43 protein-coding genes are annotated in these 45,488 nt (G+C 56.1%); 16 read left to right on the top strand and 27 right to left on the bottom strand.

The window, feature by feature from the left end; all coding sequences use genetic code 11:
- The 3 genes from K0F75_RS25635 to K0F75_RS08140 all read left to right on the top strand — a co-directional run.
- A partial coding sequence (locus tag K0F75_RS25635) for a serine hydrolase (protein ID WP_257604282.1) occupies positions 1–531 on the top strand: 531 nt, incomplete at its 5' end.
- Between the two features lie 398 nt (positions 532–929).
- Positions 930–1,271, top strand: a complete 342-nt coding sequence (locus K0F75_RS08145; RefSeq protein WP_219061368.1) for a carboxymuconolactone decarboxylase family protein — start codon at positions 930–932, stop codon at positions 1,269–1,271.
- 152 nt (positions 1,272–1,423) lie between these two features.
- Positions 1,424–2,338 (top strand): hypothetical protein, encoded by a 915-nt coding sequence (locus K0F75_RS08140; protein ID WP_219061367.1) that lies wholly within the window; start codon positions 1,424–1,426, stop codon positions 2,336–2,338.
- Positions 2,339–2,394: 56 nt separating this feature from the next.
- Here K0F75_RS08140 and pssA read toward each other — a convergent pair whose 3' ends face one another.
- On the bottom strand, positions 2,395–3,738 hold the full coding sequence (pssA, locus tag K0F75_RS08135; protein ID WP_219061366.1) for a CDP-diacylglycerol--serine O-phosphatidyltransferase: 1,344 nt from the start codon (positions 3,736–3,738) through the stop codon (positions 2,395–2,397).
- 269 nt (positions 3,739–4,007) lie between these two features.
- Between pssA and K0F75_RS08130 the strand changes: the two genes are divergently transcribed.
- Complete coding sequence (locus tag K0F75_RS08130) at positions 4,008–5,558, top strand: sensor domain-containing diguanylate cyclase (RefSeq protein WP_219061365.1); 1,551 nt, start codon at positions 4,008–4,010, stop codon at positions 5,556–5,558.
- Positions 5,559–5,773: 215 nt separating this feature from the next.
- Here K0F75_RS08130 and K0F75_RS08125 read toward each other — a convergent pair whose 3' ends face one another.
- Positions 5,774–6,844, bottom strand: a complete 1,071-nt coding sequence (locus tag K0F75_RS08125; protein ID WP_257604290.1) for a glycerophosphodiester phosphodiesterase — start codon at positions 6,842–6,844, stop codon at positions 5,774–5,776.
- Between the two features lie 333 nt (positions 6,845–7,177).
- On the opposite strand from K0F75_RS08125, the gene K0F75_RS08120 reads away from it, so the two are divergent.
- Positions 7,178–7,435 carry a hypothetical protein gene (locus K0F75_RS08120; RefSeq protein ID WP_219061363.1) on the top strand — a complete coding sequence of 86 codons (258 nt, stop codon included), beginning with the start codon at positions 7,178–7,180 and terminating at the stop codon, positions 7,433–7,435.
- Positions 7,436–7,518: 83 nt separating this feature from the next.
- On the opposite strand, the gene K0F75_RS08115 is transcribed toward K0F75_RS08120, so the two are convergent.
- Positions 7,519–8,082, bottom strand: coding sequence for a histidine phosphatase family protein (locus K0F75_RS08115; protein WP_219061362.1), 564 nt, complete (start codon positions 8,080–8,082; stop codon positions 7,519–7,521).
- Positions 8,083–8,250: 168 nt separating this feature from the next.
- Here K0F75_RS08115 and K0F75_RS08110 point away from each other — a divergent pair, with 168 nt between their 5' ends.
- The 4 genes from K0F75_RS08110 (at position 8,251) to K0F75_RS08095 (ending at position 12,631) form a co-directional block, all read left to right on the top strand.
- Positions 8,251–9,189 (top strand): 2-hydroxyacid dehydrogenase, encoded by a 939-nt coding sequence (locus K0F75_RS08110; protein ID WP_219061361.1) that lies wholly within the window; start codon positions 8,251–8,253, stop codon positions 9,187–9,189.
- 120 nt (positions 9,190–9,309) lie between these two features.
- Complete coding sequence (locus K0F75_RS08105; RefSeq protein WP_219061360.1) at positions 9,310–9,711, top strand: DUF488 domain-containing protein; 402 nt, start codon at positions 9,310–9,312, stop codon at positions 9,709–9,711.
- A 233-nt stretch (positions 9,712–9,944) separates the two neighbouring features.
- The gene (gene ccoN / locus K0F75_RS08100; protein ID WP_219061359.1) at positions 9,945–11,381 is read left to right on the top strand and encodes a cytochrome-c oxidase, cbb3-type subunit I; all 1,437 of its coding nucleotides are present in this window, start codon (positions 9,945–9,947) and stop codon (positions 11,379–11,381) included.
- A 119-nt stretch (positions 11,382–11,500) separates the two neighbouring features.
- Positions 11,501–12,631, top strand: a complete 1,131-nt coding sequence (locus K0F75_RS08095; RefSeq protein WP_219061358.1) for an HPP family protein — start codon at positions 11,501–11,503, stop codon at positions 12,629–12,631.
- On the opposite strand, the gene K0F75_RS08090 is transcribed toward K0F75_RS08095, so the two are convergent.
- A complete protein-coding gene (locus K0F75_RS08090; RefSeq protein WP_219061357.1) occupies positions 12,632–13,495 on the bottom strand; it encodes a LysR family transcriptional regulator in 864 nt (287 codons plus the stop codon).
- A 98-nt stretch (positions 13,496–13,593) separates the two neighbouring features.
- Between K0F75_RS08090 and K0F75_RS08085 the strand changes: the two genes are divergently transcribed.
- The gene (locus K0F75_RS08085) at positions 13,594–14,427 is read left to right on the top strand and encodes a hypothetical protein (protein ID WP_219061356.1); all 834 of its coding nucleotides are present in this window, start codon (positions 13,594–13,596) and stop codon (positions 14,425–14,427) included.
- Positions 14,399–14,830 (top strand): cytidine deaminase, encoded by a 432-nt coding sequence (gene cdd, locus K0F75_RS08080; RefSeq protein WP_219061355.1) that lies wholly within the window; start codon positions 14,399–14,401, stop codon positions 14,828–14,830. The genes K0F75_RS08085 and cdd overlap by 29 nt, the downstream gene beginning before the upstream one ends.
- Positions 14,831–14,945: 115 nt before the next feature.
- Here cdd and K0F75_RS08075 read toward each other — a convergent pair whose 3' ends face one another.
- The 3 genes from K0F75_RS08075 to K0F75_RS08065 form a co-directional block, all read right to left on the bottom strand.
- A complete protein-coding gene (locus tag K0F75_RS08075; RefSeq protein WP_219061354.1) occupies positions 14,946–16,364 on the bottom strand; it encodes a short-chain fatty acid transporter in 1,419 nt (472 codons plus the stop codon).
- A gap of 218 nt (positions 16,365–16,582) precedes the next feature.
- The gene (locus K0F75_RS08070; RefSeq protein WP_219061353.1) at positions 16,583–17,239 is read right to left on the bottom strand and encodes a CoA transferase subunit B; all 657 of its coding nucleotides are present in this window, start codon (positions 17,237–17,239) and stop codon (positions 16,583–16,585) included.
- Between the two features lie 75 nt (positions 17,240–17,314).
- Positions 17,315–18,016 carry a CoA transferase subunit A gene (locus K0F75_RS08065; protein ID WP_219061352.1) on the bottom strand — a complete coding sequence of 234 codons (702 nt, stop codon included), beginning with the start codon at positions 18,014–18,016 and terminating at the stop codon, positions 17,315–17,317.
- A 131-nt stretch (positions 18,017–18,147) separates the two neighbouring features.
- Between K0F75_RS08065 and K0F75_RS08060 the strand changes: the two genes are divergently transcribed.
- Complete coding sequence (locus K0F75_RS08060; protein ID WP_219061351.1) at positions 18,148–19,059, top strand: LysR family transcriptional regulator; 912 nt, start codon at positions 18,148–18,150, stop codon at positions 19,057–19,059.
- A gap of 144 nt (positions 19,060–19,203) precedes the next feature.
- Positions 19,204–19,470, top strand: coding sequence for a hypothetical protein (locus K0F75_RS08055; RefSeq protein WP_219061350.1), 267 nt, complete (start codon positions 19,204–19,206; stop codon positions 19,468–19,470).
- 7 nt (positions 19,471–19,477) lie between these two features.
- Here the strand turns inward: K0F75_RS08055 and ssuE are convergent, their stop codons facing one another.
- The 16 genes from ssuE to K0F75_RS07975 form a co-directional block, all read right to left on the bottom strand.
- Entirely contained in the window at positions 19,478–20,059 is a 582-nt protein-coding gene (gene ssuE, locus K0F75_RS08050; RefSeq protein ID WP_219061349.1) for an NADPH-dependent FMN reductase, read from the bottom strand.
- A 278-nt stretch (positions 20,060–20,337) separates the two neighbouring features.
- Positions 20,338–21,414: a polysaccharide biosynthesis/export family protein gene (locus K0F75_RS08045; protein ID WP_219061348.1), complete on the bottom strand. Its 1,077-nt coding sequence runs from the start codon at positions 21,412–21,414 to the stop codon at positions 20,338–20,340.
- Positions 21,415–21,559: 145 nt separating this feature from the next.
- The gene (locus tag K0F75_RS08040) at positions 21,560–22,969 is read right to left on the bottom strand and encodes an undecaprenyl-phosphate glucose phosphotransferase (RefSeq protein WP_219061347.1); all 1,410 of its coding nucleotides are present in this window, start codon (positions 22,967–22,969) and stop codon (positions 21,560–21,562) included.
- 13 nt (positions 22,970–22,982) lie between these two features.
- Positions 22,983–24,200, bottom strand: coding sequence for a glycosyltransferase family 4 protein (locus tag K0F75_RS08035; protein ID WP_219061346.1), 1,218 nt, complete (start codon positions 24,198–24,200; stop codon positions 22,983–22,985).
- Positions 24,201–24,262: 62 nt separating this feature from the next.
- Positions 24,263–25,408, bottom strand: a complete 1,146-nt coding sequence (locus K0F75_RS08030; protein WP_219061345.1) for a glycosyltransferase family 1 protein — start codon at positions 25,406–25,408, stop codon at positions 24,263–24,265.
- Complete coding sequence (locus K0F75_RS08025; protein ID WP_219061344.1) at positions 25,347–26,801, bottom strand: hypothetical protein; 1,455 nt, start codon at positions 26,799–26,801, stop codon at positions 25,347–25,349. The genes K0F75_RS08030 and K0F75_RS08025 overlap by 62 nt, the downstream gene beginning before the upstream one ends.
- Positions 26,802–26,847: 46 nt before the next feature.
- A complete protein-coding gene (locus tag K0F75_RS08020) occupies positions 26,848–28,104 on the bottom strand; it encodes a glycosyltransferase family 4 protein (protein WP_219061343.1) in 1,257 nt (418 codons plus the stop codon).
- The gene (locus tag K0F75_RS08015; RefSeq protein WP_219061342.1) at positions 28,101–29,102 is read right to left on the bottom strand and encodes a glycosyltransferase; all 1,002 of its coding nucleotides are present in this window, start codon (positions 29,100–29,102) and stop codon (positions 28,101–28,103) included. The genes K0F75_RS08020 and K0F75_RS08015 overlap by 4 nt, the downstream gene beginning before the upstream one ends.
- Positions 29,103–29,152: 50 nt before the next feature.
- Positions 29,153–29,668: a transcription/translation regulatory transformer protein RfaH gene (rfaH, locus tag K0F75_RS08010; RefSeq protein ID WP_219061341.1), complete on the bottom strand. Its 516-nt coding sequence runs from the start codon at positions 29,666–29,668 to the stop codon at positions 29,153–29,155.
- Between the two features lie 52 nt (positions 29,669–29,720).
- On the bottom strand, positions 29,721–30,473 hold the full coding sequence (locus K0F75_RS08005; protein ID WP_219061340.1) for a WbqC family protein: 753 nt from the start codon (positions 30,471–30,473) through the stop codon (positions 29,721–29,723).
- 32 nt (positions 30,474–30,505) lie between these two features.
- Positions 30,506–32,722, bottom strand: coding sequence for a polysaccharide biosynthesis tyrosine autokinase (locus tag K0F75_RS08000; protein WP_219061339.1), 2,217 nt, complete (start codon positions 32,720–32,722; stop codon positions 30,506–30,508).
- Complete coding sequence (locus K0F75_RS07995; protein ID WP_219061338.1) at positions 32,723–33,175, bottom strand: low molecular weight protein-tyrosine-phosphatase; 453 nt, start codon at positions 33,173–33,175, stop codon at positions 32,723–32,725.
- Positions 33,165–34,103 carry a glycosyltransferase family A protein gene (locus K0F75_RS07990; protein ID WP_219061337.1) on the bottom strand — a complete coding sequence of 313 codons (939 nt, stop codon included), beginning with the start codon at positions 34,101–34,103 and terminating at the stop codon, positions 33,165–33,167. Before K0F75_RS07990 ends, K0F75_RS07995 begins: the two co-directional genes overlap by 11 nt.
- Positions 34,104–34,106: 3 nt before the next feature.
- Positions 34,107–35,621, bottom strand: coding sequence for a lipopolysaccharide biosynthesis protein (locus K0F75_RS07985; protein ID WP_219061336.1), 1,515 nt, complete (start codon positions 35,619–35,621; stop codon positions 34,107–34,109).
- A 5-nt stretch (positions 35,622–35,626) separates the two neighbouring features.
- A complete protein-coding gene (locus K0F75_RS07980) occupies positions 35,627–36,748 on the bottom strand; it encodes a DegT/DnrJ/EryC1/StrS aminotransferase family protein (RefSeq protein WP_219061335.1) in 1,122 nt (373 codons plus the stop codon).
- Positions 36,749–36,801: 53 nt separating this feature from the next.
- Positions 36,802–37,587 (bottom strand): hypothetical protein, encoded by a 786-nt coding sequence (locus tag K0F75_RS07975; protein ID WP_219061687.1) that lies wholly within the window; start codon positions 37,585–37,587, stop codon positions 36,802–36,804.
- A 1,108-nt stretch (positions 37,588–38,695) separates the two neighbouring features.
- On the opposite strand from K0F75_RS07975, the gene K0F75_RS07970 reads away from it, so the two are divergent.
- Positions 38,696–39,862: a cysteine desulfurase family protein gene (locus tag K0F75_RS07970; protein ID WP_219061334.1), complete on the top strand. Its 1,167-nt coding sequence runs from the start codon at positions 38,696–38,698 to the stop codon at positions 39,860–39,862.
- A gap of 57 nt (positions 39,863–39,919) precedes the next feature.
- Positions 39,920–41,728 (top strand): aminopeptidase P family protein, encoded by a 1,809-nt coding sequence (locus tag K0F75_RS07965; protein WP_219061333.1) that lies wholly within the window; start codon positions 39,920–39,922, stop codon positions 41,726–41,728.
- A gap of 31 nt (positions 41,729–41,759) precedes the next feature.
- Here K0F75_RS07965 and K0F75_RS07960 read toward each other — a convergent pair whose 3' ends face one another.
- Together K0F75_RS07960 and K0F75_RS07955 are read right to left on the bottom strand one after the other, a co-directional pair.
- Positions 41,760–42,368, bottom strand: a complete 609-nt coding sequence (locus K0F75_RS07960) for a 2-hydroxychromene-2-carboxylate isomerase (RefSeq protein ID WP_219061332.1) — start codon at positions 42,366–42,368, stop codon at positions 41,760–41,762.
- A gap of 34 nt (positions 42,369–42,402) precedes the next feature.
- The gene (locus tag K0F75_RS07955; protein WP_219061331.1) at positions 42,403–43,143 is read right to left on the bottom strand and encodes an SDR family oxidoreductase; all 741 of its coding nucleotides are present in this window, start codon (positions 43,141–43,143) and stop codon (positions 42,403–42,405) included.
- A 90-nt stretch (positions 43,144–43,233) separates the two neighbouring features.
- On the opposite strand from K0F75_RS07955, the gene K0F75_RS07950 reads away from it, so the two are divergent.
- Positions 43,234–43,806: a TetR/AcrR family transcriptional regulator gene (locus K0F75_RS07950; RefSeq protein WP_219061686.1), complete on the top strand. Its 573-nt coding sequence runs from the start codon at positions 43,234–43,236 to the stop codon at positions 43,804–43,806.
- 3 nt (positions 43,807–43,809) lie between these two features.
- On the opposite strand, the gene K0F75_RS07945 is transcribed toward K0F75_RS07950, so the two are convergent.
- Positions 43,810–44,088 carry a hypothetical protein gene (locus K0F75_RS07945; RefSeq protein ID WP_219061330.1) on the bottom strand — a complete coding sequence of 93 codons (279 nt, stop codon included), beginning with the start codon at positions 44,086–44,088 and terminating at the stop codon, positions 43,810–43,812.
- 185 nt (positions 44,089–44,273) lie between these two features.
- A complete protein-coding gene (gene rhtA / locus K0F75_RS07940; RefSeq protein WP_219061329.1) occupies positions 44,274–45,161 on the bottom strand; it encodes a threonine/homoserine exporter RhtA in 888 nt (295 codons plus the stop codon).
- Between the last annotated feature and the right edge of the window lie 327 nt (positions 45,162–45,488).

Here is a 45,488-nt window from a genome sequence, read left to right as displayed (position 1 = left end):
TCGAACAAGATGTCGCTCTATGCACAGGGCTATAACAAACAGGACGCTCCAGTCAGGCTTAGCCCTGGCGTGCTTGCCGACGAAGCCTACGGAGTGAAAACCAGCGTCCAGGACTTGATTCGCTTCGTCGAGGCTAACCTGAACCCTGCCCAGACAGACGCCACGCTTAAGCGCGCGATCGCTGATACCCATATAGGTTACTTCCAGGTTGGGCCGATGACCCAGGACCTGATCTGGGAGCAGTATGGCTATCCGGTGAAGCTCGATACGCTACTGGAAGGTAACTCTGACAAGATGGCTTATGAGAGTCAGGCGACCACCGAGCTGACCCCGCCCCAGCCCCCGCAACAGGCGGTCTGGGTAAACAAGACGGGCTCAACCAGCGGGTTTGGAGCCTACGTTGCCTTCATTCCGGCGAAGAAGCTCGGCATTGTGATCCTGGCCAACAAAAATTATCCCAACGAGCACCGGGTTCGTTTGGCGTATCAAATCCTGAGCAAATTGGATTGCTGCTTGCGAGCAGAGCACTGAGGTCAAGTGCAGAGCGTGCTGACGTATGATCCGAATGGGTAAATAAATATCATATTGATATAAATGGTCATAAAAAATTACTACGCTCCGCGCCGAATGTGCATCGAGTCACGCTTTATTTTGTGGGCCGTAGTAATAGATTTTGGCAATGTCGGGTTAATAGTTGCGGGCTTGTTTGGTGGATTTATCGTCGGAATGCCGGTTGGATTCGAATTGGCACCGCAAGACGTTCCCTGCCAGACGCAATGACAGGCCGGTGGCGCGAAGCGTTTATCGATGGAGTTTGCGACCGCCGGAGCGGAAGTTGAGCGTGGCGCCGACGCTCGCTCAGGGCTGTTGGTCAATACTGTCTGGGTTGCCGTCGCAGCCTATGCCCGGCTCAAAAAGGAGATACCAGAATGTTCCTCAATTGGTCTGATCTCGTTGCCACCATCAAGAAAAGCTTTGGTTTATTAGCTAAATCCAATCCGAAAATGGTCAGCGCTTACCAGGCGCTGGATGAAGCATCCGCTGAGAACAACGTGCTGGACGCCAAGACCCGGGAGTTGATTTCCCTGGCCGTGGCCATCACCACCCGCTGCGACGGATGTATCGGTGCGCACGCTGAAGCGGCGATCAAGGCCGGTGCCAGTCGCGAGGAAGTGGCCGCCGCGCTCGCCACGGCCATTTCGTTGAATGCCGGTGCCGCGTATATCTTCTCGCTGCACGCACTCGAAGCTTACGATGCCTTGAAGAGCTAGCGTCCTGTCCTGAACGGTCAGGAAATGCCTTGCTGGCTGGCAGGCGCATGGGTATGTCTTGCCAGCCAGCGGTTTCTGTCCGGATCGCTGCTATTCGCTACAGGCCATTTGCCATACCATCGGTCCATTCAATGGAAAGAGAGGGTACGTACGTGAGCAGTTTCCTGGACAAAATCAAGAACAAGATCAATGAGGCCTCTCCTGATCTGCTCGCTCGCACGTCCGAGTTGATGGAGAAAGGCAAGAAGGCCGCTGTTGAAATGGCTGACAAGGCCGCTCCCGTGATCAAGCAGGCGTCTGCAAAAGCCAGCGCTTATGCCCAGGAAAAATCGCCGATCATTAAGGCGCAGGCGATCAAGGCACTTGAAGAAGCCAAGGTTCAACGTGCGGTTCTGCAAGAGAAAGCCCGAAACGACAAGGTGGCTCACGCTGAGTACGTAAGGACCATGTACTTGATGACCCTTACCCCGCGGTCACTGGCGTTCATCGACGAGAAATTCAACCATTACGGTCGCGCGTTGAACTTCATGTGCATCACGGGCGAAGTACTGGCGTCTGACAAGCGTTCTGAGGTGAGGATGTCTGCCAGCCATTCGCTCAGTGGCACAGGTGGCGGGTTTCTTTGGCAAGGGACCGGCTCGGTGAGCATGAATGTGTCCAGCCACTCCTTCGTCAACGCTACAACCAACACGGCCCATGAATTCTGGATACGGCTGCCGGACGGGGTCGAAAAGCCTATCTATCTGTTCGACAGCAACATCCCCATGCGCAAGGGCCAGGTTGTTTCGCTGATCTTCTGCAACGCTGACGACAGCCCCAACGGGATGCTGGTGGCACTGGTCAACCACAATGCCAAGGCGATGTGGAAGGTCCTGGGTCCGGCCGAGATCAATCAGCGTTATAAGCTCTACACCAAAGAGCCAGGCTTGTTTAATGGTCGGGAAGTTCGTGAGACGACCGCGCGACTGCTCAACGAACTGGATATTCGCTTGAGCCAGTTGGGTGAGTGGGCCAGCCGCTTCGAGGCGCCTCCGAGCGAAACTGATCCGGCCCTGCTCGGTCACTGAGCCCTGTCGTGGGCTCACAGGTGTTGGCTGCTCTACGCGATCATCGAACGTTGCAATCAGAGGATGCGGTACAACAAACGCTCGATGCGAACCCGACTGACCCGACGCAGAAACGTGCGCACGGCGACCGGGTATTCGCTGAGCGTGTCCAGTTCGTCGTACTTGCCGACCCGCAGGGTATTGCGCATCAGTTGAGTAACTTCTACGTCACGGCGTGCAGTCCACTCGGACTTGGGATCGTCGATCAGCAGGGCATTTTCCAGATCCAGCTGGAAGGCTCGCGGGTTGAGGTTGTTGCCCGTCAGCAAGGTGTAACGCTGGTCGGCCCAGAGGCCCTTCAGGTGGAACGTGTTGTCGCCGTCTTTCCACAGGTGCAGATTCAACTGGTGCTTGGCGATGGCTTGCTGATGCTTTTGTGCGAAGCGGCGCAAGCTGATTTCGTAGAGATAAGGCAGTGCGGCGATGACTTTAAAGGGCTCGTCGGCCGGGATGAAAAAGTCATTGGCCGTCTTGTCGCCGATGATGATATCGATGGTCACGCCGCGTTTGAGGGCGCGATTGATTTCCCGGGTCACGGTCACCGGCAGATTGAAATACGGCGTGCACAGCGTCAGTTGTGTCTGGCTGGCCGCGATCAACTCGCAAATAGTGCGACTAAGCGGGTTCTTGTTGCCTACACCCAGTAGGGGTATGACGCGCAGGCCTCCGGTGTCTTCGCTGCCGTTTGAGGTGTCGTATGACGTGCGTTTGAGATGGCTCCTGAAGGCCCGGATTTCACCCCGCAAACTGCGAGAGGTGGGGGGCGAGGGCAGGTCCAGGCGGTGCACGGCTTTGGACGTGAGTACATCGTTACGCACCATGTGTTGCATCGAGTCGGCCAGGGCCTTGTTCTGCAACAGGTGATAGCGATCAAGGCGGTATTTGTCGAACTTGTGCAGGTAGACGTTGTTGATGCTGGCGCCGCTGTAGATCACGCAGTCATCGATCACGATGCCCTTGAGGTGCAGCACCCCGAACAGTTCTCGAGTCTGCACAGGCACGCCATACACCGGCACTTCTACATCATGCTCCAGGTTCTGCGCCTGATACCACGCGGAATTACCGGGTTGCTTGCCGGCACCGATCAACCCTCGTTGTGCGCGAAACCAGTCCACCAGCACCACGACATCCAGTGTCGGCCGCGCCACTTTGGCTGCGTACAAGGCGTCGAGGATTTCCTGACCGGCTTCATCCTGTTGCAGGTACAGGGCAACCACGTAGATCCGCTGCGTTGCTGCAGCAATTTTCTCCAGCAGGCAGCGTCGGTAGTCGGCGGCGTGGGGCAACATCGTGATGGCATCGGCTGCCAAGGCAAAACCACGAAGCGTGGGCAGGGTGGAACGTCTGAAAGTGGAGCGCATAAGCCTCTCGAAGCGTTAGCCAGATAGCCCGGGAGCTTACACCAGAGTGTCAGGAAAATGGTTTGCTCTTTGCCTCTCGCACAAAGCCGGTCGATAGGGTGAGCGCAAAAAAAAGTACTGAATGGTTATCCAATTGCGTGAATCGGAGTACGGGGTCACCCCAAAAAGGTGATGACGATGCCCTGTAACGGGCGCGTTTTAGTCACTTTAGAGTCTAAAAGCGCTATTGCGGTATAAGGTGGTGTACGCTTGCGGCCTCTAAAAACAGGATGAAGTTATTGATATCCCAACATGACGATGGCGAGGAAGCGTTAATACGACCGGTTAAAAGAGTCCCGGTATTGTGGCTGGCAATCTTTGCTGTTTTTTTGGTGTGCGTGTCGATTGTGGGTTTTAATTTATGGCAGTTGAAACATGCCAAAGACCATGAGTTTGAACAGGCCCGCGTCGCGACATCGAACCTGTCCAAGTCACTGGCTCAGCAAGCTGAAGATACGTTTGATGAAGCAGACGTCATATTGGCCGATCTTGTTGAGCGTCTGCAGAATGATGGCTTGGGACCGGCCCAGATTGATCGCCTTCATCATCTTCTGGTGCAGCACGTCGTTGAAACTGAACAATTACAGGGTTTGTTTTTTTATGATCGTACGGGGGCATGGCGCCTGACCTCTTTTGCGACCAAGCCGGAAAACGCCAATAATGCTGATCGCGAATACTTCCAGTATCACCAGCAGAACGACAATCTGGGTCCGCACATAGGCAAGGCGATTCGTAGTCGAACGACTAACGATTGGGTCATACCGGTTTCAAGAAGGTTGAATGACACGCACGGCCAGTTCGACGGCGTTGTATTGGCCACGCTGAACATGAAGTATTTCGACCGGTTTTTTGAAGGTTTCAACATTGATCGTCAAGGCGCTATTTTTCTGGCAATGACGGATGGCACTCTGTTAGCTCGACGTCCCTTCACCGACGACGTGATTGGAGCGTCCATCGCTAAAGGGCAGGTGTTCACCGAATACCTGTCAAAATCCACTTCAGGCACGGCCATGGTGACGTCCATTGTGGATAAAGTCACCCGGCTCTACGGGTACAGGCAGCTGGGGAAATATCCCTTGGTCGTCGCTGCTGCCATCTCGGAAGAGTCACTGTTCGATGAATGGCGACAGAACGCGCTTAAATCAGTCGTCGTGATTGTCATCGCCGTATTGGCCAATATTTTATTCGGCGTTCTACTCGTCCGACAGATTCGCTTTGGCTTGCAAGCCGAAGCGAAGATGCGCGTGGCTCAGGATTCCCTGGAGAAGCTGGCCTTGCAGGACAGCCTGACCGGGTTATCCAACAGACGGCATTTCGAAAGAGTCCTCAATCTCGAGTTTCGTCGCAGTGGGCGGAAAAAGACGACCTTGAGCCTGATCATGCTGGATATCGATTTTTTCAAAAGTTTTAACGACGCCTATGGTCACTATGCCGGTGACCATTGCATTGCTGCGGTTGCTGACGCGATCCGCAGTTGTTTGAATCGTGCAGGTGACCTGGCTGTTCGTTATGGTGGTGAAGAGATGGCGATATTTTTGCCGGACAATGACACTCAAGGTGCTTATGCGCTGGCTGAAAAAATAAGGCTCGCGATTCTCGCCAGGCACATACCGCATGTTGATAACCCCGCGGGTGTCGTCACCGTCAGCCTTGGCTGTTACTCCTGCGTACCCAGTGAATACAACACTATTGAAGCACTGATAAAAAGAGCTGATTCTGCATTGTATGCCGCGAAAAAAGCAGGCAGAAATCAAACCATGACTTTTCAGCTGGATGTTTAATTCCGTTCCGATGCGTTCTCACCGATACGCGTCAGGTCGTGAGCTCAATTGAGCACGGTACTCAAACAAAACCTGAGGACGGCTGATCTGGCAGGGCGGTATGGCGGCGATGAGTCCTGCGTGATACCGCTATAAGCAGGCTGTACAGCAAGGCTTCGTTAGCGCCTGCCTTGAGCCGATAACGAAGCCTTGCTTTCAGCACGGGTGAAATACGCTCAATAGCCGTTTCGACGGAGAAGGGTGTCCAGGCTTTCTGCCGACGGACGCCCGTAGAACGCCAGCAGTTGTGCCGCGCGGTTGGTGAAGAAACCGTCGACTCCGCGGGCGCTGAGCGCTTTGAAATCCACTTCGTCATCAACGGTGTAGGGATGGATTATCAGGCCTTTGTCATGGGCCATGCGGTTCATCCACGGCTTGACCAGGTCCATGTAGCTTTGATCACCACCGTCTTTGAGCGCTGATGAAGGTCCAATGCCGATTGCGCCGTGAGCTTTGGCCCACGCCATCCACGCTGCGAACTCTGCTTCGGACTTCACGTCTTGCCCGGCATAGAAGCTGGCCTTGTCTTTGGCCCCAGAGGTCTTGAACGTGGCGTCCGAACTGGCTTGGATGTAGCCATCCCCTAACCACAACAACAGCACTTTCGGCACCTGCGGCATGCTTTTTTGCAGCAGTTCGAGGCTCGGTTTTTCGAAGGTCTGCAACACTACGCGGCCAGGCATGTGCGCGACATTCACCCGGCCCTTGGCGGCTTCGGGTCGTTGATCGAGCCAGCCGCGTTTGGCCAGGGCATTTTTAAGGTCTTCTTCTATGCCGGGAAACTGGGCGGGAACCTTGGTCTCGATATACAGCCCCGGTTTGTTCTCACCGCCCTCGGCGATATCGATGACTTCGTCCAGGGTCAGTATTTTCAAACCGACGTAACTGCTGCGGGCTCTGGCGGGGAAGGCGGTATTGAACCAGGAACCAGCGTCCAGTTGTTTGAGCTCCGCCAGCGTGAAGCTGCTCACAGGTTGCGTGATGCGGTCCGGGTAGACCTGCGCGATGTTGGTGGTGCGTCTGAGGGTGTCGTCATGCAGGGCGATCAGAACTCCGTCCCTGGTGCGCTGAATATCCATTTCCAGATAATCGGCCCCCAACTCCCGAGCCAGCATGTAAGCCGGAATGGTTTCCTCTGGCGCATCAAACGAGGCCCCCCTGTGCGCAATAATCGCAGGCCAGGGCACACCGATTTTGGCGGCGAGTGCCTTGCCCGGCGGTTCAATCGCGAGTGTGGATTCACTCATCACCAGCGCGCTCGCCAACAGTGTAATGAGCCCGACCGCTCGTGGAATACCTTTCAACATGTCTGATTTTCCTTTCTGCACGGATCATTCACGACCTTCTTGATCGCCATGCCGGCCCCGAAAAATCGAGGCCTCCCAAGTCTCAAGCATTAACAGCAACCATCAGCGAGAGCAATCAAGCTGTCGCTGCTGCACTGTAGCAAGTCGTCGATGACGAAATGGTGAGTGAGCCGTCGGTCACTATGGCAGCGATTCGGCGACTGACAGGTATTCCCGGAACCGCTCGGTCACGGTTAAAATGGCGCCAATTTTTTAACGAGGGATTGTCTCGGCATGGAGATGACGGTAAAGACTTTTTTGGAGCTCAACATAGCGAAGCGCGAGCCGGGCGTATTTTTTTCGAGCTGTATCCGCACGTTCACTGACGCCGAGCTGCTTTACGAAATAAACGTTGATCAGAATCTGGAAACAGTGGATGTCGGGCTGTACTCGATGCATGACAAGTACGTGTGGTCACAGAAGCGTGTTTATTTCATTTACGACGAAGACGGCAAACAGTTCCTTCGCTCCGTTCCTCGGAACCAGATCTGACCCGCATCGAGTCGTCTGGTTTCGGGCCTGACATCATATTCATAAGGGCGTCTCAGGCGCCTTTTGCACCCGCTCTCAAATCCTCACAAAACCCCTTCCTGCATCCGTAACCGCCACCGCCCATTGAACCGTAGCTCGGTCGCCGATAACGGCTCGATGTCGATTGCGTTAAACGCTGCCGGTGGGCATTGCAGGGCATGCAGGATGGCGGCGCGGATCACGAAGGGGTGGGTGATCGCTACCCAGTGTCCCGGTGTGCGCAGGGTGTCGAGCCATGCGCCGACGCGGGTGCAGACCTCAGCCACCGATTCGCCGCCGTGCGCAGTTGAAGCGCTGTCTGCAGACCAGTCCTGGAGTGCTTCGGGCTCATGCGCCTGGAGGTCTTTGATGCGCTTGCCTTGCCAGCGTCCAAAATCACAATCGCGCAGCTCGCGGACGATATCCATCTGCGACCCGAACAGGTGAGCGGTTTGCCGGGCGCGGGTCTCGGGTGCGCTGATTAACTGCACGGAAGGCTTGAAACGGTTGGCCAGCGAATGCCCGGTAGCCTGCCAATCCAGTTCGACAGGCTCGTCCAGCGGAAAGCGTGCGAGCTTCTGTGCGAGTGTCCGGGCATGGCAGATCAAGGTCAAACGAGTGGCCATCACAGGGGTCCCTAAGGGCTTTACGGGTGGGCAAGTTTACATGGCCCATGCCCTTGTATCATTTTGCGGGGGCGACCGCCGTTTGCCACGTGACGGGCGGGCCTGATAGACGGCATAGTCATCAGACTGATTTTGGGTGATCTGACCTTGGACTCTGGAGTGGAGGGGCGTATGACGACGACTGTTCTGGTGCTGGTTGAAACCATTCACGACTATTTGTCGATACTCGAAAGCAATGGTTTCAAGCTGATTCTGGCGACGAGCCCGGCCGAACGTAAAAAAGCCATTGAGGCGCACGGCGCGCAGATCAATGCGGTGTTGACCCGCGGTCCGTTAGGTTTTTATGCGGATGAAATCGCCGCGCTGCCGCATCTGGAAATCATCTGCGTGATCGGTGCCGGTTATGAGCATGTCGACCTTGAGGCCGCCAAGGCTCGGAATATTACGGTGACAAACGGTGCCGGGGTCAATGCGCCCTCGGTCGCCGACCACGCGCTGGCGTTGTTGCTGTCGCTGGTGCGTGATATCCCGCGTGCCGATGCATCGGTGCGGCGTGGCGAATGGCGTAAAGTCATGCGTCCTTCGCTGGCCGGCAAGCGCCTCGGTATTCTTGGGCTGGGTGCTGTGGGCATGGCGATCGCCAAACGTGCCGCCCTGGGTTTTGACATGTCCGTGAGTTATCACAATCGCCAGCCCCGCAGTGATGTGCCTTATGCTTATTGCGCAAGCCCGGTCGAACTGGCGAGCGCCTCGGACTTTTTTATCGTCGCGACACCGGGCGGTGCAGGGACTCGGCAGTTGGTCGACAAACAGGTACTGGATGCCCTGGGGCCTCACGGTTTTATCGTCAACATCGCGCGTGCCAGCGTCATCTCGACGGCGGACCTGATCGAGGCGCTTGAACAAAATCGTATCGCTGGCGCCGCGCTGGATGTCTTCGATGATGAACCGCACGTGCCGGACGCGCTCAAGGCGTTGAGCAGCGTGGTGCTCACCCCTCATGTCGCAGGACTCTCTCCGGAAGCTTTGCAGGGTACTGTTCAGTTGGTGGCGGACAATCTGCTGGCGTACTTTTCCGGGCAACCGGTGCTGACGCCAGTGCGCAGTTGAATCGAGCGTTAACGTTGTGACCCTGTTACGGGCCTGCCTTCGCCAGCGGCGGCCCACTAGCGGCAGAGAGCCTTGGTTATGTCCCAACTATACTCAGCCCGTCGGTAAAAGGAGAAGGCCATGATTCAATGCAAGCGCGCTTATGACCCGGCGTCCCCCGCAGATGGTTATCGGGTATTGGTCGATCGCCTTTGGCCAAGAAACATGCGCAAAGATCACTTGGTCCTCAACGCGTGGTTGCCTGACACGGGCCCGACCACCCCGTTGAGAAAGGCCTTCAAAAGTGGCGCGATGAACTTCACGGATTTTTGTACGGGGTATCGCCAGGAACTGACGGCGCATCCGGAACATTGGTGGCGATTGCTCGAGCCTGCCCGGCAAGGCACGCTGACACTCGTCTATTCGGCGAAAGACACTGCGCATAACAATGCAGTCGTGCTGATGGAATGGCTTGAAGAAGAACTGGACAAGCAGGGGCCGCAAAGTTCTCCTGTGTGTTATGCAGGCTCACACCTCAAGTGAACAACAGGTGTAACGCAAGTAACCTCAATAAAAGTGAAGTCAAACATCATTAATTTGACATTGCCCAGCCTGCCGCTGATCGGCAAACTGCTGGCGCTCACTGCTTAATGTCTCCATCCCCGCTGTCTTGAGCGCTTGCTTCATTGAGTTCTGACGCTTGAATTCAAGGCACCCACGTGTCTTTTTTTCGGCGATCAGTGTGAGTCACTCAGTGTGCTTGTAATGGAATAATTATGGCCCGTGTCAATGCTCCCGATATAAACGCTTCCTATAATTACGACGTCGTTCGCCGCTTCACGTTAATGACCCTGCTCTGGGGAATACTTGGCATGGCGATGGGCGTGGTTCTGGCGGCGCAGTTAGTCTGGCCTGAGCTGAACTTGAATTTGCCATGGACCACATTTGGTCGTTTGCGGCCTGTTCATACCAATCTGGTGATTTTTGCATTTGGTGGCGGTGCATTATTTGCAACGTCATTGTATGTGGTTCAGCGCACCTGCCGGGTTCGATTGATCTCCGACAGGCTGGCCAACGTTGTGTTCTGGGGCTGGCAAGCCATTATTGTGGCGCTGTTGATTACTTACCCGCTGGGATACACCACGTCTAAAGAATACGCTGAGATGGAGTGGCCTATTGCGATAGCGGTGGCCGTCATCTGGGTGGCGTATGCCTATTTGTTTTTCGGCACTATCGCCCGCCGCACCGTTAAGCATATTTATGTCGGTAACTGGTTTTACGGTGCTTTCATCGTGGTGACGGGCATGGTGCATGTGATCAACCACCTTTCGGTTCCGGTCAGTTTGCTGAAGTCTTATTCGGTCTATTCCGGCGCGACTGATGCAATGGTCCAGTGGTGGTATGGGCATAGTGTTGTGGGCTTTATTTTGTCTGTCGGCTTTTTGGGCATGATGTATTACTTCGTGCCGAAACAGGCCGAGCGGCCGATTTACTCCTATCGGTTATCCATCGTGCATTTCTGGTCGATCATTACCCTGTACATCTGGGCGGGTCCGCACCATTTGCATTACACCGCGCTGCCAGACTGGGCTCAGTCGCTGGGCATGGCGATGTCGATGATTCTGCTGGCGCCAAGCTGGGGCGGCATGATCAACGGCATGATGACCTTATCGGGCGCCTGGCATAAGTTGCGTACCGACCCGATTTTGCGGTTCCTTGTTGTGTCTCTGGCGTTCTACGGCATGTCGACCTTTGAAGGACCGATGATGGCTATCAAAACCGTCAATGCGCTTTCTCATTACACCGACTGGACCATCGGCCACGTACACGCTGGCGCCCTCGGTTGGGTTGCCATGATCAGCATCGGGACGCTGTACCACATGATCCCCAAACTGTATGGCCGCGAGCAAATGCATAGCGTGGGGCTGATCAACGTGCACTTCTGGCTGGCGACCATCGGTACTGTTCTGTACATCGCGTCGATGTGGGTCAATGGCATCACTCAGGGCTTGATGTGGCGTGCGATCAACGATGACGGGACACTGACTTACTCCTTCGTCGAAACGCTACAAGCCAGTCACCCAGGCTACGTTGTGCGGCTTATCGGCGGTTCGACCTTCGCTGTCGGGATGCTGCTGATGGCCTACAACACCTGGCGCACTGTGCGAGCAGGCGAGCGCAACGCCCAGTATCCGATTGCGGCCGTGGTTTGATTGACGACAAGAGATGCGAACCGTTTCCCTGTCCAGGGATGAATATTTTTTAGTATCGTCGCGCTGATACGAGGCTCTCTCACTTTTGTGGGGGCGCCTTTTAAATTCTGGTTTTGATTATGCAACGTTACAGTTTTATGGGTTGGCTTGGTCGTTTTGCGCCAGCCGCAATGAATACGCGTCCCAAGGAATGGCTGAGGGCAAGCGTTGGAAGTTTTCTCGGGTTGCTGATCTGCACGCTGATCTGCCGCGAAGTTTTTGGCAGTTCAGTAGCATTGCATTTGATGGGGCCTGTGGCGGCGTCGGCCGTTATCCTGTTTGCCGTTTCTTCCGGGGCGCTGGCACAGCCCTGGCCGGTGATCGGCGGTTATCTGACCTCAACGGCTGTGGCGTTGATTATCACTCATTATTTCGGCTACTCGCCGCTAAGCGCCGCCTTGGCCGTTGGTCTGTCCTTGGGCGCGATGTGTGTGTTGCGGTGCTTGCACCCCCCGGGCGCTGCGTTGGCCTTGTGTCTGGTGTTGGCGGATACCGAGCTCTCCGGGATGGGCCTTCAGGTGTTTTACCCTGTCATGCTCAATGCGATTTGCCTGCTGATTGCGGCGTTGCTCTACAACAACATCACGGGCGTGCGATATCCCAAACTGCACGTTGTGATGGCTGTGCGCGCTACTGACGATCCAGCCCCACAAGAACGAGTCGGTATCACCTCTGCGGACCTGGACCTGGCGTTGGCCGACATCGGCGAGTTTGTCGATGTGACACATGAAGAACTCGAAGAGATCGTGCGTGCCACTGAAAAGTACGCGTTGCGGCGCAGCATGGGCGATATCACGGCGTCTCAGATCATGTCGCGTGACTTACAGTGCGCCACCCCGGAGACGTCGGTCGAGCAGGCGCTGAATATGCTGACATCGCAACACCTCAAGACGTTGCCGGTTCTGGATAAGGGGCGGCGTCTTGTCGGCATTGTCAGCTTGATTGATTTGCTTGGGCATTCGCGCAATACCAGGCGATTGGGGGTATTGGGCCGATTGGGCCTGCGCCGCGGCAGGGTGCTGGAGCACGTGATGACCCGCCCGGTCACCTGTGTCAGCGGCAATGCGCATGTCGTCGAACTGATTCCGCTGTTATCAGGATCGGGGCTGCACTGCCTGCCCGTCATCGAGAAGGGAGAGTTGGTCGGCATCGTGACCCAGACCGATCTGATTGCAGCGCTTCATCGGGATTTGATCATGCATCTTGGATAACTAGATGATCGGGTCCCAGCGTTGCGACCAATCACTGTCTGCTTTGACGATGTCTCGCAACAGCTCGAAAGCCGACTGCAATACCGCTGAGTCACGATCACGCGAATAGACCAGATAGGTGGGGTAGGTGAACTCTGGCGCCTTTGGCACGCGCTCGAACACGCCGCTGTCCAGATAACTCTGGACCACCCGCGTACGGAAGTAACCGGCACCGCCATTTTCAAGAATGTATTGCAGCGCCAAGGGCCCCAGGTTGAAGCCGATCGCCGCTTTGGCCTGGTCTGGAAGTGCCGCATCATGTTGCTTGCGGAAGTCATCGCCCCAGTCGACATACACGTAGGGCTCCGGGTTGGATGCCAGGCGCACCTGAATCAGTTTCTCTTCCAGCAGTTGCTCAACCTGCAGGCCCGGCCAGTAAGTGGGCTGATAGACCAGCGCCGCATCCAGTACCCCCAGCTCCAGTTGCTGCAACAGTTGCTTGCCGTCCCCTATCTCTGCACGCAAGGCATGGGTCGGAATTTTTTCGCGCATCTGTTGCACCCAGCTCAGCATCAGCGGGTTGCACAAACTGACTTCACCACCGATGTGCAGCACATTGCGGTAGCCTTCAGGCAGAGGAAGGTCCCGGCGCGCCGCTTCCCAGGTCTGCACCAGTTGATTGGCATACACCACGAACGCTTCGCCATCTGCCGTCAATTTAGCGCCGGCCCGGTTGCGGATGAACAGCGTGCAGTTGAGATGACTCTCAAGCTTCTGCACGCGGGCCGTAATGGCCGTCTGCGTGACATGCAGTCGTTCGGCGGCAGCGACAAGGCTGCCGTACCGCGCGATCTCTACAAAGGTCCGAGCCAGGTCGATGTCCATGTGGGTTCACTTCAAATCAGAGGGCTTGATTGTAAAGGCATCCGCCAGGCGCAGGGAGTCTGTGAATGGCGGAGGAATGCGCGGGTTGAATCTTGGCTATGCTCATTGTGCTGTCGAAACCTGTCGGACGGTTTCAGAGAGGTTGCCCGATCCTCATTAGAACCGTGGAGAATCTGACGATGCGTTGGTTGAAACAGCACCCCGTCGCGATCAACCTGATACTCGCCTTTGCTATCGCGGTGCTGGTGAGTTTATGGGTCAACTACTTCACGGCACCCGAGCCCATGTCCGACCGGAAACACCTGTTGATGGGCGTGGCGATCGTCCTGCTGGGGATTCAGTGTGGGTACAACCTGAACGTTTCGCGGGCCAAGAAGCGAATTATTTATGAGCTTCTTGATTTAGGCGTTCACTTTTTCATCGCCAATGCCAACACGCCCATCACCTCCAGGGACTTGAGGATCATCGTTCACCTGTGGGAGAAGACCAGGCCCGGCAAAGACCTCCCTGCCCAACGTTGTCTGGTGCCTAAATACTGGAAGGCTGAAACCGAACCCTGGGACTACCGGGCGATTCCGCTGGATTGGGAGTCGATCAGGAGGTGGTTTATCAATGTCAAAGCGTTCCATGAACAGCGGGTCATCTGCGGTGAGCCGTCAGAACCCGATCCGCTGTTGACGGCAGAACTGGCAAGGCTGTTCGTGCATGCGCCCTTCGCCGGAAAATCAATTATTTCGGCACCCGTCTGGTCCAGGAAAGCCCCATTGTCAGTCATCGGCACATTGACCTGCGACTCCGTTCGCGGCATGGAAGAGCTCGACTGGTGCAAGAAGGGTGTCATCAATGAAAATGCGAGGAACATGCTGGAAGCCCTGGCTAATTCAATCGGAAGGATCATCTCGAATGACGAAGAAACCGCTAAAGACGCATAGCGCCGCCGAGCGTCGAACGCGCCTGTCGGATGAAGCCGTCTCGGCCGCCGATCAAGCGTATGCGCCGTATTCGAAGTTTCACGTGGGCGCTGCGGTACTTGGCGCGTCAGGAGTGATTTATCGCGGCGCCAACATCGAAAATGCCAGTTATGGGTTGGGCATCTGTGCAGAACGCGTGGCCCTGGCCAGTGCGCGAATGGCGGGGGAGCAAAACATTGCTGCCATCGCGATTGCCTGTGTGAGCGCCGCCAACGACTCCCCCCTCAACGAAAAAATGCCCTGCGGCGCCTGCCGACAGTGGATTCAGGAACTGGCCCCCGATGCGGAGATTTTTATTGTTGGCGAGGAGGAAAGTTACTCCATCGCTCAGCTTCTGCCCCACGGGTTCACACTGCGCACGTGATCCGTTTCTCGCGTAGCCAGGCAAACGCACAGAATGGCTTCTAACCACACTGCGAAGGCTGCGTAGGCGCCGTCTTGAAGGCCACCTCTTGCATCGGCAAGAAGTGGCCAATGGCTCACGGCATGACCGGCGGTAGATACGTCAGTGTGGTGCCCAACGCCCACAGCATGAACAGCACCAGAGGGGCATGGACCAGCAACTGCACAAACGAGAAGCCGATCAGGTCACGTGCTTTCAGACCCAGAACGCCCAGCAGCGGCAGCATGTAGAACGGGTTGATCAGGTTCGGCAGCGCTTCGGCCGCGTTGTAGATCTGCACTGCCCAGCCCAGATGGTATTTCAGGTCATTGGCAACTTGCATCACGTAAGGCGCTTCGATGATCCACTTGCCGCCACCCGATGGAATAAAGAAGCCCAGCACCGCCGAGTACACGCCCATCAGCAGCGCATAAGTATCGTGCGAGGCGATCTGGGTGAAGAAGGTCGAAATGTGGTGGGCCAGGGTTTGCGCATCGCTGCCTTTGACCGTGGTCATCAGTGCCGCAATCGAACCGTAGAGCGGGAACTGGATCAATACGCCCGTGGTGGTTGGCACTGCGCGAGACACCGCATCGAGGAAGCTGCGCGGTCGCCAGTGCAGGAGGGCGCCGGTCATGATGAACAGAAAGTTATAAGTGTTCAGCCCGGAAATGGCGGTGATTGCCGGTTTAGTCGAGAACTCATGGAACAACCAGCCAGCAGCCAGCAGCACCAACAGGATGATCAGTATCGGGCTGTACTCAAGCCACTCACCAGGGCGTGAGCGCTTGGGAATTGCTGGCAGACTGAAGCTCGGATCGACACCGCAGGCTGCCGCATCCTTGGCGCTGGAAGGGCCGGGCGCGGTGGCGTAGGCGATGATCAGCGAGACCACGATCAGGATCGCGAGCATGACGCCAGACTGCCAGAGGAAGATGGTTTGGGTGAAGGGGATCATGCCGGTAATCGCCAGGATCGACGGTGGCAGGCTGGCCGGGTTGGCTTGCAGTTGCGCGGCCGAAGACGAAAGTCCCAGCGCCCACACCGCACCCAGGCCCAGATAAGCCGCCGCACCGGCGGCACGATAGTCCATGCGCAAATCGGTGCGCCGCGCCAGCGCGCGAACCAGCAGGCCGCCAAACACCAGCGACAACCCCCAGTTCAGCAAGGAGGCAACCATGGAGATCAGTGCTACCCAGGCCACTGCCGAGCGCCCGTTCTTCGGGATGCGCGCCAAGCGGTCGATCAGGCGTACGGCGGGTGGCGAGCTGGCCACTACGTATCCACCGATCACCACGAAAGCCATCTGCATGGTGAACGGAATCAGGCTCCAGAAACCGTCGCCAAACGCGGTGGCGGCCTCAGTCGGTTTGGCGCCCATGGCCATGGTCGCAACGGCCACGATAACCACGGCCAACACGGCAAACACCCAGGAGTCAGGGAACCAGCGTTCGGCCCAATTGGCGCAACGCAGGGCAAAGCGGGCATAGCGGCTGTCTTCGATATGGGCGGCCATGGGTCCTACCTTTTTTGAATTTATTATTGAGGGGCTAAGGGGCTAGCCCGTTTTTTTAGAGCACGCGCAAAGCGGTGAAGCTACAAAACAACAAACCCCTTCAATCATTGAAGGGGCAGAATGGCACAGCGTGGAGGCATCGTTTGGTGACCTCTCGACTATTTTGGTGTGAGGGCTGACGTCTTCGCGAAAGCAATCGGCCAGACGCCGCGTCACTGTCAGAAACTCATTTCCACGACATCGTCCGGCACGATCAATTTGCCGGCGGTCTTCGCGATGATTTCTTCGATGCTGACCCCCGGCGCGCGCTCGCGCAGGATGAATGCGCCGTCGGCGATTTCCAGGTAAGCGAGGTCGGTCAGCACTTTGCGGATGCAACCGGCACCGGTCAGCGGCAGGCTGCAACGTGTCAGCAGTTTGGATTCACCGTCTTTGGAGGCGTGGGTCATGGTGACGATGATGTTGTCGGCACCGGCCACCAGGTCCATCGCGCCACCCATGCCTTTGACCAGTTTGCCGGGGATCATCCAGGAGGCGATGTTGCCCTCGACGTCGACTTCGAAAGCCCCCAGCACGGTGAGGTCCACATGACCGCCACGGATCATGGCGAAGGATTCAGCCGAGGAGAAAATCGATGCGCCTTTGCGGGCGGTCACTGTTTGTTTGCCAGCGTTGATCATGTCGGCATCGATGGTTTCTTCGGTCGGAAACTCACCCATGCCGAGCAGGCCGTTTTCCGACTGCAGCATCACGTCGATATCAGTGGGCACGTAGTTGGCGACCAGGGTCGGAATGCCGATGCCGAGATTGACGTAAAAACCATCTTTCAGTTCGCGTGCGACGCGCTGTGCCATTTGTTCGCGGGAAAGTGCCATGGTCAGGTTCTCTTATTGTTCGGAACGAGAGTGCTCTGGACGAGAAGACTCTTTGAGTGCAGCGAAAGAACGGCCTCAGGCCTTCTTGACGGTGCGCTGTTCGATGCGTTTCTCGAAGGTGCCCAGGATCACGCGATCAACATAGATACCGGGGGTGTGAATCTCGCTGGGTAGCAATTCGCCTGGCTCGACGATTTCTTCGACTTCGACCACGGTGATTCTGCCGGCGGTGGCGACCACAGGGTTAAAGTTCTGCGCCGTGTTGCGGTACACCACGTTGCCGAAATGGTCGGCTTTCCAGCCTTTGACGATAGCAAAATCGCCGGTGATCGCTTCTTCAAGGATCACGTGACGCCCGTTGAACTGGCGGGTTTCCTTGCCTTCAGCGACGGGAGTCCCGTAGCCGGTGGCGGTGTAGAACGCGGGGATGCCAGCACCGCCTGCGCGAAGTTTTTCAGCCAGGGTGCCTTGCGGGGTCAGTTCGACTTCCAGCTCGCCGCTGAGCAGCTGGCGTTCGAACAGCGCGTTCTCGCCAACATAAGACGCGACCATTTTGCGGATCTGGTGGTCTTCGAGCAGCACACCGAGACCAAAGCCGTCGACGCCGCAATTGTTGGAAACAACCGTAAGGCCTTTGACGCCACGGCGCTTTATTTCCGCGATCAGATTTTCAGGGATGCCACACAGGCCGAAACCACCAGACAGAACCGTCATGTTATCGGTTAGCCCATCCAGCGCTTCTTCGTACGTTGCCACTCGTTTGTCGAGCCCAGCCATAATGATCCGCCTTTTCTTTTGTAGTTGTAGACCGACAAGCAGGCTGTCGGAGAGCGTTCAGTGCATCTTCCCTTGCCTGTAATGATTTGTTAATTTTGTTTTTCTGATGGATTGATAAGAAAGCTAAATATATGAACGTCAAACAGCTCAGGGCTTTTCTGGCAGTCTCGCAATGCCTGAGCTTCGCCCAGGCGGGGGAGCGGCTGCATCTTTCCCAGCCAGCGTTGAGCCTGACCATCAAAAGCCTGGAAGAGGACTTGGGTGGGCCGCTGTTCAGTCGCACGACGCGCAGCGTCAGCCTCACACCGGAGGGTGAAACCCTGTTGCCGCTGGCGCGTCAGTTGCTGGCGGATTGGGACAACACCGAAGAGTTGCTGCGCCAGCGCTTTACCTTGCAGTTGGGCAAAGTGTCGATCGCAGCAATGCCGTCATTCGCCGGTAACTGGCTGCCGAGCGCACTCAAGGTGTTTCGTGATCGCTACCCACGGGTCAACGTCGCGGTGCATGACGTGATTAACGAGCAAGTGCTTGAGATGGTGCGTCATCGCCGGGTGGAGTTGGGTATCGGTTTTGAGCCAGAATCGAGCAATTCTCTGCTGTTCACCCCGTTTTATATGGACCGTTTCGTCGCAGTGGTGCCTGTGGATTCGCCGTTGGCCGAGCGTGAGGAGGTGACCTGGAGTGAGCTGTTGCAGGAAGACTTCATCGCATTGCAGCGGCCATCCGCCGTGCGTTTGTTGCTGGAGCAAGCCCTGCAGGCGCAGCATGGCAAGCTGTCGGTCGCGTTTGAAAGTCATCAGTTGGCGACTATCGGTCGTATGGTCGCCAATGGGCTTGGGGTCAGCGCCGTACCGTCGTTGTGCGTGCAGCAAATGCGAGAGCTGGGCGCGCATTGCATCGCGCTGATCGAACCGCGTATTGAACGGCGTATCGGCTTGATGATGCTGGCTGATCACACGCTCTCGACGGCGGCCCAGGCCTTGCGTGAGGTGTTGATCGGGTGTGCGCAGGAGCAAGTCTCGGGAATGGCCCGGCTTCACTAGAGGAGCGCTTGGGTGGCCGGGCTTTCTGAGGACGAGTGGAGAACACAGGGGAATCGATAGCGACTATCGAGCATGATGATTTCTACTCGGCCGAGGTGGCGAGTAGCCTTGGCTCATTCCGAAAAGAGCCTTGTGAACACGCCCATGAATCGCCTACTGACCCTTGCCCTGTTGCTCACCGCTGCCGTTCTCTCCGGATGTGCCAGCCACTCTCCTGAGCTGCGTCCCTACACCGCCGAAGAGACTCGCGAACTGGCGCTTGAAGACTTGAACCGTCGCGGGTTGTCGTTTGACGAATACCAGACCAAAAAAGCCCAATTGACCCACTCGCCACAGATCGTCCATGAATTCGACAACCGCGGCGAGATGAATGCAGCGCAGAGTGTCGCTCACCCTGATCGTCAGGGTTAATAGGTGTTCACAACGCCAGCTTCAAATGGCCGCCGGCCAGCGAGTGCCGGGCCTGGACCCTTCGCAGCAATCCATGATGGAAATGTTCCAACCCTTCATGCAGACGCTCGGTGAGGATATCGTCGAGTTCGCCACCTTGTTCATTGTTGCTGTAGCTGATCTGGGTATCGATGGCGAAGATGCCGTGCAGTACTTCCTGGCACTTGAGCGCCGAGAGCACCGGTTTCAGGGCGTAGTCCACCGCTAGCATGTGCGCGATGCTGCCACCGGTGGCCAGTGGCAGAACAACCTTGCCGTGCAACGAACGCTCGGGCAGCAGATCGAGCAGGGTTTTCAGGGCGCCGGAAAATGACGCCTTGTACACCGGTGTACCGATTAACAGGCCATCGGCCTGTTTGACCGCTTCGATAAAGTCGATGACCTGCGGGCTGTCGAAGTGCGCGTAGAGCAGGTCTTCCGCAGCAAAGTCTCGAATTTTGAGGGCCTGGACGTTCACATCGTGGGCTTGCAGCCAATGACGCGCATGTTCCAGGACCACGCCGGAGCGGGATTTCAGGGCAGGGCTGCCTGAGAGAGAAACTACCAACATGTTGTATTTCCTTGGGTCAATGTCGCCCGCCATGGTGATGGCTTCGGTCTGTTACCTCAGTACAAAGCAGCATGCATGCCAGCATTGAATAATTCTCCAACGCTTTGAAAGTAAACGATTTTACAGAATGTCATGGCGCGTCGATATGTCGTTGTGACTGCACAATCGGCACGTAACTGTTGGTTCACTGTTTCTGTGGCAACAGTCGTCAGTCGCAAATCGCAGGCAAAAAAAACCCCGCATTCGTCGAAGGCGGGGAGGGGTGTAGTGCGGTTCAGTTATTTGAAGGCGGTACCGGTAGCGACTACGCTGGCCGATGGCAGCAAGTTGCTGATGAAGCGGTTCCAACGGGTGATATTGGCCGGACCGACAAACACCACATCCTGTGCCTCGAGTTCAAATTGACGCGCGAGCACATAGGAGGTCGGTTTTACTGCGTTGAGGTGGTAGACCGTCGCGCCCTGGCCATCGTTATCCGCCGCGCGAATCACGTAGACCGCATTGCCGTCGGCAGAGTCCGGGCTAAGACCGCCGGAATTACCGAGGGCTTCCATCAGTGTCAGGCTGGTTGTGCCGAAAGAGATCACTTGCGGGCGCATGACTTCACCCAACACATAGATCTTGTTCTGCGAGTTGCTGTTCAAGTGCAGGTAGTCGCCATTCTTGAGGAGGATTTTGCTCAGTTGCGACCCTTTGCGGTTGAGTGCGTCGATATCGAGCACGTACTCCTTACCGTCACGACTGAGGGTCAACCCCGCCAGGTTGGCGTCGGTCAGATCCACCCCGGCAGCGCTGATGGCCTGCACCAGACTCAGCGGGACGTTGGTGATCGGTTGCGTCCCCGGGTTCTTGAACGCACCTGACAGCACGATGCGCTGGCTGTTGTAACGATAGACTTTGACGTCGACTTTGACCTCGGTGTATTGCGGCAGCAAGCCCATCCTCAGCTGTTCACGTATCTGTGCAACGGTCTTGCCCGCGGCCTGGATCCTGCCGACATAGGGGAAGAACACCGTTCCGTCGCTCAATACTTCCCGACTGTTGGCATCGAGCTGATCCATCGAGCCTGGCGCTGTCAATTCGGGGTGTTCGAAGACAGTCACCAATAAGGTGTCGCCTGGGCCGACCACGTATTCGGGAGTACGGTAGTTCAACAGCTCCGGCGGCAGCACTGAGGTTTTGGTTGCGACATGTTGTTGCTGCACGCTCTTGGGCGTAATGGCCACGAGGTGGACTTTAGGTTCGTCCGGTCCATTGTCTTCGACTTCATCTGGCGTCATATGCTGCCCGGGAGCAAATGCGCAGCCTTGCAAAATCAGGCTGGAAAGCAGCACAACAGCTAGGGTTCGCTTCATATATTTTATCCTTCCGAAAGGTGCACGGTGCACCACAGTGATTTCATTGCTTCCCTTACCAACACCGGTACCGCGTTATTGCAAGCGTGCACGCCCCGGTTCGCCTCCTCAACGAGCCTGGTGATACAAAAGATAGATGATTTATTTAAAATGCGTTTTTGTTGAGAAAGCCTTTGAACAGGGTCAACAGAATGATTTTTATGTCCAGCCAGACTGACCAGTGTTCGATGTATTCAAGGTCGAATTCGACGCGCTTTTGCATCTTGTCCAGCGTATCCGTTTCGCCACGCCAGCCATTGATCTGCGCCCAACCGGTGATTCCCGGTTTGACCTTGTGCCGCAGCATGTAACCGCTGACCTGCTTGCGGTATTGCTCGTTGTGCGCCACCGCATGAGGCCGTGGGCCGACGATGGACATGTCACCGCGCAACACGTTGAAAAACTGCGGCAGCTCGTCAAGCGAGGTGCGACGCAGGAAGGCGCCGAGGGGGGTGATTCGTGCATCGTTGCGCGTGGCCTGACGGACGTTATCGCCGTTTTCCTGCACGCTCATGCTGCGAAACTTCCAGACCATGATCGGCCGTCCATCCAGTCCATAACGACGCTGTCGAAACAGCACGGGACCGGGCGATGTGAGCTTGATTGCGATTGCAATCAATACCAGGGGTAAGGCGATCATCAACAGAATCAGGCTGGACAGCACGATGTCTTCCACGCGTTTGACCACGCTCCAGGCACCGTCCATGGGGGAATCGAAAATGCTGATACTGGCCAGGCCATTGATGCTCTCACTGCGTGCGTGCAGCAGCTCGAACATGAACATATCCGGGATCAGGTACACCGAGGCGGTGGTGTCGCTCAAGCCTTTGACCAATTCGCACAGGTGCGGCTGACCGAGCGCCAGGGTGATGTAAATCTTGTCGATGCGACCTTCGCGCGCATCGTTGATCAGTTGCTCCAGATTGCCCAGTACCGGCACGCGTCGGCCAACGGCCGTGAGATCCATCTGCTGAGGTTCCTCATCGTAGAAGCCGAGCAGGTTCATGCCCATCCAGGGGGCGCTGGAAATCGAGGTAGCCAAGCGTTCGCCACATTGCCCTGTGCCGACAATGGCCACGCGGCGGGTATTAAAGCCTCGTCGCCGTAAGCTGTGCAACAGGCTGCGGATCAATAGTCGATAACTGCACAGGGTCACCAGCACCAGTGCGAACCAGGCCATTTGACCGTTGTCCGGCACACTGACGTGGTTAAACAGCAGGTAATTCACCGTCAGCAGGATGACGAATGTCGTCGACCAATAACTGAAGATTTTGGTCAGTTCGCGCAGAATGCGTTCGCCGCGCCAAGAGCCATAGAGCTGGTGATACTCGCCGATCCAGTGGAATACCAGCACCGAGAGCATGATCAGAATCCACGGCTCGGCGCCCATGGGTGAGCCTTCGATCCGGTTCAGCCAATAACCGCAGAGCACGATGACGGTTAGATCGAGCAAGCGGTGGGCGACGGATAGCAGGGATTGGTTAGCGTGCAAAATGCCACGAAATTGTGTGCTCATGACCTGTGCTCGTTCAGAGTGATTTGATCGGAACTACACGTGCATGGTGATCGGCGATGGCCACTGGCGGAGTCGATGCCGTTGCGCTCGCTGGTCGAGGATGGCGTGAGGTGTGCGCGGCGCTCAAGCGTGCTTCGACGAAGTCTTTGATCTCTTGCTCGAAGCGCTCGCAGGAAAAACGTTCGGCGTTGGTGCGACAGGCCTGGGCGCTGATCCGGGGCTTGGCGTTTTCGAATTCGCCGATGGCCGCCACCAGTGCGGATACCGTCTGCTGGTGATAGAACACGCCGGTCGGCGTGGGATGGTCGAGGCCACAGATGGTTTCAAGGGCGCCACCCTTGGCGTAGGCGATCACCGGGGTGCCACAGGCTTGCGCTTCTACCGGGCTGATGCCGAAGTCTTCCTCGGCGGCAAAGACAAAGGCCTTGGCGTTGCGCATGTGTTCGAGCAATACGGCAAACGGTTGATAACCCAGCAGGGTCACGTTCGGCGCGTGGATGGCGCGTGCTTTTGCCATTTCCGGACCATCGCCGATCACGATCAGACGTTTGTCCGGCATTGCCGCGAACGCTTCGATGATCATCGGCATGCGCTTATAAGGCACCATGCGCGAGGCCGTCAGGTAGTACTCCTGTTTGGTTTCTTGCAGGGTGAATCCCAAGGTGTCCACCGGTGGGTAGATCACTGTGGATTCGCGGCGATAGGCTTTGGAGATGCGCCGGCCAATGAAATACGAGTTGGCGATAAAGTCATCGACCCCGGCGGCGGTGCGCTGATCCCACATGCGTATGTAATGCAGAACCATCCGCGCGAGCTTGCCTTTGAAGCCTTTGTTCAGTCCGGCTTCGAGCAGGTACTGGTGTTGCAAGTCCCAGGCGTAGCGGATCGGCGAATGGACATAGCTGATGTGCACCTGATCGGGGCCGCTCAGCACCCCTTTGGCCACGGCGTGGCTGCTGGAAATGATCAGGTCATAACCGGACAGATCCAGTTGTTCGATGGCCAGCGGCATCAGTGGCAAGTATTTCTGATAATGGGTTTTAGCTTTTGGCAGGTTCTGGATGAACGTAGTCTGAGCCTTCTTGCCACCCAAATGGGCGCGATCCTGATCGCTGAGAAAATCGATCACCGAGAACAGATCAGCCTCCGGCCAGGCCTTTATCAGCGCAGCGAGCACGCGCTCGGCGCCAGCGTAGGTCACCAGCCAGTCATGGACGATAGCAATTTTCATTGGATTCTCTCGTGTGTGCACAAGCCCGTGTTCAGGCTCGGGCAGGCTGCGTCTTGGCGTCGTCAAGACTTGCTGGAAGACGATTTCGCAGGAATGCTCTCGTTAACGGCCTGCTTCGTCGCCGTCTGCCGGGGCAGTTCAGGGCTACCGGGTTGCGCGAGCAGGGCGTCGATGCGCTGGGAAATGCGGCGGGCCGAGTCCTCCCAGGAAAATCGTGTCACGTTGTTCAAGCCGCGACGGCGCAAAGATTGACGTAACGGAAGATCGGTAAGAATGCGCTCCATGGCCGAGGCGATATGGCCGACGTCCACCGGGTCGAAGTACAGTGCGCTGGCTTGCAGCACCTCGGGAATCGATGCGGCATTGGCTGCCAGTACCGGGCAACCACAGGCCTGCGCTTCCAGCGGCGGGATGCCGAAGCCCTCATACAGTGAGGGGAATACGAAGGCTGTTGCGCCCTGATATTGAGCGATCAGCTCTGCGTCGCTGAGCCTGCCGAGAAAACGGATGCGGGGGTCGCTGTTGGCCAGACGTTGCAGGCTGGGGTCGGAAAAGATTTCGCTCGCCGCACCGACAATGTGTAATTGCAGATCTTCTTGAGTACGCAATGTCAGGAATGCTTCGATCATGCGACTGAAGTTTTTATGCGCACTGGGTGAAGACACCGCCAGCAGATAGTCCTGCTTATTGGTGAGCGGCGGACCCGGTTGAAAGGCGTCGCTGACCGCATTGGGCACCACGAAAATCTTGTTCTCGGGGTAGTTATAGAACTGTGAAATTTCCCCTTTTGAAAAATTGCTCACGGTCAGCAGCGCTTTGATTCGCATCAGCAGGATGGGGGTCATCACTCGATACAGGGTACGAAATGCGCGGGTGTAGCTTTCTGGGTGACGCACGTAAGTGATGTCGTGGTGGGTGGCAATCTGGTTGCCATACATCAGCGGCGCGGTGCTGCACAGCGATACGAGTAATGGGTTGCCCTGGCGGCGCAGATACAGCGGCAGGTCCAGTTGTTCCCAGAGGTGACCGCTATTGCGGCCAATGCATTGCACCTCTAGAACCTTGGCGCTTTCGTGCATTTTGATGCCGTGTGGGGCAACAAAGACCACGTCGTCGCGCATCTGCTTGAGTGCCAGGCAAGTCTGCTCAGCGAACCGCTGCACACCGCGCAGTTCCTGAGTGAGAAAACGAGCATTGATCACAATCATCGGAGGCGACCTGAAGGGAAGTTTGAAGGGCAAAAACAGGGTCAGTTGCCGGCCATGGCCGTAAGGGCGCGCAATTTACCGGGCTAAAGAGCGGAGGTTTGATGCCCAGACTGATGATTTTAGGAAATCCGTTTAGCGGGAGCTGTGCCGAGCAGCGACTGTCGTCGCATTGCCAGGCAATACCGCTGTCGAAACGGCCCTTTTCGGGCTCGTCGGTGTCAATGATCTGCACATTGCCACGCTGCACGCTGCTGGCATCGACGTGTATCTGTTGCGGGTTCTCGTTTGTGCTCCAGGCCACCAGTATCTGTTCCGGGCCTTTGGAGAAACGCAGGAGGTAAGTCGAGCCATTTACTCGGCTTTTTTCCGGCTCATAACTGTATTCGCGTAGCGTTGGACTGATTGCCTTGAGGGTCAGATAGGCTGGCTTGATCGCCATGTTTTGCTCAAGCAGGCCGAAATTCTGTTTCAGGTCGCTGCGGTCTTCGCCGTCATTGAGGAGGTCGTACCACCACATGCCCTTGATGTCCGGCACGGTGCGCACCAGAAAGAAGCTGCGGGCGAGGTACGCGGCCTGGGTTTTTTCATCCACGCCGCACTTGCCTTCGTTGCTGGGCCAGCCCATTTCAGTCAGGTACAAAGGCACTGGTTTGCCGGCAATCGACCTGAAACTTGCATCCACCTCGCGCAGCCAGGCAATCCAGTGCTCCGGGGTATGGCGTTCGACATTACGGCAATACACAGACGGATGCAGTGACAGGCCATCCACTTTGGACAGCACATCAGCTTCGAGTAAACGATCGGCGAAGCCCAGGTCGATCCCTCTGCTGGTGATCGCGCCCGCCAGGATTTTTACAGGGTGGGTTTGCCCTCGAATGCGCCGCACAGTTTCATCAACCAAGGCGATGTAATCGGCTGAGGAACCCGCATCGGCTGGATTCTCGTAATCCCACTCATTCCAGATCTCGAAAAAGTCGACGCGGCCCCTCAGCTTACGAGTGACGAAACTGGCATAGTTGCCGAAGGCTGCCCTGACTTGCGGCTCGCGGGGCTTTGCATTGTTGGCGTAAAACGGGTTGCCATAACCCAGTACCAACAGCGGGCGTAATCGATGTTCGTGCGCTGTGCTCAACCAAGTCTTCCAGGCCGGATCGATATGTAACTGTCCACGCCTGGGTTCAGCCGTCGACCAATAGGCATCGTCACGTACCGAGTCGATCCCAGCGTCGCTGATCAATTTCATGGCGGTGGCCGATGAACCGTTCTTATTGAGCAGGTGAGTGCCGACGCCAACGATGAACGACTCATCACCCATGGCTGCAGCACTGAGAAACAGGCTCGTCAGAAATAACGTCAGTTGCTGGCGTGACGGGGTCAGATTAGGAATGAGCATGTTTCGTCTCAGTGAAGAAACAACAGTCCGGAGCGGCTGCTCATGGTCACGGGCCGGGCAATACCGAATGGGACAGGGGTTGATCTTCATGCCGTACGATTTTGTCCAGAAGGGTCTGGGCGAAAATACTTTGATAGCTGTCAAGCATCAGGTCCAGGTTAAGCAGCGACGCGACGCTCGTACGTGCCTGGCCGCCAAGTCGGCTGAGCAGCTCCGGCTGCTGATGCAAGCGCAGCATGGCCAAGCCTAGCGAGTCAGGGTCATCGGGGTTGCATAGCAGGCCGTTGAGCCGATCCTGAATGAGCTCGGGTAACCCCCCCATACGGCTGGCGATAACCGGCAGTGAATGGGCACACGCTTCAACGGCGACCATGCCGAAAGGCTCGTTCCAGGTGGATGGCACCACAGCCACATCAATCTGGCTGTAAAACTCCGACGGTGCTTGGTAACCGACAAAACTGATGTTCGGCGAGGTCACCAACGCCTTGAGCCGCGCTTCATCATTGCGCTGGCCGCGCCCGGCAATCTGTAACGTGGCGTCGAACGGCAGGCGTTGGAATTGTTCGATCAACCAGCGCACGCCCTTCGCCTCGGACAACGTGCCCATGTAGCCAAAACGCAGCGGCTCTTTGGTATTCAGGGGATTGGCGTGCCGGGGCTTTACCGTTGGCGCGGGGAATGGACTGCTGTTGTGCACGACATAGGCCTTGGCACCCTGGAAGTAGCCTTGGCCTTGCAAGGTGTCGAGCATGAAACGGCTTACTCCAATCACCGTATCGACCTGGGCCGAGCGCCAGTCATAGCCCTTGCGAAACACTTTGCAGTTGAAGCACCGGCGCTCACAGTTTTTGCCATTCTTGAACATCGTGCTACTGGGGCAGAGCAGGTACATGTCATGCAACACCTGGACAATCGGTAAGCCAGCGGCACGGATTTCGTCCCAGGCTGAAATCGACCAACCACTCAGATTGTGGCAGACCACCACATCTGGCTGCTCTGCGCGGATCACGTCACGCACATACTCGCGCATGTCGCTGTTGTAGCGGTCGCGCATATGCCAGCGAAGTCGACTCAACTGCCCGGGGCGCTGCTCGGTATGGTGCCAATAGAGGTTGTGCAGGCCTGCGCGGTAAACCTTGACCTGGTTTAGCGAGTCTTCCCTCAGGCCCGGCTCTGGTGCAGTGGCCAATACCACCACCTTGCAGCCACGCGCTTGCAGGCCTTCCGCCGTGCGCTGCAGGATGATCTCTGCGCCGCCGCCGATATGCGGTGGATAAAGACTATTGATGAACAATACTTTCATAGGGGATACGACTGATGTAGCCCCAGCACGCCGGACTCGCCGTCGTGAATGGCTTTTTCGATCAGGCTCAAGCGTTGTTCTGCGCCACGTCGTTTGGCGATCACCCGCAGCAGGCGAAAGAACACCCAGCGGTTGAGACTGTACAGCCATGACGACGATGCCCAGATGTTCTTGTCGAACCATGCCTGATTACGCGCACCGTAATAGGCGCGCAGGTCCGAACCACCCAGCAGGAAGCTTTCATAGATGTTGTTGGTTTTGGCCTTGATGTTCCACGACTCTTCCAGGTCGTCGAGGAGCGCGTCGGGGACCAGGAATATCCGGCCGCCGCCGGCGGTAATACGCCAGGTGTATTCACTGTCATCTGCATACAGCAGCAACGCGTCCAGTGGCAGACCTATTTTTTCATACAGGCTGCGGTGGGCGAGCAAGCCGCCATAGGTCGCGAACGGTAATTGCACCATGGGCAGTTGCGATTGTTTGGCCCGAGGATGACCCCAAGGCAAGCGCCGCCAAATCTTGTAGGGCAACTGGGCGATATGGAAACCGAAGAAGCTCGAGCGCCGCTGAATGGCGAAGCGCTTGGGTACACCGGCGGCGAAGTCTGCCTGGTGGGTCGGGCGGAACCCCAATACGGCGGCTTTCTCACGGCCATCAATGCGCTCGCGTTGATACAGGCATTGGTGCAAGGTCGCGATGGCATTGACGGTCGGTGCGTTATCGTCGTCCATCAGCCAGATGTAATCAGCACCGGCATCCAGCGCAGCCTTGATCCCTACGGAGTAGCCTTTGGCCGAACCCGTGTTGTGCTGCAGGTAAATGATTTGAACCTGGCCGGGCCAGGCCCGAGTCAGGGATTCGAGTGGCGCCACCGACGCATTGCTGACGATGATCACCCGTTCGATCTGGGGGCTGGCCAATGAACGACTGACCAGCGTTTGCAGGTAAGACAAGCGATCACCATAGGTGAGTGTCACCAGCGTTGTTTTAGGGGTCATGGTGAGTTCCAGGCGATTAGAAAAGATCGAAGGTCTGTGCAAGCGGCCTTTCAGACTCGTGCTTCCATCCGCGCCAGGCTGCTGATGGGCAGCGTGACCTTTTGTTCACGTTGCAGCAGATTGAGCAGGATCACTGCACGCTCTTCGCCGTCTGCGGTGAGAAAAATCGCCTCAATGTCGCAAAAACTGCCGGACTTGATGAGTACGTGTTCGCCCTGTTGAAACTCTGGCCGTGGGGCAGGGGACAACAGTCGTTGGCGAATCTGCTCAATCAGTTCGTCCTGCACCGGCACCGGATGTGCACCGAAGGTGACGATGCGCGCAACGCCACGCGTTGATCGGATCGGGTACCAGTTGTCGTGCACTTGGTCCATGCGGATAAACAGGTAGCCGGGGAATAACTCTTCCTCGCTGACGGCCCGTGGGTTGCGCTTTTTCGGCGCCCCTGCCTTGAGTGGGCGATAGCATTCGAACTGTTGACGTTGCAGGTGCTCTTCAGCGCGAGCTTCCTGACGCGGCTTGGTCTGGATTAGATACCAGCGAGCGGGGGTTTCCATGTAAGACATATGTTTACTCCACTGCAATCCGGGTTTGACTGGGTAGTACAACATCAGGTGTTCAGGCGGTGGCGGCCAAGGCCTCATGTCCATGAGGCGCTGTGCTGTTGCTGAGCGAGTAGCACGACAGCAGTTGTTGAACCTGCTCGACACAGTTGAACATCAGTACGTCAATGATCGACAGATTGGCCACGAAGGGATCTCTGTATTGCCGATAGTCGATGGGGTCGATTTTGAAGAACCGCAGCGACAGGTCATGTCGCGCAAAATACTCAGGGTTATACAACTCGACCCCGCCAATGGGATTGAGATAACGCTCGCAAGCAAAATTACGCATGATGCGTACCACCCGATCCTGCTTGTCGATGGGGGTGCCGATGTCCAAATCAGAGCTACGAAAAATCGGCGTATCGATGTGCAGATAAGCACACATTTCCCTGATCGAATGTTCGATGTAAAGCGCCAGGTTCTGTTGCGGGAAGTTGATCAATCGCTCCAGTAAGGGCATGACTTGAGCGAAATACGGAGCCTTGCGATAACTTTGGGTGATCAGGCTTATCAGGCGTTGGGCCTCGTCGGCGAAGTTGTCGCACAGTTCACGCTGGTTGATCGGCAGATCGAATCGATCCCGTTTCAGCGGAAAGGTAATCAGTTTGGCTTCGCCGTTGTAAAGGATCCGGTTGCGGTTGACCCAACCCGACCTGATGTACTGCAAGTCATCGCCAAGGACGAAGACATCGCTTGATGCAATCAGTTGGAAGTAACCCAAGTAGGGAAACAGGTACGGCTGCATCATTGCTAGCGTCTTGGCCATGTTCATCTCCTTGATAAGTCATATCCGTGCGTTCACTTTCGAGCGGGACTGTAGTCATACCCATAGGCTGAGCAGTCATAGGCATTGTTCGATGCCTTGCGTAACACGCCATTGAAAATAGCGCCTTTGATGACCACACCGTTTTGGCCCAGACGGCGTTTGCAGGCTTCGATTTCCTTGACAGTGCTCAGGCCGAAACGGGTGACCAGTAAACAGGTGCCCGCCTGGCGTCCGACCAGCGTGGCATCGGTCACGGCGAGGATCGGTGGCGTATCGATGATCACCAGGTCATAGAGCGGCGCCAGGTCGGTGAGTAGCTTGTTGAAGTTGTCGTGCATCAACAACTCCGACGGATTGGGTGCAGCAAAACCACAGGAGATGAAGTCCAGATTCGGCACTTCGGTGGCGTTGATCACTTCGCGGCTTGTCAGGCGGGCGGCCAGTGTGTCGGACAGGCCGTGTTTAGGGTGCAGGCCGAATACCTTGTGCAGATAGCCCTTGCGCATATCAGCGTCGATCAGCAGTACACGCTTACCCGTCTGGGCAATGATCACCGCCAGGTTGCTGGACACGAACGACTTGCCCGAACCGGGTGACGGGCTGGAAATCATCAATACATTGTTACGTGCTTCGAGCATCGCGAAGTGCAGACTGGTGCGCAGACTGCGCAGCGACTCCACGGCCAACTCGGAGGGTTCGGAGACGCTCAGCAACTTCGACTCCTTGCCCGCGGAACGGCTCTGGTTCTGTTTTTCCAGGCGCTCTTGTTTTCGCGAGTACGGCAGCGAGGCATAGACTGGCATGCCCAGGTTTTCGATGATTTCCGGGTTGTCCACGCCGCGATAGAACGCTTGGCGCAGGAATACCACGATGACTGCCACCAGTGCGCCAACTAAGGTTGCGATCACCACGATCAGTTTACGCATGGGCCTGACCGGCTCTTCGACGTTGACGTCAGCATTGTCGATGATGCGTACGTTACCGATGCTGCCAGCGCGAAGGATGTCCTGTTCCTGACTCTTGTTCAGCAGCAAGGTATAGGTCTGAGTGGTGACTTGCATGTCGCGGGTCAGGCGCAGTAATTCTTGCTGGGTGACAGGCAATGCCTGGATTTTTTTCAACAGGCCTTGTTTCTGTGCTTCAAGTTGGCCCATCTGAGTCATCAGCGCGCGGTAGGTAGGGTGTTCGCGGGTATACAGCCGTTCAACCTCGACCCTTTTGAGTTTCAGTTCGGAGAGCATGGAGTCGAGGTTGACTACTTGGTCGAGCACTGATTTGGTTTCGATGCTCAGGTCCACCGATTTTGCGCTGGCCTGGAACGCGTTCAAGGCTTGCTCTGATTGTTCAAGCTGCTTACGTACCAGCGGCAGTTGCGAACGCAGAAACTCCAGGCGTTGCGCGGCTTCGGCAGAGCTGCGTTCAACGTTCTGGCGCACGTACAGGCGGCTGACCTCATCGAGAATAACCTTGGCCTGGGTGGGGTTGGTGTCCTGAATGGACAGGTAAATAATCCCTGAATCCTTGCCGGCTTCATTGATGGTCAGGCGGCCCTGATACTCCAGCGCGCTGGTCAGCGTGCGCTCTTTGGTCAGCTTGAATTCAGTGCCGGGACGAGCCTTGAGCGTGGCCACCTGGATTTTTACGCCATTGCCTTCGACGGTCTGATTGGTCTGACCCTTGAGCAGCAGTTTGCTTTTTTTGTCATACAGCGAGAACGCGTCTGCTCCGTCGGCCACCAGTGTCATCGGTTCGCCGAGCAGTGCGTCAGGAACTTCCAGCTGGAAGACGCTGATTTGTTCGCCTCCCCAGGCGTAGTTCTTCAGGCCGAACAAGGGTTCAGCGAAGCTGCCTTCGGTTAGCGGTTTGTAAGTTCGGGCCATGTATGCGCCGAACACAGGGAAGTACCGTGGCTTCTGGATAATGTTGAGCTTGAGGTCTTCGACCACGCGGCCGAGCACGGCCCGCGACTTGATCAACTCTATCTCGGTAGTGGCCTGAGAGACTGACATTGGCTTGCCGCTGACTTCGGTAGTCGCCTCGATGCCGATTTTTTTAGGCTCGATTTGAATCATCGCAGCGGCTTGATAGGCCGGTGTCGCGAGCAGGGCGTAGGCCACGCCGATCAGGAAAAAAAAGCTGACGATCGAGGCGATCAGACCCTTGTGATCAAACAATGTGCGCAAGATAGTTGCCAAATCGATCCGGGTGTCCTGGTAATAGTCCAGGGAAGAGCGGTTCATAGCGGTCATTTATCTTGTTACTCCTGACTGTAGGTAAGGGAGCCAGTCATCGACACAACGCGAAAGGTGCTCGAAGGTCTGTTCGAAGGCTAGTTTCGGGCGCCGGTAGGGGTCGGCTATTTCCAGCTCGTGTTGCCATTTGCCAATCAAAAACACTTTGCCGCGCGCTTCTGGAGCCAGTTTCAAAATGCTCTGCATCTGCGCCTGTTCCATCAGCAGAATCAGCTCGGCCTCGCGCAACATCTGTCGGTCGACCTGACGCGCCTCATGGCGGTGAGCAGGCACTTGATGAGTCTTCAGAACTTCGCGGGCCAGCGGGTCCATCGGTGCGCAAAGCATTGCGTGAATCCCGGCCGATGAAATCTGCACACCGGGTGCCTGCACGCGTTGGCGAAACATCGCCTCAGCCATCGGGCTGCGGCAGATATTGCCGACGCAGATCACTAACAGGTTACTGAACATGACCTTTGCTGCCCGATAGGATCAGCCACAGACGTTTATTGAGATTGACGCTGACGTTACGGGCCAGCAGCAGCAATGCGTGTAGTTTGTTCAGCGGCCTTATTGCCGACAGCGACAAACCAAACACCTGGATCAGGAAGTATTCGTACAGCTCCTGATTACCAATACGGTTGTAGTAGTTGGCCAGGCTGGTGCACGTCTGCAGGCTCATGTGCAATTTCCGTTTGTGCGATCGCATGGAGAAAACCCCCCCCGGATGCAGGCGGTACATGGCAGGCTTGATCTCGGCGAGAAATTTACCTTTGCCAAATGCGCCGAGCAGCGACCACCAGCACAGGTCGTTGAGTGGCGCGAGGAGCAACTCCGGCGGCAGTTCGAAAAAAACATTACGAAAGCACACGGTCAGCGTTGAAATCGGTCGGGCCTTTTGCAGTTCGATGGCGCTGGCGTCGCGACGCAACTCGCCCTGTAACTGGATGCCCCGTTCACCCTCGCTGTCGAAGGACATGGCGTCGTGATAGGTCAGTGAGTAATCCGGATGACTTTCGAGGAAGTCCACCTGGATTTGAAGTTTGCGTGGGTCGGTCCAGTAGTCGTCGGCCTCGCAATAAGCGATGTAGCGTCCACGCGCTTCCTTGAACAGCGCGGGGACACAGGGGTTGCCTTGCTGGTACTGGTTAACGTCCTGATAAAACGGCCTGATGATTCCTGGATAGCGTTCGGCATACTCGGCGATGACGCGCGCAGTGCCATCGGTGGACGCGTCGTCGTTGATCAGTATTTCGAAAGGAAAATTCGTCTGTTGTGCCAGAAAGCTCTCGAGCGTCTGGGCGATAAACCCCTCCTGGTTGTAGGCGGGGCAGACGATGCTCAGCAGTGGCTCGGGAGCGCGCGGCTCTGTGGTGGCATTTTGCGAGGTGGCATCCATGGCTCAAGTACTCGGTTTGCTGAACAAAATGAAAATCTTCACGGCCAGTGGCTTATAGCTTGCCGCCACCAGCGTCAGGGTCACCAGACCGCACACCGCCAGGCCCATGAACGTCGTGATGCGGTCATCGCCGGCAATCATGCGAAACAGCGGTTCGCTGATGACAATCCCAATGGCGGTCATCAGGCTGATACGCAAAATATCGTGTAGCCATCGGCCATTAATGCCCGGCGCCAATCGGTTGTGCACGATCGGTGGCCAGATCAGAAAAGACACCAGACGCAGAGCGAACCAGGCCAAGGCCGCGCCGTACGCTCCTTGATAGTGGATGGCCAGGAGCATCACCGGCACCGTCACTATGGCTGACACCACGCTGTACCAGACATGCAACTCCATCCTTCCGTGGGCGTATTGCAGGTAAAACTGAAAGGCACTGGCGGCCATGATCGCGCTGCCCAACGAGTACCAGAGGAGTATCGAATGGCTCCATTGGGCAGCAACGTGGTCACCGGTCCAGGCGTAAATCAGCGGTTCGGCGTGCACCCCGATCACCGCCGCCAGTGGAAACAGAAAGGTGCACACGAAGCGGTTGGCGGATAGAAACAGAGCATGCATATCATCCTGACGGCCTTCTGCCATCAGTACAGTCAAGCGCGGTAATAGCGTTTGCGCCAGTGGGTTGGCCAACATCAGGATGCCGGTGGTGATCAGCGCTACCAGCGAGAAATAACCGTACTCTTTGAGCAACAGCATTTCCGAGAGCAACACCTTGTCTATCTGCGTCAAGACGATCCACAACACGGTCGTCAGGGACATGCTGGCGGCAAACGGAATGATCGGCTTGACCAGTGCCCAGTTGAAGCCACTCAACAGATGCGGGGTTGGCATTTGTTGGTAGGCCCGGGCGGCGAAGATCAAGGCTTCGATCAGTCCCACCAGCACCTGGAATTCGAAAAAGTCCCGAGGATCGTTCGAGATTGAACTGACCAGTAGCAACCCGCCGAAATAGCGCAGGGTGGCAATGATCACATTGGCAATGTTCAACCAGGCGTGTTGTTCCAAACCTTGTATGCCGCTTTTGTAAAGCGTCGAATAGAGGCGCAACGCGATGATCAGCCCCATCATGCTGATACAGCTGATAAGGGTTTGGTGATCCAGAACCTGAGCGTTGAGCCATTTCACCGCAATCCATGGGCTGGCCGCGTAAATCACCACGCAGCACAGTACTGCCAGTGGCACGAAGATAATCTCGAACGAGCGCAGTAAGTGCCCCGCGTTTCGCTCGCCGGCCGGCAAGCTCTGCTGATGGGCGACAGCACGAACCAGGCTGGGGGACATCCCTGCATCGAGTAACTGCAACCATGCCTGCATGACGGAAAAGAAACCGATCAGGCCATACGCTTCGGCCCCTAGATGGCCGAGATAGAACGGCATTATCAGAATGCCAACCAGCAGCGCGTAGGCCTGTCCGGCATAGCTCAAGGTGGTGTTTCTGATGACGGAAAGTTTTCTCGGCATGGCGTTTAGATAACCTGAGCGAAGGCCGTATCTTTAAAGCTGATTGGGCCAAGACTGCATTCAGCGATAAGGGTGTCGATGATCTTGTCTTGGTCATCGTGTGCCAGCCCCGGATAGATCGGCAGGCAAAGTACGCGCTGGCTCAAGGCCCGCGAAGCGCTCTGGGCGGCTTGGGGCTGCAGGTATTCGAGGGTGTCCAGAGACGGGTAGAAATAACGTCGAGGGTTGATGCCTTTATTGTTAAGGGCTGTCCGTACCCGTAATAGCTGTTGTTCACCGTGCAGGCCGATGGGGAAGTAGCTGTTGTTGAGTTCGCTATCGGGTGCGGCTTGTTGAAAGTCCACGTAATCGCCCAGCCGAGACTGATAGCGATGAGCGATTTCAGCACGCTGTTCGAAGATGCTGTCGATATCGTCGAGAATGCACAGGCCCATGGCCGCCGAAAACTCGTTGAGTTTGGCGTTGATCCCGAGGCCGTCGATTTTATCGGTGTCGGCGATGCCGAAGTTGCACAGCAGGTACACGCGCCGGGCCAGTTCGTCATCGTTAGTGATGATCGCTCCGCCCTCAATGGTATGAAACAACTTGGTCGCATGAAAACTCAGTGTGCTGATGTCGCCCCACTTGAGCACCGACTGACCCGCATGACGAACACCGAATGCATGGGCACCGTCATAGACGGTTTTTAGCTGGTGTTTACGCGCAATTTGCTCGATGCGCTCGACCGCACAAGGGTTGCCGAACACATGCGTACCCACGATCGCGGTGGTATCGGAAACGATCCTGCTTTCGATATGGTCGGGGGAGATGTTCCAGGTGCGCGGGTCAATGTCGGCGAAGATCGGCCGAATACCTTCCCATTGCAACGAACTGCTGGTCGCTACAAAGCTGAACGGTGTAGTCACCGCGCTGCCGCTCAGACCCAGTGCGCGATAAGCGACCTGCAGGGCCAGCGTGCCATTATTGGTCAGCAGCACATGTTTAACACCCAAAAACGCCTTGAGGCGCTCCTGCAACTCGCACACCAAGGGACCATGATTGGTTAGCCAGCCCCGTGCGTAGATGCCTTCTACGTAGGTTTTAAACTTGTTGATGTCGCCGAGGTAGGTCTTGGTCACGTTGATCATCGAAGCCTCCATGTCTGACGCTGAACAGTGATATCGAACAGTGAAGTACGGGACTAACCGAGCGTTGAGGTGGGTGGCTGACTGCCTGTTTTGCGGCTGACCAACCGGGCTCGACGTTGGTTGATTTTAAGAATGATTCGTGTGGCAAGGCTGCCCGCATGAGGGTCGCCGTAATGAAAGATGGCGGTCGCACGTTTCAGGTCGGGGCCGACAGTGCGGTTTGCATGCAACGAGCGATAACCCCAGAAGAAATAGATACTTCCCGGCTCCAACTGCAATGTCGTGGGCTTGAACCAGCCGCGCTGCATTGCCAGGCACATCAGCTTGCGACTGAAACGATTTTGCAACAGTGCCTTTTCGATAACATTGAAGACCACGCTCGAGCGCACGGTGCGTAAGTTGGGAAACAGAACTAAATCTCCGCGCTCTTCACCGTCTTGCGGAATAAAGATGGGAACCAGTGCAGTCACCAGACTGGCGTCGTAATGAAAGCAATTGGACTCTCGTTGCCCCTCGTTTCCTTGTACACAGCGAAGGACCGGAAAAATCTTGTCACTGATCGCCTGTTTGTTTGCGGCTTCGCGATACAACCTGGCCAGCAATGCCTTGAATCGGGGGTCGGCCCAGATATTCACCAACAAGCTGCCAGCCAATGCCTGTTCGCCGTGATAGGCAAAATACTCGCCAGGATGGAGGTCCGCGTGGAGGTCGGTGTAGGTGCGCAGCTGTTGGAGATCGGCTTCGCTGACGACACCTCTCAGCTGGGCAAAGCCATGGGTATCAATCTCATTGGCCAGCTTTTTTACTTGCTGCTCATCAATGTCAAAAGATAAAGGCATCGCTTCAGGCTCTTTATAGGTAAGTAAGGGAACTGGACGGCCATCAGGTCCAGGCGCCATTGCTGAAGGGCATGCATTACAAACGAACACCTTCACACCCCATCGTTTAAACACGCTACCGCCCGAATCTGCTGATCCCGGCGCGGCGGAGTGACTGAATAACAATGTTTAAACGTTCACGCTGCAACTTAGGCAAACGGCCGAAGTAAACCTTCAGGCAATGCTACCGCCCGACCGAGCACGCTCAGTAAAAAAACAAGTGTTCAATTAGTCAACGGACTCCCACAGGCGCAAGAAACTGCACCGTGCCTAAAACTAATTTCGTGTGGGCAGAACTGTAAAGCGTGTTGGCTTGACGCGTTGCGCGCTCTGTTCTTTGACAGGGCTGCAGTGGCAACGAATCGTCTGACAGGCATATATATCGACGGCGGCGTCCTTCCTGTCAAATTATTTCGTCAAGAATCTGTTAAATTTTTGATAAACGGTTTTGTAGCGATTGTAAGTTATTGATTTTATTAAGAGTCAAAAAACCATCGCGCGCACTGCTTAGGTGCGGCGACGTTTTTTAGACGCGTAAAAAAGGCGGGAATAATGCAATTAATCACGGTGAAGTTTGGGCAAGTAATCACCGGCCCGCAGTGAGTGTAGTTGGCTTTTATTAAAGGACACTGACTACCCGAATGAATGCATTGTCGCTGTTATCACTATTGTGTTGAGTGTTTTCGCTGCACGTGGTTGTTGAAAGTTGAGCGCGTCGATACCTGGCGTCCGCAGAGGAGATTCACTTTTTATCAGTTGAGTGCGGCGGTTCAGCACTCGACTGCCAGCTATATCGGAATAGCCCTTATTTCCAGTGGGGCTATTTGAGGGGAGACGAGTATCGTTCGCAACGCTGATCACCTTGAGCCGACAGGCAAGATGAGTCTGGATCAGGGGGAATAAGCGTGCTTGGGGTCAGGCCTATTTTTTATATTCTATTTTGGAATATGTAAATAATAATTAATAATTTTTTGATCTATTTAAAATCAGGCACTATCAAGCTCTCGACGCTTCGACATCACGCAAACACTCCAGCGTTCTGGGGTGCGCGCCTTAGAGTTATCAGTCTATGAAAAGTCTTCCTTTGTATTTCGATTACGCCGCTACCACACCTGTGGATGAGCGTGTCATTAAGGTCATGGTCGAGTGTCTGGGCCGATCCGGGAATTTTGGTAATCCTGCATCCAGCTCCCATCTATACGGTCAGCAGGCTCGGCAAGCTGTCGAACAGGCCCGTCAACAGATTGCCGATCTTGTCGGCGCAAAGGCCACGCAAATAGTCTGGACGTCCGGTGCGACCGAGTCGAACAATCTGGCGCTCAAGGGCGTTGCACAGGCTCGAGTGCAGAGGGGCGGGCATATCATTACCAGCCAGCTTGAGCACAAGGCGATTCTCGATACAGCGCAGCAATTGCAAGCGGCTGGTTATGAGGTGACTTACCTGGCACCGGATGCCGAGGGTTTGATCGATCCTGCAGCCGTCAGCGCCGCGCTTCGTGATGACACCTTCCTGGTGTCGCTGATGTTGGTCAATAACGAGTTGGGTACGCTCAACGATATTGCAGCCATAGGCCAACGTGTCCGTGAGCACGGCGCGCTGTTCCATGTCGATGCCGCTCAAGGTGCCGGCAAAGTACGCATTGATCTGGCCGCGCTGGCGGTTGACCTGATGTCGTTCTCCGCGCATAAGGTCTACGGCCCCAAAGGTATTGGTGCGCTCTATGTCGGGCCGCGTGCCGACCGGCGCTTGCAGGCCCAGATTCATGGTGGCGGGCACGAAGGGGGGCTGCGTTCGGGCACACTGGCCACCCATCAGATTGCGGGCATGGGTGCTGCTTTCGCGTTGGCTGCCGAAGTGTTTGAACATGAGACCGCTCAGATCGAGCGTCTGCACTTGCGCTTGCGGCAGCAACTGGCCGAGATCCCAGGCTTGCGCGTCAATGGCAGCCCGACCCAGCGGGTCGCGCACACCCTCAGCCTGACCTTTGGCAAGGGCGATCTGAATCTGGATGCACTGAGCAGTGACTTGGCCTTTTCTTCCACTTCAGCCTGTAACTCGGCAAAAAATGCACCGTCGCATGTGCTTCTTGCCCTTGGTCACAATGAGCAGTCTGCGCGCCAGACCATTCGCTTGAGCCTCGGGCGCTTCACCACGGAGGACGATGTTGACCATGCCGTGCGGTTGATCAAGGCCTCATTGACCCAGCCTGCCTTCTGGGCGGTTGCTCAGTCGTGAGTGCTGCTCCATTATCTGAACCGGAACATGCCAATTACCGGTTCAGCGGGAGAATCAATGAGTACGCAGTCGAAAACCAACGGAGTGGTCGCCGAACGTTTGGCGCAAGTACGCGCCCTGATGAGCCGGGAGCGTATCGATGCTTACCTGGTGCCGTCGGCGGATCCGCACCTTTCTGAATACCTGCCGGGCTATTGGCAGGGCCGGCAGTGGCTTTCGGGCTTCCATGGCTCGGTTGGGACCTTGATCATTACCCAGAGTTTTGCGGGTTTGTGGGCCGACAGCCGTTATTGGGAGCAAGCCACTAAAGAGCTGGCGGGCAGTGGCATCGAGTTGGTGAAGTTGATGTCGGGCCAGCCCGGTCCGCTGGATTGGCTGGCTGAAAAGGCCACGAGCAACAGCGTTGTCGCAGTGGATGGCGCTGTGCTGGCGGTTGCTTCGGCACGTACGCTTGCCGCCAGGTTATATGAGCGCGGCGCTAGTTTGCGCACGGATTTTGATCTGCTCACAGAGCTATGGCTGGACCGTCCCGGGTTGCCGACCAATGCCATTTATCAGCATTTACCACCTCAGGCGACCGTGAGTCGAGGTGACAAACTGGCCAAACTGCGTCAGGCGTTGCAAGAGCGCGGTGCGGATTGGCATTTCATAGCGACTCTGGATGACATCGCCTGGCTGTTCAACCTGCGCGGTGCTGATGTTTCCTACAATCCTGTGTTTATGTCTTTTGCCTTGATTGGCCCTCAACGGATCAGCCTGTTTGTCGACTCCGTCAAAGTTGATGCCGAGCTGCGCCAAGCACTGGAGGGGGAGGGCATCACTCTCGTCGAATACACCAAAGTTGCCTCGGCGCTGCGTGATGTCCCGGCCGATGCCCGATTACTGATTGACCCGGCACGTGTCACCTGTGGCTTGCTGGACCACCTTAAAGCTGAGGTGACACTGGTTGAAGGGCTTAACCCGACAACGCTGTTCAAGTCGCAAAAAAGCGATGCCGATGCGCAACACATCCGTCAGGCCATGGAGCAGGACGGTGCTGCACTGTGTGAGTTCTTTGCCTGGCTGGAAGCGACACAGGGAAGGGAGCCGATCAGTGAGTTGTCCGTTGATCTCCATTTAGGTCAGGCTCGGGCCCGTCGTCCGGGCTATGTCTCACCAAGCTTTGCGACCATTGCGGGTTTTAATGCCAATGGGGCCATGCCGCATTATCGCGCCACAGAGCGCGAGCATGCGCAGATTGAAGGTGATGGCCTGCTGCTGATCGATTCGGGCGGTCAATACCTGGGTGGCACTACGGACATCACGCGGATGGTGCCCATCGGAACGCCCAGCGCCGAGCAAAAACGGGATTGCACGCGTGTACTCAAGGGCGTGATCGCGCTGTCGCGTGCACATTTCCCGCGCGGGATCGCTTCACCTTTGTTGGATGCTATCGCTCGAGCGCCAATCTGGGCTGAGGGCGTCGACTATGGTCACGGCACCGGGCATGGTGTCGGGTATTTCCTCAATGTGCATGAAGGACCACAAGTTATTGCCTATCAAGCCGTTGCAGCACCGCAAACGGCGATGCTGCCAGGCATGATCACCTCTATTGAACCCGGCACGTACCGTCCTGGTCGCTGGGGGGGGCGCATTGAAAACCTGGTGCTCGCTGTTGATGCCGGGAAAACCGAATTTGGTGAGTTTCTCAAATTCGAAACCCTGACCCTGTGCCCTATTGATACTCGTTGTCTTGAGGTTTCCTTGCTGGCCCAAGACGAGCGTGACTGGCTCAACGCCTATCACGCTCAGGTCAACGAGCGCCTCAGTCCACTGTTACAAGGGCCTGCGCTGGAATGGATGCGCGCGCGCACGGCCTCGATTTAGGCGGATTGCGCTTTGTCCATGCCCCGTTTGCTCATGTCGACAGGGTGTGGATACTCAGGGCTTCACGAACGAAATCCAGACGATCCTGGCCAAAGAACAGCTCATCGCCGATGAACATGGAGGGCGCACCGAACACGCCGCGTTGCACGGCGAGTTCGGTGGTGGCTTTGAGCTGATCCTTGACCTGCGGATCATTAATCCATTCGGCTATCAGCTCAGGGTCGAAGCCGCCGTCTTTTAGAGCTGAAGCCACTATCGCGGGGTCGTTGAGATTTAGTCCGTCGATCCACAGCGCCTTGAAGATGCAATCGAGGTAAGCGATAAAGCGCTCCGGTTGGCGCAACTGCACACCTGTCGCAGCGCGCATCAGGTTTAGCGTATTGATTGGGAAGTGCGGATTGAAACGCAGCGGTACACCATAGCGTTTGGCGAAGCGGTCCATGTCTCGAAGGGTATAGAGAGCCTTGGCCGGGACGCTGATAGGCGAGGCATTGCCAGTGGTCTTGAACACGGCTCCGAGCAGCATCGGCCTGTAAATCAGTTGGCTTCCTGTTTCCGTGCAGATCTTGCCGAGTTGGGTGTAGGCCAGGTAGCTGGAGGGGCTGCCGACGTCGAAGAAGAACTCTACCGTCTTGCTCATGTTTGATATTCCTTGTTGTTATTGTGAGACGCCCTTACCAGCGTTCGCTCCATGGTCGTAGGTCCAGCTCGAACGTCCAGGCGTCGCGCGGCTGGCTGTGCAAAAACCAGTAGTTATCGGCGATGTGTTCCGGGTTGAGGATGCCATCCTCATCTTTAAGGGCGTAACGATCCGGGAATTGAGTCCGTATGAAGTCGGTATCGATGGCGCCGTCCACAACCACATGGGCTACGTGAACATTCAGCGGTCCCAATTCACGCGCCATGCTTTGAGCCAGCGCGCGAATACCATGCTTGGCTCCGGCGAAAGCGGCAAAGCCGGATGCGCCACGCAAGCCTGCTGTGGCCCCGGTGAACAGAATCGTGCCACGCTGGCGTTTCACCATGCGCTTGGCGACTTCCCGGCCATTTAGAAAGCCGGAGAAACACGCCATTTCCCAAATCTTGAAATATTTGCGCGCAGTTTCTTCAAGAATGCTGCAAGGGACGTTAGCGCCGATGTTGAAGACGAAGGCCTCAATTGGACCTATCCTGGTTTCGATGTCCTCCACCAAGGCGATGACATCCTCTTCCTTGCGAGCATCCGAGGCAAAACCGTGAGCTTGCCCCCCTTCGGCGTTGATCGCGTCCACGAGTGGCTGCAGCTTGTCAGCACTGCGCCGAGTAACACAGGCGATATAGCCTTCACGCGCAAACCGCTTGGCGATAGCGCCACCCGTTGCATCCCCTGCGCCGATTACCAATACGACTTTCTTGTTGTTTGAGTCATCTATCATGGCTTGATCCTTAGCTAAACGATCGTTTACCAAACGAACGTTATGCTACGCTTTGGCTTGCGTCAAGAAGGCGGTTATCCAGAGGTGTACGTGCGCTATTCAGTGATTCACAAAGAGCAGACCCGCGAAAAGCTGCTGGAAAGCAGCGGGGTCATGGCCAAGGAGCAGGGTTTTTCGACGATTGGCGTTGATGGCCTTATGAAGGCGATTGGGCTTTCAGGCGGGGCCTTCTATAGCCACTTTTCTTCAAAGGACGAATTGTTCGGCGCTATCGTCGAGCGGGAGTTGAGCAACAGTTTGCGGCGTTTGAGTGCGGAGGGAGATCAGGATCGCCTAAAGCTGAAGCGGTGCCTGAAGCAGTACCTGAGCATGGCGCACGTAGAAAACCCGCAGAAAGGATGTGCGTTACCAGCTCTTGGGGCCGAAATTGCCAGGGCTGATCAGGCTGTTCGGCTAAACGCCGAAGGCTGGTTATGTCAGTTGCAACAGGCGTGGGCGCATACGCTGGGCAGCGAGAGCCTTGCGTGGGCTACGCTGTCGCAATGCATCGGCGCATTGGTGGTCGCGAGAATGATGTCTACTGTTCAGATTCAGCAGCAAGTTCTCGATGCCAGCCACGATTTGTTGGTCCGCCAAATCGATGCGCAAGAGGTCGGTGAGTAGAGGTTATTTGCAGATGATGATCATGCTGCGGCTGGTATAGCCTGCTGGGTTGAGGCCGAAAGGATAATCACCCGGGTCTTCCACGGCGTCGCCGGATTTGGCGATGAGCTTATAGCCTTTTGCGTCGCATGAGCTGGCTGCGAGTTCATAGCACTTGGCCCAAGAGGAGGTGAGTCCAGAGCAGTTGATATGAAGTCCGCGTTTGCCAATCTTTACAGGTTTGGCCGTTGCCGCGCAGCCAACGAGCGCCAACAATGCAAAGACTATTAGTATGTGTTTCATTCCCTTCCTTACCTGGCGAATGCATAAATGCCAGCGCCTTGCTCTGAATTCGCTTATCTGCGTGATCGTGCCGATGACGTCCAGGTCGGGATGAAACTCCAGCGGTGATAACGGCGACGGGACTAAACATGGCTCAACCACGTTACAAATGCTAGAGGCATCGTGTATCTATTTTGAAAGCCGGGTCAGTCAGCCGGTACCAATGTCGGCGATTTCGGGCGCATGGTCAGTGTTGCACCTACTGACGCCAGAATGATTGAGCCAATGGCGAGCCACTGCATCAGGGTCAGGCTTTCATGCAGGAAAAGTAATCCGGACAACGCTCCAAACGCGGGTTCGATACTTGTCAGGGTGCTGAAGGTTCGAGCAGGCAGTCGCGTCAGTGCAATCATCTCCAGGCTATAGGGCAGGGCGGTCGACAACACTGCCACACCAAGCGCAGTCGTGAGTAATGCCGGGTTGAGCAATGCCGAGCCTGCGTGCACGATGCCTATAGGTGCGATGAATATCGCCGCAATCAATACGCCCAGTGCCGCGGTTTGAATGCCGTTGTCAGCCCCTGCTTTTTGGCCTGAGACAATGTACAGCGCCCAGCAGACACCCGCGCCGAGTGCGTAGCCGATTCCGATCAGATCGATATTCGCACCGCTTTCCTTGGTTGGTATTAATAGCAGCAAGCCTGTGACGGCCAGAGCGATCCAGACAAAGTCGATTGCTTTACGCGAAGACAGAAGCGCCACGGTCAATGGCCCCGTGAACTCAAGCGCGACGGCGATCCCCAGCGGCACGGTGCGTAAGGACATATAGAAGAGGAAGTTCATGCCGCCCAATGCAATCCCGTAGATGATAACGGTGCGCAATGACTTGGCGGTCAACGTCGCTCGCCAGGGACGTAGGACCAGCAACAGAATCAGGCTGGCAAAAACTAACCTCAGGGTCGTGGTGCCTTGTGCTCCCACCAGCGGGAACATGCTCTTGGCCAGCGATGCGCCAGATTGAATCGAAGCCATTGCTATAAGAAGCAGGCCGACCGGAAAGAGCGTCGAGGCGAGGCTGCGGGGTTGATCAGTCATTACGGTTTAATCGTCCACGGTCATCTGTTTGGGGGCGCGAGCTCAATAACTGAGCCTATGATGCTTAAGAATGGTGGTCTGAGCAATATATTGCTCAGCGACGCGTGCTCTAGCTATATAGAGAGGGTGTGCTTGGGGCTAGTCCTTAGCCTTATATAGGTGTGTTTTACCAATGTGACAGGTATGTGAAATTAGGTGTTGACGCCCCGTCAAATCTCTCTATAATTCGCACCTCTTCCGGAGCAGATGAAACGGATAACTCCTTGTAAATCAAAGAGTTATCCGGGGTAAGCGGCGAGGAAGAGGTTTTGATCTTGTGGATCGAAA

Origin of the sequence: Pseudomonas sp. UMAB-08, assembly GCF_900095225.1 — a bacterium.
Lineage (GTDB): Bacteria > Pseudomonadota > Gammaproteobacteria > Pseudomonadales > Pseudomonadaceae > Aquipseudomonas.
The sequence above is the reverse complement of the archived record's forward strand: the minus strand, read 5'-3'. Positions and strand labels throughout refer to the sequence as shown.

Bases quoted from the DNA above. Each gene is read 5' to 3' on its own strand.
- K0F75_RS07995 (WP_219061338.1), bottom strand. From the start codon at position 33,175: ATGTTCAGTAACCTGTTAGTGATCTGCGTCGGCAATATCTGCCGCAGC.
- K0F75_RS07970 (WP_219061334.1), top strand. From the start codon at position 38,696: ATGAAAAGTCTTCCTTTGTATTTCGATTACGCCGCTACCACACCTGTG.
- ccoN (WP_219061359.1), top strand. From the start codon at position 9,945: ATGGCCCGTGTCAATGCTCCCGATATAAACGCTTCCTATAATTACGAC.
- K0F75_RS07960 (WP_219061332.1), bottom strand. From the start codon at position 42,368: ATGAGCAAGACGGTAGAGTTCTTCTTCGACGTCGGCAGCCCCTCCAGC.
- K0F75_RS07985 (WP_219061336.1), bottom strand. From the start codon at position 35,621: ATGCCGAGAAAACTTTCCGTCATCAGAAACACCACCTTGAGCTATGCC.
- K0F75_RS08125 (WP_257604290.1), bottom strand. From the start codon at position 6,844: ATGAGTGAATCCACACTCGCGATTGAACCGCCGGGCAAGGCACTCGCC.
- K0F75_RS07980 (WP_219061335.1), bottom strand. From the start codon at position 36,748: ATGATCAACGTGACCAAGACCTACCTCGGCGACATCAACAAGTTTAAA.
- rhtA (WP_219061329.1), bottom strand. From the start codon at position 45,161: ATGACTGATCAACCCCGCAGCCTCGCCTCGACGCTCTTTCCGGTCGGC.
- K0F75_RS08145 (WP_219061368.1), top strand. From the start codon at position 930: ATGTTCCTCAATTGGTCTGATCTCGTTGCCACCATCAAGAAAAGCTTT.
- K0F75_RS08075 (WP_219061354.1), bottom strand. From the start codon at position 16,364: ATGGCCGCCCATATCGAAGACAGCCGCTATGCCCGCTTTGCCCTGCGT.
- K0F75_RS08120 (WP_219061363.1), top strand. From the start codon at position 7,178: ATGGAGATGACGGTAAAGACTTTTTTGGAGCTCAACATAGCGAAGCGC.
- cdd (WP_219061355.1), top strand. From the start codon at position 14,399: ATGACGAAGAAACCGCTAAAGACGCATAGCGCCGCCGAGCGTCGAACG.
- K0F75_RS08085 (WP_219061356.1), top strand. From the start codon at position 13,594: ATGCTCATTGTGCTGTCGAAACCTGTCGGACGGTTTCAGAGAGGTTGC.
- K0F75_RS08045 (WP_219061348.1), bottom strand. From the start codon at position 21,414: ATGAAGCGAACCCTAGCTGTTGTGCTGCTTTCCAGCCTGATTTTGCAA.
- K0F75_RS07965 (WP_219061333.1), top strand. From the start codon at position 39,920: ATGAGTACGCAGTCGAAAACCAACGGAGTGGTCGCCGAACGTTTGGCG.
- K0F75_RS08000 (WP_219061339.1), bottom strand. From the start codon at position 32,722: ATGACCGCTATGAACCGCTCTTCCCTGGACTATTACCAGGACACCCGG.
- K0F75_RS07955 (WP_219061331.1), bottom strand. From the start codon at position 43,143: ATGATAGATGACTCAAACAACAAGAAAGTCGTATTGGTAATCGGCGCA.
- K0F75_RS08105 (WP_219061360.1), top strand. From the start codon at position 9,310: ATGATTCAATGCAAGCGCGCTTATGACCCGGCGTCCCCCGCAGATGGT.
- K0F75_RS08070 (WP_219061353.1), bottom strand. From the start codon at position 17,239: ATGGCACTTTCCCGCGAACAAATGGCACAGCGCGTCGCACGCGAACTG.
- K0F75_RS08090 (WP_219061357.1), bottom strand. From the start codon at position 13,495: ATGGACATCGACCTGGCTCGGACCTTTGTAGAGATCGCGCGGTACGGC.
- K0F75_RS07975 (WP_219061687.1), bottom strand. From the start codon at position 37,587: ATGCCTTTATCTTTTGACATTGATGAGCAGCAAGTAAAAAAGCTGGCC.
- K0F75_RS08055 (WP_219061350.1), top strand. From the start codon at position 19,204: ATGAATCGCCTACTGACCCTTGCCCTGTTGCTCACCGCTGCCGTTCTC.
- K0F75_RS07945 (WP_219061330.1), bottom strand. From the start codon at position 44,088: ATGAAACACATACTAATAGTCTTTGCATTGTTGGCGCTCGTTGGCTGC.
- K0F75_RS08025 (WP_219061344.1), bottom strand. From the start codon at position 26,801: ATGCTCATTCCTAATCTGACCCCGTCACGCCAGCAACTGACGTTATTT.
- rfaH (WP_219061341.1), bottom strand. From the start codon at position 29,668: ATGTCTTACATGGAAACCCCCGCTCGCTGGTATCTAATCCAGACCAAG.
- pssA (WP_219061366.1), bottom strand. From the start codon at position 3,738: ATGCGCTCCACTTTCAGACGTTCCACCCTGCCCACGCTTCGTGGTTTT.
- K0F75_RS08020 (WP_219061343.1), bottom strand. From the start codon at position 28,104: ATGAAAGTATTGTTCATCAATAGTCTTTATCCACCGCATATCGGCGGC.
- K0F75_RS08060 (WP_219061351.1), top strand. From the start codon at position 18,148: ATGAACGTCAAACAGCTCAGGGCTTTTCTGGCAGTCTCGCAATGCCTG.
- K0F75_RS07990 (WP_219061337.1), bottom strand. From the start codon at position 34,103: ATGGATGCCACCTCGCAAAATGCCACCACAGAGCCGCGCGCTCCCGAG.
- K0F75_RS08040 (WP_219061347.1), bottom strand. From the start codon at position 22,969: ATGAGCACACAATTTCGTGGCATTTTGCACGCTAACCAATCCCTGCTA.
- K0F75_RS08095 (WP_219061358.1), top strand. From the start codon at position 11,501: ATGCAACGTTACAGTTTTATGGGTTGGCTTGGTCGTTTTGCGCCAGCC.
- K0F75_RS08035 (WP_219061346.1), bottom strand. From the start codon at position 24,200: ATGAAAATTGCTATCGTCCATGACTGGCTGGTGACCTACGCTGGCGCC.
- K0F75_RS08005 (WP_219061340.1), bottom strand. From the start codon at position 30,473: ATGGCCAAGACGCTAGCAATGATGCAGCCGTACCTGTTTCCCTACTTG.
- K0F75_RS08015 (WP_219061342.1), bottom strand. From the start codon at position 29,102: ATGACCCCTAAAACAACGCTGGTGACACTCACCTATGGTGATCGCTTG.
- K0F75_RS08065 (WP_219061352.1), bottom strand. From the start codon at position 18,016: ATGGCTGGGCTCGACAAACGAGTGGCAACGTACGAAGAAGCGCTGGAT.
- K0F75_RS08130 (WP_219061365.1), top strand. From the start codon at position 4,008: ATGAAGTTATTGATATCCCAACATGACGATGGCGAGGAAGCGTTAATA.
- K0F75_RS08030 (WP_219061345.1), bottom strand. From the start codon at position 25,408: ATGATTGTGATCAATGCTCGTTTTCTCACTCAGGAACTGCGCGGTGTG.
- ssuE (WP_219061349.1), bottom strand. From the start codon at position 20,059: ATGTTGGTAGTTTCTCTCTCAGGCAGCCCTGCCCTGAAATCCCGCTCC.
- K0F75_RS08110 (WP_219061361.1), top strand. From the start codon at position 8,251: ATGACGACGACTGTTCTGGTGCTGGTTGAAACCATTCACGACTATTTG.